Raw genomic sequence first — 54,957 nt, 5'->3', positions numbered from 1 at the left:
CTGCGCGGAAGTACGCAACGTCGTCGACCAGGATCAACCGGGTCTCGCGGCCCGCGCTGGCGGTGATCCAGGTCAGCGGCTCCGGGTCGTCGGCGCGTGGAAGATTCCGGCCAAGGCGTTCGAGCAGGGCGGCGAGTGCCTCGGCATCGGGACGATCGGCGCGCAGTTGCAGGCGTTGCACGGTGGCCGCCAGCCGCTCGGCGGTGATCGGCTTGAGCAGGTAATCGATCGCGCCACGCTCGAACGCGTCGACGGCGTACTGGTCGTAGGCGGTGACGAACACGATCTGCGTGCGCGGGCTGACCTGCGCGGCGGCGGCCGCGACGTCGAGTCCACTCAGGCCGGGCATGCGGATGTCGAGGAAGGCGACGTGCGGCTGGTGTTCGGCGATGGCTTCCAGCGCGCAGGCGCCGTCCTCGCAGGCGGCGATGACCTGCAGTTGCGGCCAGGCCTGGGCGAGCTGGTCGAGCAGCGCCTGGCGCAGCAGCGCTTCGTCCTCGGCGATGACGCAGGTGGGGATGGCATCAGACATGGCGGCTGTCCCTGGTGAACTCCGCCGGCACGGTGATCGTCGCGGCGACGCCGGCGGGGAAGTTGGCGACGACGGCCAGCGCGGCCCGACCGTCGTAGACCAGGCGCAGGCGCTCGCGCACGTTCTTCAGGCCGATGCCGGTGCCGCTGGTCTTTGCATTGGGGCCGGCGTTGAGACCCTCGCCATCATCGGCCACGGTCACCGCGACCACGTCATCGTTGCGGCGTGCGCGGATCCACACGGTGCCGCCGGCGGTGCGCGGCTCGAGGCCGTGCTTGATCGCGTTCTCGACCAGTGTCTGCAGCATCATCGGCGGCAGCGGCGTGGCGCGCAGGTTCTCCGGGATGTCGACCTGCACGGACAGGCGGTGGCCCATGCGGATCTTGAGGATTTCCAGGTAGGCCACGGCGCGTTCGAGTTCGGCGCCCAACGTCGACAGCTCATCCTCGGTGCGCGGCAGCGAATGGCGCAGGTACTGGATGAGATGGCCGAGCATTTCGTCGGCGCGCGGCGGGTCGCTGCGCGCCAGCAATTGCGCGCTGGCCAGGGTGTTGTAGAGGAAGTGCGGCTCCACCTGCGCATGCAGCAGGCTGAGCTTGGCGACGGTGAGCTCCTTCTCGGTCTCGGTCTGCGTCGCCGCGGCCTTCTCGGTGCGACGCAGCGCGGCGACACGGCGGCTGATGGCGCGGGTGATGGCTTCGGCATTCTCGAAATTGCTGCCGTCGTCGACCAGGAACCAGTCGCTCCATGCCGGGGTTTCCGGTTCGCAGATCAGGGTCACGCTGCCGCTGTCATGGCCGGGCACGACGGTCGCCAGCAACTGGTTGCGCGGCGTGCCGAACCACGACAAGGGGTTCCAGCGGCCCAGCGGACGCTCGCCGTGGTTGGCGGGGCGGCCGACCTTGGCGCGCACCTGCAGGCTGTCGCGCGCGCTCTCGACCTGCTCGATGCGCGGCAGTTCGCGGATGGCGGCGTCGAGCAGGTCGAAGGCCTCGCCGGCTTCCAGCGGGATTTCGATCTGCCGGCGCTGGCGGTTGGCGAGCGCGGCCTTGTCGAGGCGACCGGTGATCAGCTGCACGCGGCCCAGGTGCGACATTGCGCCGGCAACCACCAGGGCCATCGTGAGCATGCCCGCGATCGTGATCGGCCAGTCGAGCTGGCCGAGCAGCGGGATGTTGTTCCAGATCGCGGCGGCCAACAGGACCACCAGGAACCAGGCGATCGCGATGCGCAGCACGAAGAACAGGCTCTTGATCACGGATGGGCTCGATGCGGCTGGATTGGGGGCGAGCATATCGACCGCCAGCCCGGGAGTGGCGGGGTTTGCGACGCAAGCCGGAATGCGCCGACGAACCCGCATTGCGGCGGGGCGAAAATCGGGCGGGCGGCTGGATTGGTGACGCGAGTGGCAGAGGCCGGTAGATGCACGGCCCACCAGCTCCGGCGTGATCATGGGAATATTCACGCATTCTTCACGAGCCCCGTTCCCATGAAGGCATTCGCCGCCGTATTCGTCCTGCTGTGTCTTGCGCCCGCGTCCGTCTTCGCCCAGGCCGCGACCGGCGGTCGTTACTCCTTTTGCCAGGTCAACGACACGGGCAAGCGGGATATCTGGGTATCGCAGGTGTTCCCGACGCCGCCGGGAACGGACCTGATGGACACGGCGCTCGCCTCCGAATTCCATGCCTACGTGGGCACGCTCGGCGGTGCCGGAGACAAGACGTGCGTGACGGCGGTATCGCGCGCGGCCGCCGAGGAAACCCGGGCCAGAATTGCCGCCATCATGGGCAAGCGCAGCTTCGGCATCCATGTGTACGACTGGCATGACGTGAACTGGACGCCGAGCGCGGCCACCTACGCCAACACCACGCCGGCGCCGCTCACCGCGGCGGCGAAATTCGTCTATTGCCGTTCCGTCGACACCGACAAGCGGGTCCTGGTGACGTCCGGCATTTTCGTGCAGACCATGCCGCCGATGAACGACATGGCCTATTTCAAGGCATTGACCCGCTACGCCTCGGAATTCGGCGCCCGCGCCGCCGCCACCCACGGCGTCGACGCGCAGGACGCGCTGTGCATCCCCAGCGACACCCAGGCCGAGGCTGACAAGAGCCGCAATGACTTCAGGAAGTCATTTCCGTTCTCCGGCATCAAGAAGGTCGATCTGGACTTCACGCCGGGACCGGCGCCGGCAACCGATGCCGTCGCGCCAGCGATGGCAGCCGCGCCCACGGCCACGCAACCGCCCGCGGTGCGTTCATCGGGCACCGTGGACGATGTCGAGGAGGATTTCTGGCGCCGGATGTCCTCGAGCAAGGCTGCCGAGGATTTCGAGGATTACCTGGCCGCGTATCCGCAGGGAAGCCATGCACCGGTCGCGCGACTGGAGGCGAAGCGGCTGCGCCGCGCTGGCGGCGCGCCGGCAGTGACGGCGAAGACGAAGGCGAAGGCGAAGGCGGCGACAAAGACCGCCAGCGCCGTCGCGCGCGCCGCCAGCGTGCCCGCGGCGGATCCCGATCATCCGATCGACGAGGCCGTCGGCAGGCAGGTCGCAGGCGACGCGTTCTTCCAGCTGCCTGTGGGCACCGGCGAGGTCGCGCATCGCTCCGGCACCCGCATCGTCAACCAGACCGTGCCGGTGACGGCCGACGGCAGCGTGCAGCGGGTGGCGGGCAGCAACCAGTGCCGGCTCGACATCACGGTGCTGGCGGGCGAGGGTGGCCTGGTCAGGACCGTCGCGACCGGCCAGACCTGGGCCGGCATCATCCCGCTGAGCATGCGCTCGAAAACCAGCAGCCAGTACGCCGTCATCGACGGGGTCATCAAGGCGGTCGCCATCGACAAACTGGTCGGACAACCATTCCCGCTGGTCGCCGGCAACACCTTCGGCTGGAGCGTCACCTACGAAAACGTCGACAACACCACCGGCACCACGCGCTACGGCCAGGACTGGAGTTGCCGGGTCGGCGCCACCGCGCCGGCGAGTACGTCCATTCCCGGGATGCCCGGCGAGCAGACGGAGCTGCAATGCAACGTGCGTTTCGTCTCGCTGGCGCTCCCCCCGCAGGACCAGGTGATCGACTGGTACAGCGCGGCCGGATGCTTCATGCAGGATCCGACGCGCTGACGAGCGCCGGGTCGTCGGTCGCGTCCGTGGCGCGCGCCGGCAGTGCTTCCTTCGTTAGTGCCGGCGTCCGCAGCTTCCGAGGGAGTGGCGGACGTGGATCAGCGGATGACCGGCGTCAGCGGGCGATGTCGGGGTAGGCGCGCGGCAGGCCGTCGTTGGGGTGCATGTAGCGGTCGCGCAGTTCGGTCTGGCGCGAGCGCATCGGGATCGCGTTGCCGTCGAGCCAGACCTGGCGCGCGACGGTGCTGACTTCGAGCGGGTCGCCGCTCCACAGCACCAGGTCGGCGCGCTTGCCCGGCGCGATGCTGCCGACGTCCCCGGCGACGCCGAAGGTTTCGGCGGGCACGCGGGTCAGGCCGGCGAGGCCGTCTTCCCACGGCAGCCCGTTGGCGACGGCGTTGCCGGCGATCTGGCGGATCTTGCGCGCGTTGTGCGATGCGTCGCCGAACTGCGCGAACGCGACCGCGACGCCCGCGGCGTGCAGGCGCGCGGCGTTCTCCATCGTTGCGCCGATCTGGTCGAAATCCGCGGGCAGGTCGCTGAGCGGATCGACGAACACCGGCACGTGCGCCGCGGCAAGACCCGGCGCGACGCGCCACGCCTCGGCGCCACCGGCGATCGCGATGCGAACGTCGTGGCGTTTTGACCAGCGCAGCAATTGGCGGATGTCGGCGGCGCGATTGACGCCGACCACGACGCGACCGCCACCGCCGATGTATTTCGCCAGGGTGGCGCGGCCGGCGGGTGTCAGCAGTGCCATCGGCGAATTGGGCCCGATGCGGCCGTGGACTTCGTCGATCAGCTGGTCGAGCAGCATCCACTGCGCCGCGCGCGAATCGCCGGTGAGGCCGGCCGCACTGCTGCCGAGGTCGACGAACAACACGCGTGGACCGATCGGATCGGAGCTGCCATCCAGGCGCACGATGCCGCCCTGGCCGCCGATGATCGATCCGCCCTGCGTGCTGTCGGCGCCGAGCAGCGTCCAGCCGATGCCCTCGATGCGGGCCACCGGGATCAGCACCGAGTCGGGGTTGTAGGCGAGCGTCACGTCGAATTCCGGACGCACCGTCATGTGCTTGGCGCCGTCGCCGAGCGCCACCGATTCGTCGACCGTGCTCTTCTCGCCGGACACTTCCTCCAGTCCGATGTCGGTGATGCCGCCGAACAGCGTCGGGGTCAGCGGCGCACCATTGGCTTCGACCACCCGCGCGTCGCCGGCGGCAAGGCCGATGCCGACGGCGCTGATTCGGCCGTCGTGCACGCGCACGTCGGCATGCTGCAGGGTGCCGCGCGCCGTCGCGGTATGCACGGTCGCGTTGTGGATCAGCAGGTCCTGCGCCGACGCCGCGAACGCGCAGCAGGCGAGCAGGGCGGTGGCGAGCGAGGTCATCGCGAGGCGGTTCATTGCACGACCCCCGTCATCGCCGCGCCCTGGCCGAGCATGAAGTCCGATCGCGGCTGGCGCGCGGGATCGTTGCGGTCGTAGATGCGGGCGCCGTCGATGTAGACCTGCTCGGCGTGCGCGTAGACGCTGAACGGCGTGCCGTTCCAGACCACGACGTCGGCCATCTTGCCGGGCTCCAGCGTGCCGGTGCGGTCGAGGATGCCGAGCGCCTTGGCCGGGTTCTTGGTGATCCATTCGACCGCGTGTTCCGGCGCGATGGCGATGCCGGCCAGCTGCGCGTGCGCGATTACCTTGGCGGCTTCCTGGTTGAGGCGCTGGATGCCTTCCTCCGAATCCGAATGCACGATCGCGCAGCTGTTCGGCGCGCGATCGACCAGCGCGATGTTCTCCTGGATGCCGTCGAAGGCTTCCATCTTGAAGCCCCACCAGTCGGCCCACATCGCCGCGCACGTGCCTTCGGCGGCCAGCCGATCCGCGATCTTGTAGGCCTCCACGGCGTGGTGGAACGCGGCGACATGGAATCCGAATTCCTTGGCCAGGTCGAGCATCGTCGCCATCTCGTCGGCGCGATAGCAATGGATGTGCACGAGGATGTCGCCGTTGATGGCGCCGGCGAGCGTGTCCATTTTCAGGTCGCGCTTGCCGCCGGTGTCGGCGTCGCTGTCGGGCGCGGTGTCGGGATCCTGCCACCAGTGACGCTTCTTCGGCGCGGCTTTTGGCTTGGCGTTGTGCTTCTTGATGTAGTCCGCGGCGTCGATGAACGCGGCGCGGTAGCCGGCGACGTTGCCCATGCGCGTCGACGGTCCACCCTTCTGGCCATAGACGCGCTTGGGATTCTCGCCGCAGGCCATCTTCAGGCCCCACGGCGCGCCGGGGAATTTCATGCCCTGGTAGGTGGTCGACGGCACGTTCTTCAAGGTCACGCCGCGGCCACCGATCAGGTTGGCCGAACCGGGCAGGATCTGCAGCGAGGTGATGCCGCCGGCGAGCGCGGTGAGGAAGCCCGGATCCTGCGGCCAGATCGAATGTTCGGCCCAGACATTGGGCGTGGTCGGCGCGGTTGCCTCGTTGCCGTCGCTGGCGGCGGTGACGCCGGGACTGGAATACACGCCCAGGTGCGAATGCACGTCGATCAGGCCTGGCGTCACCCACTTGCCGGTGCCATCGACGCGGGTTGCATCGACCGGCGCATCCAGATGGCTGCCGATCGCGACGATCCTGCCGTCCTCCAGCAGGATGTCGGCGTCGTCCAGGCGCGTGCCGGTGCCGGTGAGCACCGTCGCATGCTGGATCAGAACCGGGCCGGACGCGACCGGATGATAGGTGCTCGGATAGGGGTCGTCGGCGGACCGCGTCTGCGTCGACGTGGCAGCCTGCGCATTGGCGATGAGCAGCGTCGCCGCGAGCGCGGCGATCAGTGGTCTGGACATGATTTCCCCGGCGGAACGACGAACCAACATCGCACCCTAGCGCCGCCGCCCCGCGCTGCCAATCCCACGTTGGTCATGCACCGGCGTGACAGGGTGCACGGAACAGCTGCCTGGTGCAGGGCGTCATCGACCCGTCGCGGGCGGACGTCATCGGCCGGGGTCATCGCGCCCACGGGAACCGGACGAGCCGGGAGCGGACCATTGCTGGCGCGGGACTCGGGGTCAGCTGTAGTCGATGAGCGTTCCGAGCCGGCGTTTCTGGCGGGCCCGCTCCAGCGCGGCATCGATGTCCACGTGCCGTGGGTTGGCGTCCCAGTGCTGCAGCTTGTAGATGTCGGCGCGCGGGTACTCGCTGATCACGCGGCCATCCTTGATCCACTTCCAGTCGCCCGGCGCGAGTTCCTGCGAGAGGGCGAAAATGCGTGCCGTTGCCTGGTTGGACGAGTAGATCAGGTTCACTGGATGTCTCGAGCGGTGGGCATGTGTTGCGCGGCCGGTTGGCGTCTGGCACCTGCAGAGCTTCAGTCGTGACGCGTCAAGACGGCGCCAACGCGCCAGGACGGGCGATCCGTCGCTCGACCGCCATCGGCTCCGGCCGCTACCACCTGGCCTTAACTTCCCGGGTGAAACGCTGCCTTGATGGCATGTCGGGACCTATCGAGCAGTGCGCCCAGGCACCGTCCACGCGTCCGGACGGGTTCGGCGCACCCGGCTCGTCGCTGCCTGCTCGCGATTGCGGTCGTTGCGATCGCCGGGTGCCAGGGCAAGGACGGCGGGAGCAGCAGCGCGATCGACGGATTCGGCGCCGCGCAGCAACCCGGCCAGGCCACGTCGACCAAGCCGCTGCGGATCGCCCTGGACGGTGCGCACACCGCTGACCGCATCAGCGTGTCCGGCTTCGACGCCAAGCAGCCTGCCACGGGTAACCGGTTCGTCGTTCTCGACGTGGACGTGCGCAACACGGATACGCAGCCGCGCGTGTTCTCCGAAGGAAAGCTGGTTGCCGTCGACGAGCAACGCGAGCGGACATTCGCCACTCCGGTCAACATCTTCGCCGATGGTTACCTGCAGCTGCAGGTGCTGCAGCCATCGGCGAGTGCGCGCGGGAAGATCGTGTACGAGGTGCCGGGCGACATGAAGGGCGTGCTGTACTGGGTTCCCGGCGAGGGTGGCGAGCGCATCCTGCTGCACCTGCAGCCCGAGTTGGCTTCCAAAGACCGCATCAACAGGGACCGCATCGACAACGGCAGCATCAACAACGGCAGCACGAAGCGCGCGGCGACGACGTCGAGTGTTGCCCAAGCTGCAGATCCCGAACCGGTCGCCGGCAACAACGCAATGCCCGCGGCGCCCGTCGGCGCCGAGCCCGGCGACGAGGCCAGCGTTGCGCCAGCGGCCACGCAGGCAGTCGCGACAGCCAGCCCCGGTGGCGGGCAGGCACGCGCCATGGCGTGCCAGGCACTGGTGTCGCGCAACGATCCGGCAGAGAAATCCCGCTATGTCGCCTTCTTCAAACGCCAGTGCGCGGGGTATGCATTTCCTCCCGCCTGGGCCGCGCCGGCGCAGGTCGCCACGGCAACACTCCCGCCGCCGATTCCGGATCCTGCGACGCGCTGGCCGCCCCGTGCCGGGCCGGCCTTCGATTGCGAGCAGGCTTTCACGCGTGCGGAGCACCTGATCTGCGAAGACTCGGTGTTGTCGCTGATGGACTGGGAACTCACGCGCACGTATGCCAGTGCCGCCCGCACGACCGACGACCAGGCTGCGTTGCAGCGCGAGCAGGACGACTGGCGCAGGCATGTGCGCGATGCCTGCACGACGGTGCGCTGCATCGAGGACGCCTATGCCGAACGGACCGCCGACCTCACGGCAATGACCCGGCCGCCTTGAGCGGCCCGCACGCGAGCTAGTTCGGATCCGGCGGGGGCATGTCGTCGCGGACGCGCATGAAACGCGCGAAGCGCGGCGTGCCTTTCGACGTCAGCCCGTTGTAGCGATAGGTGACGTTGCTGCCGATCGCGGGTGGATGCCTGCGTTGCGCATCACTGAAGCCGCTGCCGATGCGGAACTGCAGGCCATCGGGTCGACGCACGACCAGCGCGCCGAGTTGCCCGGCGTATTTGCCCCGGCCGGCGGTGTACGCCACCACCCGCGCCTCGGTGTCGTCGTAGGGTTTGTACTTGAGCAGGGTTGCACTGCGTCCGGGTACATACAGCGCATCGCGGTGCTGCAGCACCAGCCCCTCGCCACCGGCGGCGACAACCGCCTTGAGGCGCGCGTCGAGCTCGGCCCTGTCGTGCAGGCGGTACTGCGGGATGACCCGCAACGAGGCGCTGCCGACGCCCGCGACGAGCGCGCGCATGTGCAACACGCGTTGCTCGAAGCGGCCGGGGTCGCCGGGCAGGTCGAACACCATCAGGTGCACCTGCCGCCAGCCGTCGCCACCGATGCCAGGTGCGCGCACGAGCTTGCTGATCGCATCGAAGCGGCCGCGCCCGATCCACAACTCGCCGTCCATCGGCACCGAAGGCCAGCGCGCCGTGAACCACGCTGGCGGATCGATGCGGGCACCGCTGCGCGCCCACAGGTGATGGCCGTCCCAGCGCCCGCGAACGCCATCGAGCTTCTCGCTGATCCAGTAGTCGCCGACGTCGACGCCGCCCCTGTAGACCATCGGCAGCATGTTGCGTGGCGGCGCCGCGGCGGACGCCACGAACGGCGCAGCCAGGCAGATCGACAACAGCAGGGCAATCAGGTGTCGCATGGCTCGTCCTTGAGCGTCGCGGGCCTGCAGCGTGCCGTGATCCGCGGGCGGATTGCGTCAGGCAAACCGCAACGCGCGTGTCGGTGAATCGCGCGCCGCGTGTCAGCGCATCCGCCAGCCCTCGAACGCGGTGTAGAACGCGGTCGCGAGCAGGATCGCCCCCACCAGTTTCGCCAGCACCGCGCCGGTCGCCGGCCTTGTCGCCAGCGCGCCGCGCACGCGGTCGCCGGCCAGTGCCATGCCGCCGTAGACCACGGTCTGCGTGATCGCGATGATCAGCCACAACACCACCGCCTGCAGCCAGGGCAGGCCGTATTGCGGCTTCAGGAACTGCGGGAAGATCGCGAGCATGAACAGGTAGGCCTTCGGATTGAGCAGGCTCGTCAGCATGCCCTGGCGAAAGGTCGCTGCCTGCGTGCGCAGGCGCTGCGCCGGCAGCTCGCCGAACATGGCACGACTGCGCAGCAGCGAGATCCCGATCCACGCGATGTAGAACGCACCGGCGAGCAGCACCGCGTTGAACGCCGCCGGGAACAGCCGCAGCACCGCCATGATCCCGAGCGCACCCATGGTCACGTGCACCACGCCGCCGGCGACGATGCCCGCGGTGGCCGCGATGCCGGCGCGGCGACCGCCGACCAGCGCGCTCGCCATCACGTAGGCCATGTCCAGCCCCGGCAGCAGCACCACGCCGAACACCAGCACGAAGAACAGCCACAGGTGCGAGGTGTCGGTCATGTCATGCGTCCCGCGGATGCAGTCGTCGCGAACGCGCGGTCGGCGCCAGCCGCAGCGTTTCGCTGCGCATCGTCAATCGTTGCAGTTCGCTCGCTGCCGATCGCCACGCCGGGCTGCCCGCCAGCGCATCGCAGTGCTGGAGATAGGCCTGGATGGTGTCGAACGCCATGAACCATGCGAGCACGTGCTCGCCTTCACGCACCGGCAGGCGCGGGAAGTTGTTCGGCGCCGGTTCGCTCACCAGCGTTGCCAGGATCGTCGCGCCGGCGTCGACGAGCAGCGCGGTGATGGCGTCGTCGAGCAACGCGATCGCCGCGGCGTCGACCGGCGCCGCGAAATGGCAGAGCGTCGCGACCACCAGTTGCGTTGTCGATTGGCCGGATGCCGGACGCGCGCCAGGGCGAAAGCCCGAATCCGGATGCACCGGCCGCAGCAGCAGCACGTTGTCCGAATCCAGCATCGTCGCGTTGGCCGCATCACGATGGGCCTGCCAGGCCGGACCACCGTAGAAGGCCGACAGCGCCGCGGCGCGCGCCGGCATGTCGGTGAATCCACGCAGCCAGACGAAGCGGTCGGGTGCGTCGAGGTCGCGGAACTGGCCGAACAGCGTCATGCCGACGGCTTCCTGCGATTCGATGAATTCGCGTTCGAACAGCTCGATCAGCACATCCCGCTGGCCGGGACGCAGTGTGTACTGGCGCAGTTCCAGCACGCTGCAGGGGGAGGCTTGCGTGTCGGCGATGTCGGGCATGGCGCATCCAGGCGTTGGGGGCGACTGGGAGCCTACGATCCAACCAGGACGAATTCCGCCCTGATTGATCGTTAGACTCGCGACCATGCAACGTCCGGCCACCCGCGTGCTTGCCCTGCTCGAGCTGTTGCAGGCGCGCGGCGCCGTCACCGGCACCGAGCTGGCGCGCGAGCTGGGCGTGCACGGCCGCACCCTGCGACGCTACATCACGGTGCTGGAAGAACTCGGCATCCCGGTGACCAGCGAGCGCGGCCGCTTCGGCGGTTACCGGCTGGTGCCCGGATTCAAGCTGCCGCCGATGATGTTCGGCGATGACGAGGCGCTCGCCTTGTCGCTGGGCCTGCTCGCCGCGCGTGGCCTGGGCCTGGCGGATGCCGCGCCGGCGATCGCCAGTGCGCAGGCCAAGCTTGAGCGCGTGATGCCGGCGGCACTGCGCAGCCGCGTGCGCGCGGTCGACCAGACCATCGCGCTGGACCTGTCGCGCCACCCGCAGGCGGCCGGCGACAGCGGGGTGCTGCGCGTGCTCAGCGCCGCCGCGCAATCGCGCCAGCGCGTGCGCATGCACTACCGCAGCGCGCAGCGCGCCGACAGCGAGCGCGATTTCGATCCCTATGGCCTCGCCTGGCGCGGCGGTCGCTGGTACGCCGTCGGCCATTGCCACCTGCGCAATGGATTGCGCTCGTTCCGGCTCGATCGCATCGCAGCGGTCGCGCCGTTGCCGGCGAGCTTTGGCCGGCCGGACGACTTCGATGCGCTCGGCCATCTCGCGTTCTCGCTGGCGACGCTTCCGCGCGCGCATGCGATCGACGTGCTGCTGCACACCGACCTGGCGACCGCGCGGCGCGAGGTCTTCGATGCGATCGGACTGCTGCAGTCCGCCGATGGTGGCGTGCGGCTGCTGGCGCAGGCCGACGACCTGGACTGGTTCGCGCGGGAACTGGCGCGGCTGCCGTTCGCGTTCGAGGTGCGTGCGCCGGATGCATTGCGCGACGCCGTGCGCGTGCTGTGTGCCCGCTTGCAGCAGCAGGTCACCACGGCGGGCTAGGGCGGCAGCGGCATCCCGGCGAGGTCGTCCAGGATCGGACACTCGGGCCGCGCGTCGCCGTGGCAATGGCGGGCGAGCGACTGCAGCGTGCGCTGCATCGCCTGCATCTCGGTGATGCGCTCCTGCAGCTCGGCGGCGTGCGCCTCGGCCAGCGCCTTGACCTCGGCGCTGGAGCGCTGCCGGTCGTTCCACAATCCCAGCAGGACTTCGATCTGTTTCATCGGGAAGCCAAGCAGGCGCGCGCGCTTGATGAAGCGCAGCCGGTGCAGGTCGGCATCGGCATACAGGCGATAGCCGGCGAAGGTGCGCTGCGCCGTCGGAATGAGTCCGGCGGCTTCGTAGTGGCGGATCATCTTCGCGCTCACGCCGGTCGCGGCGGCGGCTTCGCCGATGTTGTGGAATCCCTGCTGGCGCGCTTCGGCGAGTTCGGGACGCAAGGCGGGCCTGGCCATCGGTGTGGATTCCATGGGGACGTCGGGTCCGTGCAGCGTGCACCTTCCCACCGGGTCAACGTCAACCCGCGCCCCTGTCCGGCCGCCCTGCCTCGACAGGGCCGGTTCGGCGGTGTTGACCTTGCCATCGGGGCAAGCTCCAGAGTCCGTGTCGCGGCAATCGGCCGCATCTCCGGAGCTCTCCCCATGTCGACCTCGACCCGCGCCGTTTCTTCCGCTGCCGCGCAGGCCGCCGCCTGCGGCTGTTGCAAGTGCAGCGAGTGCCGTTGCGTCGCCTGCAACTGCTGCAAGTGCGCCGCATGCCAGTGCGGCGACAAGCCGGCTGGCTGAAACCCTTGAAACCCGACGGCGGGACCGGCGCCCACCGGCCCCGCCGCCTGGCCACTCCCTGACGAGGAGGCGCCCAGCATCGCTGGCGACGATCGCAGGGATTGCGACCGGCAGGCGGGTCGCGACCGCAGCTCAGCGCTGCAACGCGTCCTGGATGTCTTCCAGCCCCTGTCCGCGCGTCTCGATGCCGCTGCGCCAGAGCATCACGCCGGAGATCGCCATCGGCACCGCGATCAGCACGGCCGACAGGGCGAAATTGCCGAAGAAGCCGAGCACGCCCAGGCCCGCGCCGAGGATGCCGCCGAATTTCGAACTGGCCGCGATCACGCCCGAGCCGGTGCCGCGCAGGTGCACGGGATAGATTTCCGCGGCGTAGGGAATCAGCATCGCGATCACGCCGCTGACGCTGACCAGCAAGGCCACCGTCGCCGCCATGGTCACGGCCTGCGAGTGCACGCCGCCGGATCCCATCGCGAAGAACGCCAGCAGCGCCAGCGTGGTCAGCCCGATGAAGAGCACCAGCGACTTGAAGCTCGACCAGCGGTGGTAGAGCCAGATCACCACGCCGATGCCGGGCAGCGCCAGCACGGCAGAGAGCGCGAGCAACCTGCTGACGCCGGCGGCTTCCACGCCCATCCCCGCGAGGTTCACCGGCAACCACAGCACGAAGCCGAAGTTGACCAGGCCCCACGCGATGCCGCACATCACCAGCCCCCAGGTGATGCGCGCATGGCGGCCGCGCAGCAGCTGGCGCATGCCGACGACGGGATGCCGCTCGTCGATCACCGGCGCGCCGGGATGTTGCGCGTCGTCGGTCTCGATCGCGTCCGATGCCGAGTCGCCGGCGAACTTGCGCAGCACCGCGCGCGCCTCGCGCTCGTATCCGGCGTTGGACAGGAAGCGCGGTGATTCGGGGATGTAGCGGTTGAGGAACAGGATGATCGCGCCCGTCGGCAGTCCCAGCAGCCACAACACGCGCCAGCTGAACATCGGCTCGAGCAGCGACGCGGAACCCGCGGCCAGCAGGTAGCCCGCGGAGGTACCGACGCCGCCGAGCGCCACCAGCAACCAGCCGCGATGCGCGGACGGAATGGTTTCGGCCATCAGCGTGAAGGTGATCGGCAGCAGCCCGCCAGCCGACGCACCCATCAGGAAGCACATCACCAGGTTCCAGCCGAACGCCGGCATCGCGCCGCAGATGGCGGTGCCCATGAACATCAGCGCCGACAGCAGGATCGCGGCGCGGCGACCGAACACGTCGGCCAGGCGCCCCCACACGACCGAGCCCACCGTGGTGCCGATCAGCGCGACCAGCGCGAGCAGGCTCGCGGTCGGCTTCGGGATGACGTATTCGGCGCTCATCCCCGGGACCACGAAGCCCAGCGTCGCCGGCTTCATCACATCGATCGCCAGCGCCACCACCAGCACCGCCACCAGCTTCCAGTGCTCGCGATTGAGCGGCACGCCGTCGGCGATGTGGAAGTGCAGGTGGCTGGAATCGTGCAGCGTGCGCCGCACCTGCTCCAGGCGCGGCATCAGCCCGAACGTCGACAGCAGCAATCCGGCGGGGATCAGCGCCATGCCGGCCAGCATCAGCGGCGTCATCGGCATGCCCACCAGCTGCCAGTGCATCGCACGGCCCATCAGGAACATCGGCATGTGCGCGAACACGCCGGCCACCACGGCAAGGCAGCCGACCCAGAAGGCGACCGGATGGTGGAACGACATCGTGTCGGGCTTCATGCGGCGGGCGGACGGCAGCGGGGAAGCGCGCAGGATACGCGGGCCACGACCATCCCAGCTGCGGGGACGCCGCAAATCCGCCGCGCCGGCCATTAAGCTGGAGGTTGGCGCGAACGGAACCCGGTCATGGCGACAACAGACCTGATGGCGTGGCTGAACCTGCTGGTTTCAGCACTGACCCTGATCGTGTTCGTGGTCAGCATCCGATTCCTCGGCCGCCAGATCACCGAGCAGCAACGGCAGATCGCGCAGCAACAACTGCAGATCGAGAAGGCCGACCAGCAGGTCAGCAAGGAGCACGACTGGAACCGGCGCAAGGCCGTGGTCGAGTTGTCGCTGGATTATTCGTCAATCGAGCGCATGGACGTCCGCCGGCGACTGGAGCGGTACGCCGACTGGTACGACCCGATGCAGGACTACGACACCCTCGCCGCCGGGCAGCAGCGCGAGATCGATGCCGACCTCAAGCAGGTGCTCAATTACCTCGAAGGCATCGCGGTGGCGATCAAGCACAATGTCTACGACCGGGACATCGCCTACGAATTCCTCGGCGCGCATGTGCCGGCCGTCTACCGCTGGAGCAAACCCTGGATCGACCGGATGCGCGCGCATGCCGGCGACGCGAGCATCCTCGAGGCGGTCGAGACCCTGTCGGCGCAATGGGAGCTGCGCAACCGCGACCTCGCCCAGGTGCTCGATACGCCGACCTGGCGCGAGGGCAAGGCGCCGACCTGAGGCTCAGCTCGCCTGCAGCAGCGTTGCCCCGCTGCCGGACTTGAGCTCGCGCATCATGCGTTCGACCACCAGCGGATCCAGTGGCTTGATCAGGTGCAGGTCAAAGCCCGCATCCTTTGAACGCCGCCGGTCCTCGTCCTGGCCCCAGCCGGTGACGGCCACCATGGTGACGGCCGTGGCCCAGGCCTGTTCGCGGATCTGCCGGCAGGCGTCGTAACCGTTGAGCCGCGGCATGCCGATGTCCAGCAGTACCAGGTCCGGCTGGAATTCACGGGCGACGCGCACTGCCTCCATGCCATCGTTGGCCGAGCGCGTCTGGTGGCCCATCATGTCGAGCATCATGGCCAGCGTCTGCGCCGAGTCGACGTTGTCGTCGGCCACGAGCACGCGAAACGCGCGCACCTCGCCGGCCGGTGCGGATGCTGCCGCCACGGCGGCCGCATGGCCGAGCGGCGGCGTCACCGCGGCCAGCCTGACTTCGACCTCGGTGCCTTGTCCGTCGGGGCCCGCACGCAGGTCGATGCGGCCGTTGTGCATTTCCACCAGGCGCTTGGCCAGGCTCAGTCCGATGCCGAGCCCGCCTTCGGAACGATCGAGCGTGCTGTCGACCTGGCCGAACATCTCCAGCACCGTCGACACCTGCTGCGCGGGCACGCCGACGCCGTTGTCGATCACCGACACGACGACCTCGTCGGCATCCGCGCGTGCGACCAGCTGCAGGATGCCGCCATCCTCGGTGTACTTGGCGGCATTGTTGAGCAGGTTGGAAAACACCTGCGCCGTGCGGGCCGGGTCGACGTTGAGCCAGACCGTCTGCGGCGGCAGCGTCACCGACAACTGGTGTCCGTGCCCGACGATGCTGGGATGCGCCGCCTCGATGGCGTTGTCCAGGACGCTTTGCAGGGTGACGATGGAGCGGCGCAGCTCGAGCTTGTCGCGGGTGATGCGGCTGACGTCGAGCAGGTCGTCGACCAGCCGCACCATCTGCACCAGTTGCCGCTCCATCGCCGCGCGTGCGATGTCGACCGTTGCGGCGTCGCGTGGCGAGCGCTTCATCAGTTCCAGCGAATTGCGGATCGGCGCCAGCGGATTGCGCAGCTCGTGCGACAGCGTCGCCAGGAAGCGGTCCTTGCGCCGGTCGGCCTCGGCCAGGTCGGCCGCGAGCCGACGCAGGTTTTCTTCCATGCGCTGCAACTCGGTGATGTCCGAGCGCATCGCCGATGCGCGGTCGCGCGCGTTGTGCAGCCATTGGCAGACCAGCGAGATCGCCAGGCCCATCACCAGGTACAGCAGCAACTGGATGGCATCGGCACGATCAACGATGGCGAGGCTGCCGACCGGCTCCAGCAGGAACCACACGCCGGCCACTGCACCCAGCCCGGTTGCGAGTACGCCAGGTTTCCAGCCGCCGATCCATGCCGAAATCAGGATGGCCATGAAGAACGGCATGAAGGATGCCGTCTCGAACAGCCACGCCGACTGCAACCGCACCAGCAACGCGATCAGCGTCGTTGCGATGGCGACGAAATACCTGAACCAGCGCGACTGGAAGTAAGCGCTCATGAACCCGATGCTAACGGCTTGACGCGCGCTTCACATTAACGAGTCGCTCAGGTTTGTGGACGTGCGTCCCGCTACGCCGGCCGCGTGGCTGATTGCACCCTCGCGGCACGACCAATGCCGCCAGGCGACTGGCGCATTTCACTCGATCCGTGCAGGACCGGGGTTCGGCAGGCCCGGTTGCCGGATCGTCACAGCATCCGCTTGAGTGTGTTGTCGTGGCGGAAGAAGTGGTGCCACAGCGCGCCGGCGATATGCAGCCCGATCACGTAATAGAAGATCGTGCCGATGTTCTCATGCAGGCCGCCCAGCTGTTCGTGCAGGGCGTGGTCTGGCGCCATCGGCGAGGGGATCTCCAGTGTAGTGAACGGCACCTTCAATGGCCCGCCGGACCACACGGTGAACAAGCCCAGCAGCGGCTGCACCAGCAGGAAGGCGTACAACGCGAAGTGCGTGACCCGCGACAGCAGCGATTCCCATGGTGCGATCGCGGGCGCCACCGGCGGCGGCGCATTGCGCAGCCGATGCAACAGGCGTGGCAACACGAGTGCCAGTACGACCAGCCCGAACAGGATGTGGCCCTGCATCGGCACCTTGGCCGCATCGCTGCCGCGTGGGAACACGCCGCGGAAATTGATGAACACGTACGCCAGCGCAACGGCTGCGAACGCCAGCCAATGGAACCAGCGCGCCTGGCGCGAATACCGCTCGGTCGGTGTCACGTCGGTCTGCATTGCGGGAAGATCCTGTCAGGTGAATGGGGGCAGCATACGGCGACTCAGCGTCGCCCGCGCCGGGTGATGGCGCGATGACCGCACCGCCGGCGGCCCGGCCGCGGCATCGCCTACACTCGCCCGACCACATCCGATTGGGGAATCGCATGAAGCGTCGCATGACCGTGTTGTCCGCTGGGCTGCTGTGTGCGGGCCTGCTGTCGGGGGTCGCCAGCCGGGCGCAGACACCGGCGCCGACCCGCCAGCCCGTGCCGCAGCCCGCCATCGTGCTCAGGGCGGCGCATCTGTTCGACGGCAGGACCGGTCGCCTGACCGAGCCGGGCGTCGTCGTGGTCCAGGGCCAGCGCATCACCGGCGTTGGCGCCAATGCCGCGATCCCGGCCAACGCGCGCGTCATCGACCTGGGTGACGCCACGCTGCTGCCCGGCTTCATCGACGCGCACGTGCACATCGCCGATGACCACGACGACGACTGGGCCGCCGGCATCTACAACACCATGCTGCGTTTCCCGGCCGAGCAGGCCTTCCACGCCGCGCACAACGCCAAGGTGACGCTGGAGGCCGGCTTCACCACCGCGCGTGTCGTCGGCGCCGCTGACTTCGTCGACGTGTCGCTGCGCAACGCGATCAACGACGGCCTGGCCGAGGGCCCGCGCCTGCTGGTCGCCGGTCACGCCATCGGTTCCACCGGCGGCCACTGCGACAGCTCGCCATATCCGCCCAACCGCGTCATGCCCTCCGGCCCGATGGAGGGCGTCTGCAACGGCGCGGAGGAATGCCGCCAGGCGACCCGCCTGCAGATGAAGTACGGCGCCGACGTCATCAAGATCTGCGCGTCGGGCGGCGTGCTGTCCGAATCCGATCCGGTCGACGTGCCGCAACTCACGCCCGACGAACTGCGCGCGATCATCGGCGAGGCGCACACCTGGGGCCGCAAGGTCGCCGCGCATGCGCACGGCGATCTCGCCGCGAAGCTCGCGGTCGAGGCCGGGGTCGACTCCATCGAGCACGGCAGTTTCGTCCAGCCCGCCACGTTGCAACTGATGAAGAGCAAGGGCGTGTACCTGGTGCCGACGCGCATGACCCAGCTGTGGGTGCTGCAGAAGGCCGATACCTATCCACCGAAGATCGCCGCCAAGGCCCGCGCCGCCGGCGCCGCGCACGAAGCGATGTTCCGCAACGCGCTCAGGATCGGCGTGCCGATCGCCTTCGGCACCGATGCCGCGGTCTTTCCGCACGGCCTCAACGCACAGGAATTCGGCGACTACGTCGACCTCGGGATGTCACCGGCCAATGCGCTGCTCACCAGCAGCCAGGGCGCCGCGAAGCTGCTCGGCGTCGATGGCGAGACCGGCACGCTGGAAGCCGGCAAGTTCGCCGACGTGGTCGCGGTGCCGGGCAACGTGCTGGAGAACATCCGCGCCACCGAAAAGCCGGTGCTGGTGATGAAACAGGGCGCGGTGGTGGTCGACAGCCTGTGATCCATCCCGTCCCCCGCAGGCGGGGGAAGGTGCCGAAGGCGGATGGTGGCGCTGCTGCCATCCCGCCCACCACGCAGGAGAAGCACGCATGACATCGCAACTCGTCTTCTCCCTGATCGCCGCTGCCATCGTGTGGGTGTTCGTGCACATCGGCATCGCCGGCACATCGTTGCGCGGGCCGATCGTGCGGATGCTGGGCGAACGCGGCTTTCGTGCCGTGTTCTCGCTGGTGTCCATCGTCACCATCGTCTGGCTCGCCAGTGCCTGGAGCGCGGCCGGTCCGATCCGCGTGCTGTGGCAGGCGCCCGGCTGGCTGGCGCTGCTGTGCATGGCGTTGATGCTGCCGGCGGTGCTGCTGCTGGTCGGCGCGCTGACCACGCCCAACCCGACCTCGGTCGCTGGCGCGCGCGCGCTGCAATCCGAAACGCCAGCGAAAGGCGTGCTGCGGGTGACGCGCTATCCGATGCTGTGGGCCTTCGCGCTATGGGCGGCGACGCACCTGATCGTCATCGGCACGCTCAGTGGCGTCATCTTCACCGGCGCCTTCCTGGTCACCGCGATCGCCGGCATGCCCAGCCTGGATGCCAAGTACGCCAGGCGCGCACCGCAGCAGTGGGCCGCATTCGCCGGCGTCACGTCGATCCTGCCGTTCGTTGCGATCGCGCAGCGCCGCAACCGGTTCGTGTTCGGCGAGATCGGGGCGTGGCGGATCGTGCTGGCGATCGTGCTGTGGATCGGGTTGGTTGCGATGCACCCGCCGGTGTTCGGGGTGAATCCCTGGCGGTATCCCGGCTAGAAGACAACGACGCAGAACAGGGGTCGGATTCCTTTCGCTTGAACGGATCGCGAGCCCGCAGGGCGGCCCTCCCGAGCCGCAGCGACGCAGGCCGCTGATCACCGCGACGAACGCGCGGTGGTCTATCCACCCAGTGCCGCGAGCTTCTCGCGGATATCCGCCATTTCGCTTTCCAGTGCGGCCACGCGTGCTTCCAGTGCTGACGGTTCGGGCTCGCTGCGCTGGCCCACGCGTTCGGAGATCGCCTCCACATCGACCGGGCCGCAAAGCAGGTGCGCGTAGCGGTCCTCGCGCTGGCCGGGGCCGCGCGGAATCCGCACGATCAGCGCCGGTTGGCGCTGGACCAGGCGTTCGAGGTGATGGCGCACGTCATCGGCATCATTGAATTTCGCCAGCCGCTCGCTGCGTGCGTACAACTCATGCACGGTCTGTGCGCCACGCAACAGCAGCAATCCAAGCAACGCGACCTGCGGCTGCGGCAGGCTGAAAAAGGCGCCGGTGCGATGTTCGTAGCGCTCGGCGCGCGAGGAGAACCCCTGCTTGGCCAGGCGCCTGGCTTCCAGCTGGCGCAGGGCGTGATGCACGTCGCCCGGGTCCAGGGCCATCACCGGCTCGCGCGCGGTCTTCTGGTTGGCGGCGACGTGCGCGGCATTGATCGTCAGCGGGTAAGCGTCGGGCGTGGTGGCTTCCTTCTCGATCAGGCAGCCGAGCACGCGCGCTTCGGCGGCACCGAGCACCGGCACTGCAGAGTCGTCTGTCATGGGGCGCTTCGTATTGCGGGGCCACCAGCATAGCTCCCGATGCCTGCCACGCACCCGGCGACTGCGCGCGATCATGCCGCTTGCACTCGCGCAAGGCTGGTTGAAACCCGCCCTGCGGCTTATCCGTCGTGGGCGTGGGGCGGTTCGCGACCGACCGCCGCTTCCGATCGCCGCGTGGTCGGAAGCGATGTTTTCATTCCGCGTGCGTCCACGCGACCGCGTTGCCGGCAACAGGGCTCACTGCGCCAGTTCCACCGCCAAGGCGCGCAGCAGCGCCCCGCCATCGCCGCGCCAGGCGCTGCCGTGCATGCAGGCCAGCGTGGTCGGGCGGGTGTTCGCCAGCTTCTCCAGCAGCGCGTCGGCGTATGTCGTGTGCGAGAAATAATCCATCGCGTGGCGGAAGGCTTCGCTCGGGCCGAGGATGTCGGATTCGGTCAGTGCGGTGCGGCCGTCACCGGGCTGGGTGAACAGGTCGCCGCACAGCAGCGTGCCGGTGTGCTGTTCCAGCATGAAGCCGCATTCCCAGGCATGCGGCAGGTGTGGCGCATCGAGCCACTGCAGGCGATGGCGCCCAAGCGCGACGACTTCGCCATCGGCCAATGCCCGTGGCGGGCGGTCGGCGAGGTCGCCGATCGACACCATGGCCGCAACCGTGCCGCACAGGGGCGTGGCCTGCGGCGCCGCGGCGAGCCAGTCGTTGAGCGCTCCGCATTCGTCCGCCTCCACATGCGAGAACGCGACATGCCGCAGCCGCTCGACCGGCATCACGTGCGACACGGCCTCGCGCACCAGCGGGAACAGCTGGCGCAGCCCTGCATGGAACAGCAGCGGCTCGTCGTCGACGATCAGGTACTGGTTGAAGGAGAAGCTGCCGGCGTCCCCCGGCAGCAGCGTCGGCGTGCTGATGCGGAAGATTCCCTCGGCGACCTCGTGGACGTTGGTGCCGGATTGCGTGTTGGTGACGGTCATGGGTATCCCTTCGCGCGCCGTGGCCTGTGTGCGTTGACATGTACGAGAATGGCGCGGGCGGTCGGACACGCCGCCGGGAAGACGCACGTCGCCCGGATGATCCCGGGCTGGCTATGGCTGCAGCGGGATCATCACTTCGTTGCGCCGGATGAACCACGGCGTCCACGGCGGGTTGTAACGCGCCAGCGTGGGCGGTCCGGCGGCATTCAAGCCGTGCGTCGCCATGTACTGGCGCAACAACGCGGTCCTGCGTTCGACGTCCGTTGCGCGTGCGCGACCGGAGAACCGCACGACGGCCATCCGCGTCGGCGGCAGCGCCTGCAGCCGCACGCGGGCATCGTCGGGTCGCGGCAGGGTCTGCAATGAATACCCGGCGGGCATCGTGAAGCGCACGGTCCACGCGCCAGCACCCTCGGCTTGTGTCACCGGTGCGGTCATCGCAATCCGTTCGCCCGGCGATGCCGGCGCCTGCGTCACCGGCGCGGTCATGGGGATGCGCTGCTTCGGCACGTTGCCGCCGAAGATGTAACCGGCCAGCAAGCGGAACCCGGCACGCACCGCCGCATCCTGGTCGCCGGGCACCGTCACTTCGGCAACGACCAGCGCGGGGTAGTCGCGCACCGAGAACGCGCCGTCCTGCGAAACGCGCCTGAATGCGGGCTCTTCGGCGGCCATCGTTGCACCTGCGATCAGGACGCTGGAAAGGAGCAGGCAGCCGCACAGTCGCCTGGTGCGTGTGTTCATCGGATGGTCTCGCGCGATTTCCGCTCTGGCATGGCCTAGCTACGCGAACGGCCGCGGCGATGGGCCAGCGGCGGTCGAGTGGCGCGCCTACGCGTGCCGTGGCGCAACCGCGTGCTGCAGGAAGAACCGCAGCATCTCCGACGACGCATCCGGTCCGGTCGGATCGGTGTAGGTCCCCTGCGGACTGCCGCCGCTCCAGGCGTGGCCCGCCCCGTGCAGGCGCCAATGCTCGGCGTGCGTTCGACCCGATGCGTCGGCGAAGCTGTCGTGGGTGAACGCGCGGCCACCCGGTATCGCATCGCGCCGTGACGTCGCATGCAGTGCCACCAGATCCGCCTGGGTGGCATCACGGACGATCGCTGCGCCGTTGCTCGCCGCGACGGTATGGTCGGCGTCGCCATGGAAGACGATCGTCGGCACCGCGGCGCCGGATCGCCCGTGCGTGTCGCGCGAGGCCGTCGGCACCGCTCCGCCCTTCATCGCGGTGAACGCGGACGCCACGTCATGCGCGGCGCCGAACGGCAGGCCGGAATGCGCGCCGACCGCCGCGAACACGTCCGGATAGCGTTCGCCCAGGATCACCGCCATGGCGGCGCCCGCCGACAAGCCGGCGACGAAGATGCGGCGCGGGTCGATGCGGTAGTCCGCAGTGACCTGGCGCGTGATGCCGGCGATGAGCGCGGGTTCGCCGCGACCATGCGCCTGGTCCTCGGCGCGGAACCAGTTCCAGCACTTCGAGCCATTGGCCCTGGCTGCCTGCGCCGGATACGCGACCAGGAATCCCTGGGTCTCGGCAACGCATTCATGCGCGTGCCGGCGGCGAAGTCGTCCGGCGATTGCGTGCAGCCGTGCAGCATCACGACCAGTGGCATCGGCGCGCCTGCCGCGTCGTAGCCGCCGGGCACATACAGTTTGTAGTCGCGGGTGCCAGCCTCGTTGCTGAAGGAGCGGCTGACGAACGTGCCTGCATCCGCCGGCACCGGTGCCGATTCCGATGCCGATGCCGATGCGCCAGCAGGGCGGCGATCCACCGCGGTCTCCGCCTGCGTGTTCGTCAAACCGGCCTGCGCGAAGGCGCGATCGATGGTCGCGCGCACCGCCGCCGCGGGTCCCGCCTGCGCATCCAGCCCCGCCGACGCGAGCGCGCGATCGATGGTGTCGGTGATCGACGCGGTGTCGCGCGCGCGCCGCGGCGGTTCATGGCCGGAACCGCGCCGGTTGGCGCGTGCAAGCAGTCTGTCCAGGAATTTCAACGGGATCGGATCCGGCAGCGGAGGATGCGTCGAGCCGCAACGCAGGACCCATGGTAGCGATCGTGCAACAACGACAGCTTCACGGTGGAAACAGCGCTGTCGTGGCGTCACACGCGGCAAATCCCATTCGCGATGACGTCAGGCCAGCGCGGCCAGCACCGCATCGGTGGTCACCACCGTCGCGAACTCCACGTGCAATGTCGCCAGGTGCGCGCGATGCAGCTCCGCTGCCCGGATCGATCGGCCTTCCGCATCGACCAGGTCGAAGCATGCGGTCGCATCGCCCACCACCACGGTGCGATAGCCGAGGTTGGCGGCCACGCGCGCGGTGGTCGACACGCACATGTCGGTCGTCAGTCCGAACAGCACCACCCGCTCGACGCCGAGCCGGCGCAGGCGCAGGTCCAGGTCGGTGCCGATGAAGGCGGCGTTGACCGACTTGGTCACCAGCGGTTCCCTGCGCACGGGTTCGAAGCCGGGACGCAGGGTGTTTCCAGGCTGTCCCGGCGTGAATGGCGAGCCGGGCTTCACCGAGTCGTGGCGCACGTGGATCAGCGGCAGGCCCGCTGCGCGCCACGCGGACAGCAGGCGCAGGCCGTTGGCTTCCATCGCGGGATTGCTGCTGGCTGGCAGGTCGAAGCCCTGCTGCACGTCGATCGGGATCAGGGCGGTGCGCGCGTCGAAGTCCAGGGTCATGGCTCGTGGTCCTGCTCATCAGGGGCCGCCACGATGCGCGCTCGCGTGCGCCGGTCTCAACCCGGCAGAATGACGGGCGCGCCGCCACTGTGCCGGAAGGAATGCCGCGACGATGAAGACCCTCGATGCCACCGACCGCACACTGATCGCATTACTGCAGGACAACGCGCGCCTGTCGACGGTCGCGCTGGCCAAGGCGGTGGGGCTGTCGCGCAGCACGGTGCAGGAACGCGTGCAGCGGCTGGAGGATTCCGGCGTGATCGCGCAATACACGGTGCGCCTGGGGCAGGGCGGCGATCCCCTGCAGGCGTGGTTGTTCCTGCGTTACGCCGACGGCTTCAGCTGCGACGACGTGATGCCGCTGCTCGCCGACCTGCCCGCCGTGCAGCTGTGCCACAGCGTCGCCGGCGAAACCGACCTGCTGGTGCTGGTGCGCGCCGACACGCCGACGGTGCTTGCCGACCTGCGCGAGCGCATCGCCGGATTCAAGGGCGTCGACGACGTCACCACGGTGCCGGTGTTGCGGGTGACGCTGGACCGGCGTTGAGCGGCAGCCAGCCGACCAGGCCGCCGGCGGGCGCAAACTATGGCACCCGCATCCAAGGAATTCCGCATGGGCCAGCACACGCATCGATACCACGCCGAGCTCGATTGGACCGGCAACCTGGGAGCGGGTACCTCCCGGTATGACGCCTACGCTCGCGACTATTCGGTGCGGATGCCGGGCAAGCCGGAGCTGCACGGTTCGGCGGATCCGCTGTTTCGCGGCGACCCGACCCGTCACAATCCGGAAGACCTGCTGCTGGCGTCCATCACCAGCTGCCACCTGTTGTCCTATCTGGCGCTGTGCGCACGCCATCGCATCAGCGTGCTGGCTTACAGCGACCGGGCCGAAGCCGTCATGCAGACCACGGCCGACGGCGGTGGCCGGTTCGTGTCGGCGACGCTGCATCCGCACGTCGTGGTCGAGGATGCCGCCCAGGTCGAGCGTGCGATGGCCTTGCACGAGAAGGCGCACGCACTGTGCTTCATCGCCAGTTCGTGCAATTTCCCGATCACGCACGAGGCAACGGTGGTGGCCGGCGACGTCCCGACGTCGAGCGCGGCATCAGGTGCGGAGATGGCGCGATGAAAGACCTTGCCATCCTGCTCGACGACCTGCCCGGAACCCTGGCTGCGATGGGCGACGCGCTGGGCCGCGCCGGCGTGAGTGTCGAGGGTGGGGGTGCCTGGGTCGTCGACGGCAAGGGCCGCGCGCATTTCCTGGTCGCGGACCACGACGAAGCGCCGGCGCGCCAGGCGCTCGCGGCTGCCGGCATCGCGCTGCTCGCATCGCGCGACGTGCTGGTCCAGCGACTGCGCCAGGACATGCCGGGGCAACTGGGCCTGCTATGCCGGCGGATGGCGGAGGCGGGAGTCAACATCGAAGTGCTGTACAGCGACCATGACAACCAGCTGGTCCTGGTCGTCGACGATGTCATCGCTGGCCGCGCCGTCTCCGAGGCGTGGTCGCAGGCATCCGCGTGACGCAGCCAGGATGAGCCAACTCCCGACACCCGGCGCAGCAGGGGCGCCATCGCCAGGCGGCGACCTCGCCTCGTCCAACTGGCGGCGCGCGCTTGGCTTGCTGCTGGTCTGCGCGCTGCTGGCGATGCTGCTGTCGGTGGACTGGCTGTACGCCGGATTGCAGCAGCTGTTGGCCGCGGCCAAGCCGGTGATCCAAGCGCATCCGCTGTGGGGCGGTGTGTTGTTCGTGGTGTTGTCGGCGTTGTCGGCGATGCTCGCGTTTTTCTCCAGCGCGCTGCTGATGCCGGTTGCGCTGGTCACCTGGGGTCCGGTGCTGACGATCCTGCTGCTGTGGCTCGGGTGGCTGCTCGGCGGCGCCAGTGCCTACGGCCTTGGCCGCTATGTCGGCCGGCCACTGATTCGCAGCGTCGCATCGGCGCGGGTCACCGACTACTACCTCCAGCGGCTGCCGTCGCAGGTGGACCTGCCGATCGCGCTGCTGATCCAGCTTGCGCTGCCGTCTGAAATCCCCGGCTACCTGTTCGGCACGCTGCGTGTCCGCTTTCGCACCTACGTGTTGGCTCTGGCACTGGTGGAGGCGCCGTACGCGGTCGGCACGGTGCTGCTCGGTGAGAACCTCATCGCCCGCCAGGCTGGCTGGCTCATCGCCATCGCGGCTGTCGGCATCGGCACCAGCCTGCTGGCGCTGGCCTTGCTGCATCGACGGCTTGGCACGCGCGATCCAGCTGCCGCCCGGCGCGGAAGCGGACGCGATGGAGGGGTCCTTTGACATCGCTTGATGCAGACGGAACGACTGCGCTGGCTTAACGCCAAGCACGGCATGCTCGCGTCTTTACGCAAGCGAGGACGCCATGGCCGCCATCCTGATGATCGTCACCAGCGCCGGCACGATGCCCAACGGTCATCCCACCGGCTTGTGGCTGGAAGAGTTCGCGGTGCCATACAACGCGCTGCGCGATGCGGGACATGCGATCACGGTGGCGAGCCCGAAAGGCGGCAGCACGCCGATCGATCCGCGCAGCGACGAGGCGGCCAGGCATCCGGAATGGAGCGAGGCCGCGCAGCGCCTGCAGCAGGTCCTGCCGCTGGATGGGCTGCGCGCGGCCGACTACGCGGCGGTGTTCATCCCCGGCGGCCACGGCACGATGTTCGACTTTCCCGACAACCCGCGGCTGGGCGCGTTGCTCGCCGACTTCCATGCGCAGGGCAAGCCGATCGCGTCGGTGTGCCACGGCCCCGCGGCGTTCGTCGGGGTGACCCGCGCGGATGGCAAGCCGCTGGTCGCGGGCTACACGCTGACGGCGTTTTCCGATACCGAGGAGAAACTCGTCGGACTGGATGACGTGGTGCCGTTCCTGCTGTCCAGGCGCCTGCGCGAGCTGGGCGGCAATGTCGAGAACAGCGTGCCGATGCTCAGCCACGTCAAGCAGGATCGGCAACTGATCACCGGCCAGAACCCCAAGTCCAGTGCCAAGGCCGCCGAGTTGCTGGTGAAGGCCTTGCGTGCGCAGGACGTCCGCGCGGCCTGAGCGGCGTCACGCGACGCCGGCGCGATGCGCCTGCGCCATCGCGGGATTCACGCGTGCAGCTGGTAGTGCCCGCGCCCGGCCGCCTTGGTCTGGTACAGCGCGGCATCGGCGCGGCGCAGGAGTTGTTCGCTGGAGGTTTCGCCGGCCTGGCGGACGGCGATGCCCATGCTGACGGTGACGACCTGTTGCCTGTCCATCACGGCAAACGGCGCACGCATGGCCTCGATGATCTTGTCGGCGACGGCGTAGACGTCCTCGGCGTGTTCGAGTGCCTCGACCAGGATCACGAACTCATCGCCCGACATCCGGGCGACGGTGTCGGTGGTGCGTACCGATTCGCTCAGGCGCCGCGCGAACTCGCGCAGCACCGAATCACCGGCCTGGTGCCCCAGCGTGTCGTTGATGGTCTTGAAGTAATCCAGGTCCAGGTACACCAGCGCCAGCACCGCGCCGCTGCGTTCGCTGCGCTCGATCGCCTCGTGCAGCCGTTCCTCGAAGCGTCGGCGGTTCGCCAGGCCGGTGAGGCTGTCCGACTGCGCCATCAGCAGCAGTTTTTCTTCCGCGACCCGTTGCAGCGTGATGTCGTAGCCGACGCCGAGGTAGCCGGTGACGTTGCCGCGGTGGTCCCGCATCGCGGTGACCGACAGGCGGACCGGGAAGCGGCTGCCGTCCTTGCGGACATAGGTCCAGTCGTTCTCGTCACACGCACCGCGGCGGACCTTGACGACGAAGGCCTCGAAGTCCGCCGTGACCGGACGGCCCAGTTCGCGCGAGAGGACTTCGGCGCGCGCCGCCACCTCCTCCGGATCGTGGAAGCGCACCGGCGTGGCCTTGCCGACCAGCTCCTCCGGCGCATACCCGAGCATGTCGACGACGCCGGCGTTGATGGTGCGGATGACGCCGTCGGGATCGGTCGCGACCACGGTGAGGTTGGCGCTGTCGAGGATGGCTTCCTGCCAGGCATTGGCTTCGGCCAGGACGCGCGTGCGCACACCCATGCGTCGCACGCCCATGGTGCTCCACCACACCAGCAGCGAAAACACGACGACGTCCGTCGTTGCGACCAGCGCCAGCGCGAACACACCGTCGTACAGCCCGAGGCGCTCGCCTTGCAGGTAGACCCAGGCGATGGCGGCCGGCACCAGCAGCGCCGCCGGCAGCAGGCGACGGTTGATCACGCCGGCGGCATCGCTGCCGAGGACCTGGCGCACGAACCGCGAGCCCGGGCGTGCGATCGCCACCGCGACGCCCGCCAGCAGCGACAACAGGGCGGTCGGCAAGGCCACCGCGGCCAGCGCGGCGAAGCGGTACAGCGCCTCCACGCCGTACACGTAGCCCAGGATCGTGAGGAAGGCATTGACGGCGACGAGCAGTGCCAGCCAGTTGGCAGGGCGCCATCCGTTCCGCGTCTCGACGTCGAGCAGGCAGACCGCGGCCGCCAGCAGCACGAAGTTGACAGCCGTGATCGGCGCCATCAGCCCCGCCACCGGCGACGCCGGCAGGAACGTCGGATCGACGAACAACAGTTGGTCGATGCCCGCATCCCACCCCAACAGGGCTTCCAGCAGCGACAGCAGACCGATCGCACCGGCGATGATCGCCAGCAGCAGTGCAAGGCCGCTGGCGTGTTTCTGCGGACGCGCGGACAAGAACAGGCTGGTCCCCAGCAGGACGAAACACACCGCCGTGTTGGCCTTGGTCGGCACCAGGCCCGGAAACAGGGTCGTCAGGCGCGGCAGGTCGAATGCCCAGCCGGCGAAGATCAGCAGGCCCCCGGTCGCGACCGCCAACCCGAGCCACCCGGCGGCACGCGCCGCGCGCGCCTGGCGGTCGGCGGTGAGGGGCGGTGCCACGGGGAAGTTGGGAAGCATTGGCCGGGTCGTCCCAAGCGCGACGCTGGCGGCTGTGCCAGCGAATGAGTCCGGGCGCGCGGTCGGGGCATCGGGCTCCTAACGTGGTTGTACCGCAATGGAACCACGCGTGCGAGCGGACTGCGCCACCCGCAGTCGCGGGAGCGTCAGCACATCGGCGCGACTGAATGCGGCAAACCGGCGCAGGTGGCGAGCGGTAGACTGCCAGCGTCCCGTCCGGAACCGCATCCATGCCCGTACCCACAAGCAGGCCGTTGCTGGCCATCGCGCTCGCCCTGTCGTTCGCATCGCCGGCCTTCGCCACGGTGTCCACTACCGCCGCGCCAGTTGCCGGACCGGTCAAGCCCGCTGCGCTGGGCGGCATGGGCTGGCGCCTGATCGGACCGCATCGCGCGGGTTGGGGCACGGCGGTCACGGGTGTGCCCGCGCAGCCCGACACGTTCTACTTCGGCGCGGCTGGCGGCGGCGTCTGGAAGACGCTGGACGCAGGCCGCACGTGGATGCCGATCTTCGACCAGGGGCCGGCGTCGGTCGGCGCAATCGCCGTGGCGCCATCGGATCCGCGCGTCATCTACGTCGGCACCGGACAGATCACCACGCGCTATGACGTCGCCGCCGGCGAAGGCGTCTTCAAGTCGACCGATGCAGGCAGGACGTGGACATCGATCGGGCTGAAGGACACGCGCCACATCGGTTCGATCTGGGTCGATCCGGCCAATCCGGACCATGTCCTGGTGGGGGCGCTCGGACATGTGTTCGGGCCCAACGACGAGCGCGGCGTGTTTCGTTCCGACGACGGCGGCAGGACCTGGAGCCGGACGCTGTTCGTGAGCGCGGATACCGGCGCGGTCGATGTCGTCGCCGATCCGGCGGATTCCAGCGTCGTGTTCGCATCGGTGTGGCAGGTGCGCTTCCGGCCATGGATGAGCTACTTCACGCCCGATTACGGCCAGGAAAGCGGCATCTTCAAATCCATTGATGGCGGGCGGCACTGGACGCGCCTGTCCGGCGGCGGCTGGCCAGGCGGCAAGCTCGGACGCATCGGCCTGGCGGCAACGCATACCGCGACAGGCACGCGCGTCTACGCCGTGGTCGACGCGGAAAAAACCGGTGGCCTGTATCGCTCCGACGACGCGGGCGGGCATTGGCAACGCGTCAACGACGACGGCGAACTGGTCAACGCCTACTTCTCGCGACTGGCCGTCGCACCGAATGATCCCGACACCGTGTTCGCGATGGGGCGCTCGATCCGTCGTTGCAGCAACGGCGGCAGCCGCTGCGACATCATCAAGGGCTCGCCAGGCGGCGACGATTACCACGACATCTGGATCAACCCGACCAATCCGCAGCGGATGATCACCGGCTCCGACCAGGGCACGGTCGTCACCGTCGATGGCGGCGCCACCTGGAGCAGCTGGTACAACCAGCCAACCGGCCAGCTCTATCACCTGGCGACGGACAACCGGTTCCCGTACTGGATCTATGCCGGGCAGCAGGACAACGGCACCGTCGCCATCGCCAGCCGCACCGACTACGGCGCGATCACCTCGCGCGACTGGCATCCGGTCGGCGCGGACGAGCGTGATTACGACATCCCCGATCCGCGCAATCCGGACATCGTCTACGGCTCCGGCCTCGGCGGCCGACTGTCGCGCTGGGATGCGCGCAACGGCGAAGTGCAGAACATCTCGCCGTGGCCGGTGTCGACCTATGGCGCGCGGCCGATCGCCGCGAAATACCGCTACACCTGGATCACCCCGATCGCGGTTTCCGGCGTGGCGCCGTATCCGCTGTACCAGGGCGCGCAGGTGTTGTTCCGTTCGCTCGACCAGGGCGCGACGTGGACGGTCGTCAGCCCGGACGTCGCTCCGCGCGATCCCGCGCGCGGCGATTGCGACAAGGACCAGCCGCCGGAAGGCGCGCGCGCCTGCGGCTACGGCGTGATCTTCAGCATCGGCCTGTCGCCGCGCGACAACGACCGGATCTGGCTCGGCACCGACGACGGCCGCGTCAAGATGACGCGCGACGGCGGCGCGCAATGGCAGGACGTGACGCCGGCCGGTGTTCCCACGTGGTCGAAGATCAGCACGGTGGACGTGTCGGCGCTGGATCCCGCCACCGCCTACATCGCCGTGGACAACCACCGCGCCGACGATTTCCGGCCGATGGCCTGGCGCACGCACGACGACGGCAGGACGTGGGCGCCGATCGGTGCCGGCTTGCCCGATGGCCACTTCGTCGGCGTGGTGCGCGCCGACACGAAGCAGCGCGGCCTGTTGTACGCGGGGACCGATCGCGGGGTCTGGGTGTCGTTCGATGATGGCGACCACTGGCAGTCGCTGCAACGCAACCTGCCCAGCAGCATCGTCACCGACCTGCTGGTGCACGGCGACGACCTGGTCGTGGCCACGCAGGGACGTTCGATCTGGCTGATGGATTCACTGGCGCCGCTGCGCCAACTCGACGGCGCGGTCGTGCGCGAGCCCGTGCACCTGTTCCGCCCCGACGCCGCCGTGCGCCTGCGCGGCAACCAGAACCGCGACACGCCGCTGCCGCGCGAGGAGCCGGCCGGCCGCAATCCACCCGATGGCGCGGCGATCGACTACTGGCTCGCCAGCGATGCGAAGGGTCCGGTGACGCTGCGCATCCTCGATGCCGCCGGCAACCAGGTGCAGCAGTTCTCGAGCGACGATGCAACGCCGGCGTTGCCGGCCGAACGCTACTTCGAGGAGCGTTGGCTGGGCACGCCGCAGCGGCTTGCCGGCAGTGCCGGTGCGCACCGGTTCTTCTGGAACCTGCGGATGCCGCGCCCACGCGCCGATGCCTACGGCTACAGCATCGCCGCGATCGACGGCGACGAGGCGACGCTGTTGCCCGAGGGCATGCTGGTGGCGCCCGGACGCTACACACTGGTGCTCAAGGCGAACGGGCATGAGCAGCGCACGTCGCTGGATGTCGTCGCCGATCCGCGTGTCCCGGTGGATCCGGCGGCGGTGACCCAGGCCTTGGCGCTGTCGGCCGACATCGCCGCGGCCATGGCGCGCGAAGCCGCTGCCAACGCGGAAATCCAGGCCGCCAGCAAGCAAGTGCAGGCACTGGGCGCGAAGACGCCGCTGGCCCCGGCATTGGCGGGCGCCGTGCAGGCGTTCACCACGACGCTGTCGCCACTGGTGGACGGCGAAGGCGAACAGGCGCCGCTGAACATGTCGGCGATCGGCGGAGAGTTGACCGCGTTGGAAGTCGACCTGGAAAATTCGGATCGTGCACCGACGGCGCCGCAGCGCGCCGTCCATGCCGAGTACGCCGCGCGACTGGAACGCGCCCTGCAGCAATGGACGCGGATCAAGGCAGAGGCCTTGCCAGCACTGGATGCCGCATTGCAGGCGGCGGGACAGCCGGCCATCAAGCTCGCCGCGCGCGGCGGCATTCCCGCCGACATTGGCGTCTCAAGGGACATCCCCTGACCCTGGGCAACGTCAACGTCCGGTGACATGGGCGCAGCGGCCGATGGTCTACCATCGGCCCATGGAAGCGTCCATCGAACAGCGGCGGCACCCGCGCTTGAATGTCATGGACGCCGTTGTCGTCACGCCCAACGGGCACGGCCACGACACCCATGTCCTCGATATATCCCCCGGCGGCGTCCGCGTCGCCGCCTTCCCCGGCTGGTCGCCGGTTCACGGCGCGGACCTGAAGATCCTGTTCCTGCCGTCGAGCGACATGCCGATCGTGATGCAGGCGCGCGTCGCGCGCGTGGCCACCGATCACTTCGGGTTGGAGTTCGGCGAGCAGCAGGACGACGACGTGCGCCAGGTCCTCGAGGCACTCGGCAAGGCCGGGTAGCCGCAGCCAGGCGCGCGCAACGCCCGCCCCGGCACCTGCATCGTGCAACCCGCCGCCCATTAACGAACCACTCACCCTTCGCGGCGCAGGCTGCGCCGACACTTTCGAGGAGCTCTCCATGAACCGCAACCTTCGCCATACGATGTTGTTTTCCCTGATGGGCACCCTCGCGCTGTGCGGCGCCGCATGGGGCCAGGGCGATGGCATGTTCCAGCGCATGGACGGCAACAACGACGGCCGCATTTCCGCGCAGGAGCATGCCGCTGGCGTGCAGGCGATGTTCGTGCGCATGGACGCCAACAAGGATGGCGCGATCACCGCCGACGAGATGACCTCCGGGCACGGCTGGCGGCATGGCGGCGATGATGCCGACGACCATGGCATGCACGACATGATGTCGCGCATGGACGCCAACCATGATGGCGAGATCACCGCAGCCGAACACGCCGCCGCCGCGAGCGCGATGTTCGCCCGCATGGACGCCAACCATGACGGCAGGATCAACGCGGCCGAAATGCAGGCCGGCCACGGCCAGGCGATGGGCGGCCACGACATGGCGGGGATGAAGATGGGTGCCGGCGACAAGGGCGGCATGGCGGGGATGAAGATGGGTGCCGGCGACAAGGGCGGCATGGCGGGCATGAAGATGGGTGCCGACGACAAGGGCGACATGCCGATGCGCGCCCGCATGCACGCGCACATGCAGGCGATGGACGCCAACCACGACGGCAGGATCACCTCCGCCGAACTCGCTGCCGGTGCGCAGGCGATGTTCACGCGCATGGACGCCAACCACGACGGCTACCTGACGAAGGCGGAAATGCAGGCCGGCCACGCCATGGACAAGCCACGGTAACGAGCCCGTCTCGATTGCCGATCGATGCGGCGACCTTGGCGGTCGTCGCATCGACGCAGCGCGGTCGCGTAGGCTGCGTCGATAGCCGCGACCGGGGTTCTCCGCGATGCGCCTGATCATTGCCTGCTGCTTGTCTGTGCTGCTCCTGGCGGGTTGTGCGGGCGTGCAGGCGCCGGATGCGGCCACGACCTTCACCGTCGTGCGCCACGCGGAGAAAGCCGACGATGGCAGCCGCGATCCACCCCTGAGCGCGGCTGGCCGGGCGCGTGCGCAGGCATTGGCGCTGCGCCTGTCCACGAGCCCACTGACGGCGGCGTATGCAACGCCATTCCGGCGCACGCAACAGACCGCGCAGGCGGTGGCGGCGACACACGGCATCTCGGTGAGCACCTACGATCCGGCCATCGCACCGTCGGATTTCGCGGCGACGCTGCGTGCGCGCCATCATCGGGGGACAGTCCTGGTCGTCGGTCACAGCAACACCGTTCCCGCGCTGGTCGCCGCCCTGTGCAGCTGCCGCGTCGCGGCGCTGGGCGAGGACGATTACGACGCGCTCTACACGATCCGCGTGGACGCCGGCGGACACGCGACGCTGGACGTGGGACGGCAGTAGCCCGGTATCAGCGCTGGCGCAGGGCCTGGTAGGCAGCGAGCGCCATCTCCCGGCTCGCGGCCAGGTCCACCACCGGCTCGCGCGGATAGCGCGGTGCATGCTGTCGCAACAACGCGGGCTGCTTCCATGGTGCATGCAGCACCGCATCCGGCAGCCCGGCCAGTTCAGGCAGCCAGCGGCGCACGTAGGCGCCATCGGCGTCGAAGCGTTGCGCCTGCAGCACCGGATTGAAGATGCGGAAGTACGGCGCCGCGTCGGCGCCGGTGCCCGCCACCCATTGCCAGCCCAGCGTGTTGCTGGCCAGGTCGGCATCCACGAGCGTGTCCCAGAACCAGCGCGCACCCAGGCTCCAGTGCATGCGCAGGTTCTTGGTCAGCAGGCTGGCGACCAGCATGCGCACGCGGTTGTGCATCCAGCCGGCGTGCCAGAGCTGGCGCATGCCGGCATCGATGATCGGGATGCCGGTGCGACCCTGTTGCCAGGCCGTGAGCAGGCCCGGGTCGGGTTTGGCCCACTGCAGGTCGTCGAAGCGCGGATTGAGGTTGCGCTCCACCGTGTGCGGAAAGTGGTGCATGAGGTGGTAGGCGAACTCGCGCCAGCCCAGTTCGCGGACGAAGGCGGCAATGGCCGCTGGCGGCGCAGTGCTTGCCTCCACCTCCGCGACCACCCGCTGCACCGAGATTTCGCCGAAATGCAGGTGTGGCGACAGCCGCGAGGTGCCGTCGCGGCCGGGGACGTCGCGCGCCTGGGCATAGTCGGCCAGCCCGGTGTCGATGAATCGGCGCAGCGCATGCATCGCGCCGGCCTCGCCGGGTGTCGCATCGTCGTGGAATCCCGCGTCCCAGCGGGAGGCGGGAAGCAACGGCAGCGACTGCGGCCCCGCCGTGTGCGGCAGCGGCGCGTCCGGCGCCGGCAGCACCCGCGGCGCCGTGCTGGTCCGCAAGGCACCGCGCGTCGACGATGCGGTCTTCCAGTACGCGGTGAACACGCGGTAGGGATCGCCCTGTTGCGTCTGCACGTCCCAGGGCTCGCGCAGCAGGCTGCCGTTGAAGCTTTCCGCATGCAGCCCATCGCCGCGCAGCGCGCGCTTGATCGCGGCATCGCGCGCTTCGATGGCCGGCTCGTAGCGACGGTTCCAGAACACCGCTTCGGCGCCGCTGGCCTTCGCAATCCCGCGCAGCGCCTCCAGGCTGTCGCCGCGTGCGCAATGCAGGCGGTTGCCGCGCGCCCGCAGCGCGGCATCCAGCGCGACCAGCGACCGTGCGCGCCACGCATTGGAAGCCGCGCCCGGCGCCCAGTCGCCTTCCTCCCGCGGCGCGTGCACGTAGACCGGCAGCAAGCGGAATCCGCGTGCCAGCGCCGCCTGCAGCGCCGGGTTGTCGTCCAGGCGCAGGTCGTTGCGAAACCAGAGCAAGGCAGTGGGCATGGCTGGCATGTGAGGGATCGGGTCGGGGCAGAGTGCCATGCTGTCGCATGCGGGTGCGTCTGCGCACGTCCCTGCTACCTTTTCCCTTCAGCGCGGAGTGGCGGCATGACCAGCCCTGATATCGAATTCGATCCGGACGACAATTTCGCCAACGGCTTTTTCGCCAGCGGCATGGAAGAGCCGGACGACGATGCCACGGTCGAGGCGCTGGTGTGGCAGCTGCTGCTGCTGATCAATCCTGCCGACGAGGACGCCGCGCTCCAGCAGTTCACCGCATGGCAGGAGGCATCCGCCGAAGATGAAGGCGCCGAACCGCTCGACCTGCTCAAGGACATCATCGACTGGAAGGCGGGATTCCATGTCGCCGACGACGATGTCGCCACCTTCATCGATGCCATCGCCGAGCTCACCGCACGCTGGAACCTGCGGGTGGACTGGGGGGTGGAAGATCCCACCGACGACGACTTCCTCGCGCGCACCGACGTGGGCGCGCTGGTCGCGGTCGCCTTCGACCGACTGCGCGAACACGGCTACACGTTGTGGACGTGGGACACCGGTACCGATGCCACCGCCGGCTGGATCACCCTGGCCCGCGATGACGAGGGAATGCGGGTGGTCGCCGCTGCGCTGGCGATCGAGGTGCGCACCGGCGCTGGCTGACGCCAGCCCGATTCGCTAGCGACTGGCGACGGACGGGTCGTCTGCAACGCGCCGCGAACGCGTTCGCAGCCACAGCAGCTGCACCATCAACAGCAGCACGATGGCCAGCGCCACCCATGCGGCAACGCTGGCGCCCGGCAGCTGCCATTGCGACTGCTTCACGTACACGGCGACCAGCGCCCACGCGGCGGCCGCGACGAACACGACGTTGCCGCGCATCCGGGCGTTGAGCACCAGCAGCAGGGCGGCCGCGAGCGCGAACAGTGCCAGGCTCCAGCCGAGCATCTGCTGCGTGGGCAACAACTGGTAGGCGACGATGACCTGCGCCAGGTTGAGGAATGCAGCCAGCGCGAGCCAGCCCGCGTGCAGCGACAGGGGGACGTTTGCCCACGCCGGCGACGGCTGCGCGCGCGCGAGCACCAGCGTGCAGTGCAGCAGGCACGCCAGCGCGGCGGCGATCACCAGCAGGCACAACCAGAACAGGCCCATCGAGAACAGTGGCATCCATGCAGCCGTCAGGGCGAAACCGGCGGCCGCGAATGGCGCGATCCGCGCCAGGGTCGCATCGGCGCGGCGCGACGCTGACGATTGCCGGATGCCATAGGCGATATCGAGCAGGAAGATCAGGCCCCAGATGGCGAACGCGTATCCGGCGGCGACGACCAGCGTCGGGTAGCGATCGGACACGGCCCCGTTGGTCGGGCCAAAGGCCCCCCGCTGCGAGAACCAGGCAACCAGCGGCATGAGCAGCGAGCAGATCAGCACGAGCAGGCGCATGCAGGCACTCCGGGGTGGCGCTCCACGCTAGCAGGTGCCGGTGATGCGGGGCGTCCAGGTGAACTGCAGGCGCCGCACCGGATGAACCGATCCCCCCGGCCCGACGCTGGCGTTAATGCGCCGGTCACGCGGCCGCATTAATCTGGGCGGATCGATCCACCATCGGAGTTGCCACGCAATGCATGCCCCCCGTCGCACCATGATGTTCCTGGTTCTGGCCGGCCTGGCAGCTTCCGCAAGCGCCTGGGGACAGGCCAACCCGATGTTCCAGCACATGGACAGCAACCACGACGGCCGCATCTCCCTGCAGGAGCATGCGGCGGCCGAGCAGGCCACCTTCAATCGGATGGATGTCAACCACGACGGCAAGCTGACAGCCGACGAAATGCGCACAGCACGCCTGGCCTTGGGTGTGGCCGAGACCTCCGGCGATGAGCGCGCCGCGACCGCCGCGGAGAATGCCGCCGTAGCGCAGGCGCTGTTCGAGCGCCTGGACACCGACCATGACGGCCGCGTGTCCTCGGCCGAGATGCAGGCCGCGCACAGCAGGCCGGCTGATGCAGGCAATGGCGATGCGCATCCCGTCCTGGGCGCAGGCGCCGCGCTGGACGCCAATCACGACGGTGTCGTCAACGCAGCCGAGCATGCCCACATCGCGCGCGCACGTTTCGCCAAGATGGACATCAACCAGGACGGCTTCGTCTCCGCGCAGGAATGGGATTCAGCACACGCAGCGAAGAAGCCAGCGTCACCATAGGCCTGCCCGGCTCGCAGCGAATGCCGCAGGGCGGATGACTGCGCTGCAGGGGGGATTTTCCGGACGCATGTCGCTCCGGTGGGAGCGTCGCCAGAGGATCACCATGCACAGGGATCGCGAATTCGCCAAGTGGTATCGCAAGGATGGCGGCGACTGCCAGCCGCTGCAGGCGCAGTTGATCTGGAATGCCGCCTGGGAAGCCGCGATCGGTTCGATGCAGGAGGTGGCCGTCGAGCGCCTGATGGCGGGACAGCAATCACGGGAAGTCACCGCGGCCGAGGTGCGGTCGGCGATCCGCTGACGATCGTGGCAACCGTGCATGGCGCACAGCCATGACGCACGCAGCACCAGTCGCGATGACCCGGCCGGCAATGCAGGCCCGGCGATCTGCCGCCGGGATATTCAACCGCCGATCTTGAACGGTTCGCTGGGTCGGCCGCTTTCGGCGTAGGTGCTGTCGCTCACCCGTTGCTGGTGCCGAGCGAGTGCCAGCGCCGCGAGGCGATCCTGGATCCAGGCGGCGCGTTGCTCAGTGCCGGTTCCCCCGGGATGCTCGGCATCGCGATAGCGACAGAAGTCCTCGTACTCGTCCGTTTCCGCCGACAACGCGGGCCACGTCAGTTCCAGCAGGATCACGTCGTCGAGCTTGCCGAGCAGGGGGATGCGGTCCGGGATCAGGTTCTCGGTCTGGTCCAGGTAAGCCAGCATCTTGTCGACGTTGACGCGATCCCGCCCGGCGCAATCCCAGTCGGGATCGGCAACCATGCGCCGCAGTTCCTCGATCCGGGACAGGCGTTCGTCAAGCACCTTGCGCGCATCCGCCTCCGGCAGGGAGAGCAGCCATCGCGAGAGCTGGGCCACGCGATCCGCGTCGACGCGCGGGGCGGCAGGATGCACGTCGTGGACCAGCGCATCGAACAGCGCGATCTCTTCATCGCGCAATGTCCAGTCGCCGGCGCGATGGCGCCGCCCGGCACCTTGGGTGGTTGGCCACGGCATGGCGTTCGGGGGTGGGGTGTTCTGCTGCTTTTCCATGGGGGACTCCATCGGAGCGGCTGGAAAAACGTGTCATGGCCGCTGCATGCCGCAGTCATGTCCTGACCCCGATTATCGCGCTTCCCGCCGCATGGAGAATGTGCAGAAAGGGGCTTGAACTTCGTGCCTTTCTGGAACCTCTGTCGAGTTGCGGCGCAGGCGGAATTTCCCCGCTGGATGCCGCTGCCGGAGACGGCGTCCGGGGACCCCGCCCCGTCATGCGGACCGGCTGCACCGGATCGCAGCGATCGCGGTGACGTTGATCACGATGGCGAAGGTGCCGTCCTCCTCGCGCGCAGGAATCGGCATTGCACTGTCCTTGTGGTCGTTGGCGCGGTAGCCAATACTTCCGGTCCAGGAAGCGCCCGACGACAAAGGATCCCCGCGATGCTCCGGAGCCAGATTGGAAAGCACCTGCATGTGTCGTTGCTGGCGATGATGTGTTGCGGCATGGCGGCCTGCGCGACGACCGGCAAGTACAAGGATTCGCTTGATGCATGGAAGGGGCGTTCGGATGTCGACCTGATCAAATCCTGGGGCACGCCAGCAGAAGTCTTCGACTCGAACGGCCACAGGTTTCTCGTTTACACGTCCTCGCGGGTCGAGCAGTTCGCACCCTTGCCGAACAAGACCGGCAGCCACGCGGACTACTCGAAGGCATGGTTCTGCACGACTGTTTTCGATACTTCCGGAGCCCATGTCGTGTCCTGGGCCATCAAGGGAAATGATTGCACCAGCGCGTCGCGCACTGCTGGAGCGAGCGGGACGCTTTGATGCGTAACGGCGCGGCGCTGGCTGTTGGCATTCGTTCCAGCTGGCCAGTCGATCGGCCTGCCAACGTGCGTATGTAACCTTCGAGCGCATGCGCGCGGTTGCGTCGCCGTGGGAACAAAAACCCACGTCCAGCGGGTTTCACCGCAACGTCGGGCCGTGGCGAAAAGGGCCTGAAGCGACCTCATGGTGCCGGCACCCGGATTCGAACTGGGGACCTACCGCTTACAAGGCGGTTGCTCTACCAACTGAGCTATGCCGGCACGACCGCGCGACGCGGGTGCGCATTCTAGCGCGGGGAATTGCCGGGTGCGCCGGCGGCGAGCTTCGCGCAATCCAGCGCACGCGCCTGTGCCGCGCCAGTCGTGCTGCGCAGGGACGCGGCATCCAGGCCCGCGTTGCCCATCACGTCGATCCACTGCGTCACCGTCCCCAGCGGCCCGGCTTGTGCCGGAAAACCGGCTGCCGCGAGCGCGGCTTGCTGGCGTGTGGCCGATTCCTCGTTGCCGAATCGTCCCAGCGCGATGCTGTTGGCCTCCGACCCTGTCGGCACGATGTAGTAATCCTTGAACCCGGCTGCATCGATCCGTGCCGCCATCGCGACGGCCGCGTCGTGGTCGGCCAGCGACGGCAGCCACACGCGCCAGCCACGGCCTGCGGTTGGCGCCTGGCGCACCTGCAGTCGGGTGACGCGTGGCTGCAGGCGTCCGCGCGCGGCTGACACCGCGGCGTCGTCGACGAATGGGCCCAGCGTGAAGCATTGGCTGGCCGCCGCAGCGGAGACAGGCGTCGATGGCAATGTCGCTGTCGCCGCGGTGGCCAGCTGGACGAGGGCCGCGGTGCCAGCCGGAGCGGGCGTGGTGGCGGCGCGCTCGCTGGCGAGCTGCAGGCGCGGCGGCCGTGGCGAGGTCGAGGTGGCGGCCGGAACCGTCGGCTCCGGTCGGAAGATCCACCAGGCGGCGACGCCAAGGTTGAGCATCACCAGCAGGACGATCGATGCGCGAATGAGCATGGTCGGCATTCTAGCCATGCGTGCGATGACCATCGGCGGGATCCAGGGCCCGTGCCCACAACGCAAGACCTTCGAGCACGAGTGCGGGCGCGATTATTGCGTCGCCCGATGCGGGCAGCAGCGCCGGCGCGCCGCCACCGTGCAACAGGACCCGCGGAGTGGTGCCCAGCATTGCGGTTGCCGCCTGCATGCTCTGCGCGATCAATGCCAGCGCCGCGCCCTCGCAACCCGACGCGAGTGCCGATGCGGTCTCGTCGGCGAATGCTGCGTAGCTGCCGCCGCGCGCGGGCAGTTGTGGCGCGCGCGCATGCAGGCTGTCGCGCATCAGCGTGGGCGAGGGCGCGATGCGGCCGCCGCGATGCACGCCATCGGCATCGAGCAGGTCGATGGTGAGCGCGGTGCCGACGCCAACCACCAGCGATGGGCCGCTAGCGCGCGCGTGCGCGGCCAGCAACGCGAGAAAGCGGTCGACGCCCAGTCGCGCCGGGTCGGCGTAGGCAATGCGGACGCCGCCAAAGCTGCGCTGCGTGCGCACGAACGAGACACGCCGGCAGCGCGAGCACAACCCGTCGACCAATGCAGTGGTCAAACCCGGCGCGCCGACGCTCGCGATCCACGCGGTGTCGAAGCGGGGCGGCAGCTGCTGCTCCCAGCCGTCGGCGAATCGGCTGCCGTCATGGTCGACATGGTGGATCCCGCCGACCGAGCCATCGCCCGGTGCGGCGAATTTCAAGCGGCTGTTGCCCAGGTCGAACAGCCAGGTACTCATCCGGTACGCACGCTGACGTCGCCCGAGTACACCCGTTGTTCGCGGCCATCGATGCGAAGGCGCAATGCGCCGTCCTCCGCGATGCCGATCGCGTGGGCGCGTTGCACGCCATCGGCGCCGTGCACCGAGACATCCTGTCCGGCCAGCGCGTCGAACCGGGCATAGCGGTCGAGGAAGGGCCGCAGCCCTTGCTCATTGAACTGCGCAAGCGTTGGCAGCCAGTGCGCCAGCACGCTGGCGACCAGCGTGTTGCGCGACGGCGCGGTGCCGCCCATCGACGCGAGGTCCGTCCAGGCTTGCGAAATGTCCGCGGCGAAGGCCGGCGGCATGCGGACGTTGAGTCCCAGGCCGATCACCGCCCGCGCCGGGCCCGCGTGTTCCCCGCCGCCTTCCACCAGCAGTCCACCGAGTTTGCGCAAACCGGCCGGTTCCGTGACGACCAGGTCGTTCGGCCACTTCAGTCGGACGTTGGTGAATCCGGACGCGTGCAGGGCTTCGGCGGTGGCGATGCCGGCCACCAGGCTCAGGCCGGGCAGGCGGGCCAGGCCGCCGGAGAACAGGCGCGCCAGCGACAGATAGACGTTGGCCGCCAGCGGCGAGGCCCAGTTGCGCCCGCGCCGGCCGCGACCGCCGGTCTGGCGCTCGGCCAGCAGCACGGCGGAACCCTGGGGCGGCGTTGATCGGCGCAGCAGTTCGGAATTGGTCGAATCCAGCGACCAGGCCACGTCCAGCGCCGCCAGCTGCGGCCGCAGGTGGGGCGGCAATCGTTCACGGATGGCGTCGGCGGACAGCAGCTCCAGCGGTTGCGCCAGGGCATAGCCCTGGCCAGGTTGGGCGGTGATGGCCACGCCGGCCGCACGCAGCGCGGCAATCCGCTTCCAGACGGCAGCCCGGGTCAGGCCGCCATCACCGGCCAATACGGCCCCGCCGGCAGGTCCGCGCAGCAGCCGCAGCAGCAGGTCGCGGTCATGCATCGGCGCAAGGCTGCTGGAATGCGTGGCAGGCGGTCGGACGGGCATCGCCGGGAGTCTGCCGGATCATCCGGCCGCTGTCTGCTGCGTCGCAGCATGCAACCCGCCGAGCTCTTCGTGCATCCACGCTATATAGTGCGCTGTCGCCTCGCGTCCCATGGGTGGCCCTGGAGTGTCGTCATGAACCGAACCGTCGTTTGCCTGCTGTTGCTTGGCCTGAGCTCCATGGCCAACGCACGCGACGTGCGCATGCATGGCCCCAACGGCGATGGCGGCGCGCTCGCCGACAGCCCGGCCATCGCCACGCCAGCCCCGACGCCGGCGAAGCACGACTCGACCACGGCACACGCGAAGGTCAAGACACCGCCACTGTTCCGCTCCGGCGACGACGATGGCGGCTCGCGTACTCCGCGCTGGCACAGCTTCCTCCCGGGCATGTTCCGCTGAGCTGGTCGTCGAGCCGGACACCACGTCCGCAATGCGGGCGTTGCCGGCTCACAGGCCCGGCGGCAGCGTGACCTCGAATCGCGCACCGCCCAGTTCCTTCGATGCGCCCACGGTGAGTTCGCCGCGATAACTGCGCACCATGTCCTGCACGATCGCCAGGCCAATACCATGGCCCTGCACGCGTTCGTCGCCGCGCACGCCACGCTGCAGGACGTGCGCGATCTGGTCGGGCGCGNNACACGCCTGGCCGACGCCCGGGTGCCGTCGCGCCGGGCTGGATGGTGAGCAGCACGCGTGAGCGCGCCCACTTGAAGGCGTTCTCGAGCAGGTTGCCGAGCAACTCCTGCAGGTCGCCGGGCTCGCCGTGAAACAGGGTGTCGGGGTCGATCTCGAACTCGCAGACGACGCCCTTGGCGGCATAGATCTTTTCCAGCCCGCGCACGATCTGCTCGGCATGCGGCTCGATGGCGATCGGCGCGGCGAACAGCTTGTGGCCACCGGATGCCGCCCGCGCGAGCTGGTAGCCGACGAGGTCGTTCATGCGACGCAACTGCGTCTCGACTTCCTCGCGCAGTTCCGGCTCGCTGGTGCCGCTATCCAGTCGCGTGCGCAACACCGCCAGCGGCGTCTTCAGGCTGTGCGCCAGGTCGGCGAGGGTGTTGCGCTGGCGATCGAGGTTCTCGCGCTCGCTTTCCACGAACGCATTGATGCTTTCGGTCAGCGGTTCGAGTTCGCGCGGGTGGCGCTCGCTCATGCGTGCGATCTGGCCGCGCTGCACCCGCTTGAGTTCGGCGATCACGCGTCGCAACGGACGCAGGCTCCAGCGCAGGATCACCGCCTGCAACAGCAGCAGGACGGCGCCGGCGATGCCCAGGTAACCCCACAACGCCTGGCGGAAGATGCGCACCTGCCGCGGCAGCGTGCCGGCGTCTTCCATGATGTAGATCGTGTACGGGAATTCCGGGCTGTCGCTGCGCGTCGCGTCGACCAGGCCGATGCCATAGCGGTAGACCTCGCCGGGCGCGCCATTGCTCCTGGTCATGTGCAGCGGCCCGTCGAAGACTTCCTCGCGACCGGCGAGCACCTCGCCACGCGGCAGTTGTGGGCCGCGCGCCGAGCCGGAGATCCAATGGCCATTCGGCAATTCGACGTCGGCGTAGAGGCCGCTTCCGGGACGGTCGAAGCGCCCGTCGGGCGGGACTTCGGGCGGAATCAGCGAGCCGTCGCGTGCAAACTCGATGCCGCCGGCATAGGTGAAGGCATAGGCCTTGAGACGATCGCGCAGGCCTTGCCCGGCGACGTCGACGAAGGCGCGATCCAACGCGAAGCCGGCCAGCGCGAGGAAGGCGACCAGGCCGATGCTGGCCGCGAGCAGTTGCCGCGACTGCAGCGAGCGTGGCTGCCATCGCAGCAGCGGCTGACGTTCAACCATCGATCCGGCGCCTTGTGCGCAGCGCTGCACATCGCGTCACGTGCGCGGCGCCCCGTATCCCCATGGCGAGCGGCGCGGCATCCGCCGTGCCCGCCCGCTGGACCTCACTCCTCGGTCCGCGGGATCGCGAAGCGGTAGCCGCGGCCACGGACGGTTTCGATCGGCTTGAGGCTGCCGTCCGGATCGAGCTTCTTGCGCAGACGGCCGATGAAGACTTCCAGCACATTCGAATCCCGGTCGAAGTCCTGCTGGTAGATATGCTCGGTCAGGTCGGCCTTCGACACCAGCTCGCCGGCGTGCATCATCAGGTACTCGAGCACCTTGTATTCGTAGCTGGTGAGGTCGACGTTGCTGCCGTTGACGCTCACCGTCTGCGCGGCGAGGTCCAGCACCACCGGTCCGCATTCCAGCGTCGGCTTGCTCCAGCCGGCGGCACGCCGGACCAGCGCATTGATGCGGGCCAGCAGCTCCTCCACATGGAATGGCTTGACCAGGTAGTCGTCGGCGCCCTGCTTGAGCCCCTCGACCTTGTCCTGCCAGCTCGAGCGGGCGGTGAGGATCAGCACGGGGAACTGCTTGCCCTCGTCGCGCAGCGCCTTCACCAGCTCCATGCCCGACATCTTGGGCAGGCCGAGATCGATGATGCCGACATCGAAGGGCACCTCGCGGCCCATGTACAGGCCCTCTTCGCCATCCTGGGCGGCATCCACCGCAAAGCCTTCGCGCTTGAGTCGCGCGGCCAGGGTCTCGCGCAGTGGGGCTTCGTCTTCGACGAGCAAGATACGCATGGGTCACTCCAGAAGGCCAGGCCGCGGGGCGGCCACACTGCAATAGGGTGCCCTATTCAGTCGTCGTTGCCGCGTGTAGGCCCGTTTTGGCCGCGCGGCGGGGCGGCATCGGATGGATCGACCATGAAGACGCGCACCCGTCCATGTTCGTCGACCGTCTTGATCCGGTTGACGTCACGGCCGTCGAAAGGGACCCGCTCGGCACTGAGAACCTGCCCGCGCGTACTCCGCTCGACGCGGCGCACGCTGTCCGACAACGCATCGTCGCTGTGCATGGGGACGTCGCGCTGGTGTGGGGCGCGCTGGGGTGGGGAAGGCGGCGGCCCGACGGGAGGCGCGGCCAGGGCAGTCGCGCTCATGGCCGCCAGCAAGGCAGCGATGAGGCGAGGCGGCAGTGAGCGGCGCAGTGGCATGGACGGTTCCAGGTGGGCCCAGCGAAGAGCAATGGGTCGGGGCGTGGCGGTGATTGTTGGGATGCAGCGGTGAATCCGTCCTTAACTTTTCCGGTTGATGCAGGGGCTGGGTTCAGATGCCGGGTGGAATTCGGTCAGAACAGCTCGCCCACGCAGCAGCGCAGTGAGCCGCCGCCGGCCTCGATCGCATCCAGTTCGACGCTACGTACGACGAAGCCGGCAGCGGCCAGTGCGGCGCGAGTGTCGCCGCCAAGGGCGCGATCGGCGGTCGCGCTCATCCAGGCGCTGCCACCGGACAGGGCAATGGCATTGCCGGCGAAGGCGGCTTGTTCCGCCGGCGACAGCACGATCGCATGCGGCCCGTAGATCGCGGCCAGGGTCGCGACGACGGCAGGGTTGGCAAAGCCATCCGCGCAGACCAGCGCGGCGCGCCCCGCCAGTACGGCCAGCACCACGTTGGTGTGGTATTCGCCCGGCGCCAGGTCGAACAGCAAGGTCGCGCGCAAGCCGAAGGCCGCGTGCATGAGGCCTGCGCCGGCTTCGTCGCAGCGCTCGGACAACCCGCACCAGCCGATGCCGCGGGCGCGATCGATGACCATCGCACCGGTGAGTTCGCAGGGATGCGGCTGCGTCGACAGGTCGACCTGCGCGTAGCCGAGGACGTCGCGAAAGAAACCACGGATGTCGCTGCGTCCGGCTTCCCGCTGCCGCACCGGATGCCGCATGCGGCCGATGACGAGGCGTCCCGGCGCCGTCGCGAACACATTGTTCGGGAACAGCGCATCGGGCGTGGCCTCGTCCCCGGCGAAGCACACGGTTGGCAATTCGGTCGACAGTGCGCGCTGCAACGTGCGGTGCTGCTGCGAGGCCCGTACCGGGTCGAATGCAGCCGCGGCCGCCATGTAACGGTTGTCGCTGGCCGATTGTTCCGCCATCCGGAACCCGTCGGGAGCCACGAGGAATGCCGCGCGCGCGACAGCCGGTCCGAAGTCCGGCGCGAGCGTTCGCGCGACGGCGAGGAACGCCGACGGATCGCGCGTGATCACGCCGCCAGGCTCGGCTGCGATTGCGTCGGCGCCAGGGCGGCCTCGAGCAGGCTCCAGTCGGCGCCCGGCTTGTGCGCGCCTTCGCTCAGTACCTGGCGGAACGCGCGCCCGCCACGTTCGCCATGGAACAGGCCGAGCAGATGTCGGGTGACGTGCTTGAGCGCGATGCCCTGCGCCAGCCAGGCGTCGATGTGCGGACGCATGGACCGCAACAGTTCCTCGCGACTGCGCAACTGGCCACCGAACCAGGCCACGTCGATGCGATGCAGCAGGTAGGGGTCGTGGTAGGCGGCGCGGCCGAGCATCGCGCCGTCGGTGTGCGCGCGGTGCGCGGTGGCATCCTCGAGTGTGGCGATGCCGCCATTGACGATCACCGACAACCCAGGCCGCTCGCGCTTGAGTTGGTAGGCCCAGTCGTAACGCAGCGGCGGGACCTCGCGGTTTTCCTTCGGCGACAGGCCCTTCAGCCAGGCATTGCGCGCATGCACGACGAACAGGCCGCAGCCGGCGTCGGCGACACGATCGACGAACGCGCTGAAGACCTCGTAGTGCTCGTCGTCGTCGATGCCGAGCCGGCACTTCACCGTCACCGGCACCGGACATGCCGCGATCATCGCCGCGACGCTGTCGGCAACCAGGCCTGGCTCGCGCATCAGGCAGGCGCCGAAGCGCCCCGCCTGCACGCGATCGGACGGGCATCCGACGTTGAGGTTGATCTCGTCGAAGCCGGTATCGGCGCCGATGCGCGCCGCCTGCGCCAGCAAGGCGGGATCACTGCCGCCCAGCTGCAATGCGACCGGATGCTCGACCGGATCCAGCGCCAGCAGCTTGGAGCGGTCGCCGTGGATCACCGCATTGGCGTGGACCATTTCGGTGTACAGGCGCGCATGCGGCGCCAGGATGCGATGGAAGACGCGGCAATGCGTATCCGTCCAGTCCATCATCGGGGCGACGGAGAGGCGGATGGCGTCAGCGGGAATCGCGGCGATACCGGGCATGGTGGCCATTGTAAGCAACGGGGACGGCCGACCCGGGCGGTGAGGCTATTCCTGCCCGATGTCCTCGCTCCAGATGGCGGGATTGCGGCTGATGTAGTCCCGCATCATCTCCACGCATTCCGGTGACGCGAGGTCCAGCACGACCACGCCATTCTCCCGCAGCCACGCGATGCCGCCCGGGAAGTTCACGGATTCGCCGATGACGACGGTGCCGATGCCGAACTGACGCACGAGCCCGCTGCAATACCAGCAAGGCGCCAGCGTCGTCACCATCACCGTGTCGCGGTAACCGCGTTGCCGTCCTGCCTTGCGGAAGGCGTCAGTCTCCGCATGGATGGAGGGGTCGTTCTCCTGGATCCTGCGATTGTGGCCGGAGCCGAGCAGCACGCCTTGCGCGGTGAACAGCGCTGCGCCGATCGGGATTCCACCCTCGGCCAAGCCTCGGCGCGCTTCGTCGATGGCCACGCGCAACATCGCGTTGTAGTCGTGTGCGTCCGGCATGGCGCTGCCCTTCGTGCCTTGATCGACTGGACTATGCGCCGGTGCGTGCCGCGCCCGCGTCACGAACCGACTGCTCGGTCAATCCACCACCGCCCGGTGGCTTACGAGGTCGACGACTTGATGGCGTCGGCCTGACCCGGCTGGCCCGATGGGCGGTAAGAAGCGGCCTGGTGCGCATAGGCCGTCGCCGGAGATCGGCCTGCTCCTGGTTCCACCGCTGGCTGCAATGCGCTTGGGGTCCGCTGATACGCGCCGGGCGGCTGGCCTTGCGGTCCCGGATGGAACGCGCGGCCGGTCGCGCCACCGCCGAATTGCGAATACGGGACGAAGCTGCCCATGGTGCCCTGGAAGAACATCGCCGCCATCGGCGGCGCGGTGAGGATCAGCATCGTCAGCACCACTCCCAACCCACCCTGCTGCAGGGCCATGCTGTTGACACCGTCGGGGCCCGCACCCAGCAGCGAACTGGTCCAGAAGGCGGCGGCCACGGCGATGACCATGTCCGTCGCCAGCGTCACCATGACGCTCAGCACGGCGAGCGAAAACATCGTTCCCAGCCCGTAGTAGAGCCAGCGACCGAACAACCCCCTGGTCTGGTCGAACAGCAGGCACAGGATGAACAGAGGGCCGAGCCCGACGAACAGCGCCATCGCGATCTTGTTGAGCAGCAACATCGTGCCTGCCATCAACGCGGGGCCGCCCGTGCCGATGCCGGCAAACCACATGTCGCGGTCCTTCTTCTCGTTGAGGATCGGGTCATCGGCGACATCCAGTGCATCGATGCTCGCCAGCGCCACCTGCATGTAGGCCAGGCACTTGTCGACGCGATCGTAGACGTCCTCGTTGGTGCCGGTGACCATGCGGCTGACGTCGCTGCTCAACCCATCGGTCAGCGTGCGGTACATCGAGCCACCGCCTGCCGCCGCGGCGGTCGCAAGGCCGACGACCAGGGTCACCCGCATCGAGCGCACCACCAGCTCCATCATCGAATCGCGCGATTGACCGACCGCGATCCGGTAGCCCTGGACCATGATCCACAGCGTGACCAGCGCCATCACCGCTCCACCGATGAGGCTGACGGTCCGGCCCAGCAGGTTGTCCCGGAAGACGTTGATCTCTCCCGTCAGGAAACTGTTGATCTCACGGAAGAACTGCAGGTCGGCGAGCTGGTTCGCGGCCTGGATGTGGAGGTGGAGTACGCCCGGATCCGCCGTGCGGAGCACGTCGAAGACCAGCTGCCACAGCGCTGCGAGCATGTGCATGGTGAGGCTCCCGGGACGCGCCGCGCACGTCCTTGCAGGCCAGATGGCCGGTCCGGCGACCGTTCCGCCATTGCTGGCGGAACGTCACGACCGGGGTTCGCGTCTAGCGATCCGATCGCTTGGCGGCGTCGAGCGCCGTGTGCAGCGCGGCACCTCGCACCACGCCGCCGAGCAGGCCGCCGCCATCAAGGGTGCCGTTGGCGATCATGCGCTGGTCGTCCTTGAGCAGTTCGAGGAAGCGGTCGTAACCGTCGGTCTGGTTGCGCGCCTGCTGGATGTCCATCTGCATGCGGCTTTGCATCGACAGCAGCCGATTGTTGTTGGCCTGCAGCGCGCCGGCATCCTGCTGCGAGATGTCGGCCCGCTCGGCGTAGATCTTCTGCAGCTCGCGGTCGCGATCCTTCGACAGGTTGAGCACGCCGACAATGGCGTTGTAGCGGGCGTTCTCGGTCTGGACGATCATCGCGCAGTTCTCCGCACTTGCCGATGAGGCCAGCATCGAGCGCATCCCGGACGGACAGCGTTGCGCCAGGCCGGCATCCAGCGCGCGGGGCGCGAACTGCGGTGTCGCCATCGCCCCGGGCCTGGTGACGCCGCCCTTGACGTACTGCTGCTCGTACTGCCGGACCTGTGTTTCGTATTGCTGCACCTGGGTCTGGTACTGCGCGATCTGCTTGGCGTACTGCTCGCCCTGGGAGATCAGGTTCTCGATCCAGCCAGCGTAGGTGAGCGCCGTGTGTCCCGGGTCGGTGACCACCCATTGCGCGCCTGCGGGGTTACTCAGCGCGCAGCAGAAGGCAATGGCGGTCGCCGCGAACCAGGGTGCGGATCTGCGTGTCGGGCGGGTATTCGATGTGCGTGCTTGCATTGGTCACCTCCATGTGGCCGGTTGGAAATCGTGGGTTCCCGCTATGCGGCAGTGGTGCGTGTCATCGCGTGGGCAGGACTGACGGGATCCGATGTCGCTGCGCTCACCGCCCGGGTTCCCTTGCGGGCCGCGTGGAACTGCGCCAGCCACTGCTCTGGCCGCAGGTTGTCGATGGCCACGCCCGCGCTGGCGGCTTGCCGCTCCATCACCGCGCGCAACACCGCGACGTTGTCGGTCGAGGCGGAGATCACTGCCAACGCATCGTCCATGCCGGCCAGGTTCAACTGGCAGACGCTGGATCCGTGGCCCTGCTTGACCAGGAAGCAGCGCGAGCGCTCGTCGAGCTTCACCACCACCTGGTACTCGGCCTCGGTCAGCTTGAGGCCGTCGATGTAGTCGCCGCGACTGGCGGTGGGGTTGGGCAGCAGCACGAGGGTTGCCGTCTGTTCGACCAGCGCCGCGGCGATATCGCTCGCCAGCGCGTCCTCGGGCGACTGGGTGGCGAAGATGCCCAGGCCGTTCTGCTTGCGGATGGTCTTCTGCTTGTTGCGCGCGAATTCCTTCAGGCCGCCGCCGCCGTCGAGGATCTTCCAGAACTCGTCCATCACGTAGATCAGCGGCCGCCCGTCGATCAGCGCCTCCAGCCGGTGCAGCAGGTAATTGACGACTGGTACGCGAACCTCGGCATTGTCGATGATGTCGGTGTAGTCGAAGCCGATGATCGCGGCCTTGCCCAGGTCGATGGTGTCGGCGGGATTGTCGAACACCCAGCCCAGCCCATTGCCGGCCGTCCATTTGCGCAGGCGCGCGAACAGGCCGTCGTCACCCATGTTCGGCAGGCTCTTCTGCAGGTTGGTGACGTTGCGCAGCGGCATCGGCGTGTCGAGCAGGTTGCCCACGGCGCGGAAGATGTCGTCCTCCTCGCGCGGCGTGTAGGCGGGCTTTCCCGCCATGACCTTCACCAGTTCGACCAGGAACTGCAGGTTGGCCTTGGTGTTCTCGCACTGGAATGGGTTGAACCCGGTCGGCTTGCCGCTCTCCAGCGCCAGGTAGTTGCCGCCACACGCGCGCACGAAGATCTCCGCGCCGCGGTCCTTGTCGAAGAAGAAGATGGTCGGGCAGGGGTCGAGCTTCTGCACCTGGCTGAGCAGGAAATTGATCAGCGCCGTCTTGCCGGTGCCGGACTTGCCGATGACCATCGTGTTGCCGATCGCCTTCTCGCCCAGCGATCGCTCGGCTGGATGGGTGGCGTGGAAATTGAAGTGGTATGGCTGCCCGTTGGTCGTCTGCAGCGTGGTCACGCAGGGACCCCAGGGATTGTTGTCCTTCTTGCCCGACGCGAAGTTGTGCAGCGGCGACAGGCCCAGGAAGTTGAGCGAACTGACGTTCGCCAGCCGGGTGCGGTGCTTCCAGTTGCCCGGAAGTTGCGCGTAGAACGACGAGGCGATGGCCAGGTCTTCCTTGGTCGAGACGAATCCGGCGTTGGACAGTTCCGCGCGGGCGACGGCGATGTTGCGCGACAGCTGCTCCTGCCCGCCGGCGTACAGTGCCATGGTGAAGTGGTACTCGCCGAGGACGAAATTGCCCGACGCGAGCTGGTCCATGGCCTGGTCCATTTCGACGATCTGGCTGACGGCCTTGTCGCCCGACGAGATCATCATGCCCTTGGTCCGGTCCAGCACCTTGAGCGCGTCCTGGCGTCCCATCGGGCTGAAGGAGTGGGTGATCACGTATTCGAAATCCAGGTATTTCAGCCCGTTGAGGATCCCGGGATAGGTTCCGTCGGTGTATTCGCGGATGTTCAGCATGGCTCCGAAATGGTTGTCCCCATGCGGCGTGTTGACCACGAAGTCGCCGGTCCTTGCGGAAAACATGTGGCGACTGACCGGCAGGTACGCCGTCACCGGCGCGTTGAGCACTGGAACGCGCTCGTCGAGCCGGTTGATCAGGTAGCCGAAGAATTCCAGCGTCTCGGAAAAGACGACGCCGTTGGCGGCCTCGTACATGCCCAGTCGACAGGGGGCGTAGTCGTTGAGCGCCGCCTCCAGGTTGCGCGCCAACTCCAGCAGCTTGTCGATGGCCTGCTCCTGCTCGGACTGCAGGCGGACGATGCTCGATGAACGCTCCACCATGCGCCGGCCCGAGACGACGGGTCGGTAGATCATCGTGATGTACAGCTCGTTCTGCATGATCTTCTGGCTGGAGAGTCCGTCGAAATAGGCGTCGGACAGCTCCTGGTTGAAGCGCTGCCGGAAGACGCTGGTGTCTTCGATGCGACGCTTGCGGCGGACGTCGTGCACCCAGAACGCGAGATTGCAGAAGTCGGGCGCACGCAATGTCTGCAGCAGGCGGTTGAAAGTGCCGTGGCGATGATCGATGTCCCACTCGTCGCGACCGACGAAGGGCAGGCCCTCCAGTCGCCACGTGAGCAGGTAGTCACCGCCAGTCGTCTTGACGACAGAAGGCGACACATGGGTGGAAAATGGAATGAAGTCCGCGATTGCGGCGTCTGGAGCCAACATGGTGTGTGCCTGGTTCGGTTGGATGGCCGCTTCGACGACGGCCCTGCGGCCGGCGTCTGCGGCGTTACCTTGGTCGACGCACGCCGCGGTCGTTGGGCGAGTACACCCACATGCCGCGGTGATGGCGCAGGTTCCTGATGCGCAGCCTGCTCGTCCAGCGCAGCGCGAGGAGTCGGAAGATCATCTCGTCACGACGCGCCATCTGGCGCATGGCCGCGATGACCAGCGGCGCCAGCAGCAGGAAGAACATGTTGAGATACAGCGCAAGCAGCAGGCACGTGCCCGCTCCCATGAAGAACGGGAGGTAGGGCACGCCCATCATCATTGCCGGTCGCGTGCAGCCGCGGAACAGCGCGTCCTTACGCATACAGCGCTGGCAGCACGTGCATCACCATGGCGACCGCGCCGCCGGTGTCCCCCACCAGCATCTTGGCGATCTGCGCCGCGGCCCCGATCAGGAATCCGCCGATGAGGATCGGCGCCACGTCGGAGATGCGCTTGTGGGCGAACGCGATCTGGTAGCCGGCGAAGATCACCGCGATGGTCACCACCGCAATCGACGCCAGGTTGAGCAGGCCGTTGATGTTCTGCAGGAAGCCGGTGACCTTGCTGTCGGTGCCGCCGAAATCCGGGGCCGCCTGGGCCATGACCAGGCCCGGCATGGCCAGCAGCAGCCATGTCCATCTGCGGACGAAGCCCCGGCGCAGGGCTGGGTTGCGGTTCGGTGCGCGATTGATTCCATTCATTGCCGATCTCCTGGTTGACTGCGGGTGAATCCCTGCCCGTGGCGTCGATGCCACGAGGCCTTTTGCTAGAACACGAACGCCTCATCCACGTGCGGGGACGGCGTCGCCACCGGAGCGCCGGAGGACTCCGGCTCCGGCACGCTGCCGCCGTCGGCCAGTCCAGCGTCGGGATCGAGGTGAGTGTGCGTCGGCACCGGCACGGTGGTCTGTCCGCTCGCCGTGGGTGCCGCGACGATGGCGATTGCGCGTGATGGCGTCGCGGGCGCCTGTGCATCGGCTCGTTTCCAGAGCGACATCACCTTGCGCACGTAACCGCTGCGGAATCCGGTGGTGAAATCGCCCGAGTAGTAACAACTGAAGGCGCGACCCCAGTCGTTACCGGCACGCGCGAGGCAGCCGGCGAGGATGCGTGCGCCGGCCTGCAGGTTGGCGCAGGCGCCGAAGGCCTGCGCATACGAGTGCAGGCCGTATTTGTCGAGGTTGTAGCGGTTGACCTGGGCCAGGCCGAGGGAAAAGTTGTAGCCGCGGGTTTCGAGCATCCTTGCCGTGGCGATCGCCTCGGGGAGGTTGCGCGGCTGGCGCACGAGCTTCGCCCCGACAACGCCGATGGCGAACGGATTGAACGACGACTCGACGTTGACGACGTGCTGCATCACGGCGTTCGGAACCGCCAGCGCCTGGCAGTTCATGACTTCCATGTCGGGTAACACGCGCACCTCCCTGTGCAACGATCGCCTTGGCGGCGATGGCTTACCGCAATCCTTGCGGTAGATCCCCGGCGCCGTTCCATCCCCTGGCGTCGTGGCGGGCATTGAACCTGCCGCCCGGAAAAAAAGCAAATGCCGCACTGCCAGCCAAGCGTCGTCGGCTCGTGCGAGCGCACCGTGGTCGTCGCGCCGTCCGCAGGCGGAGTTGCGGCTGGACGGGAGGGGCTGCCCAGAGCCCAGCCGGAGCGATGGTTCGCGGTGTTATTTGCGCCGAATGCCCCACGTTATAATCGGCATTCGCCCGATTGCCTTCAGCGAGGCCCCCATGCACGCACAGACCAGCGCCACCACGCCCAACCTCGGGATGCAGGTGACGACCTTCGAGAATCCGATGGGCATCGACGGCTTCGAATTCGTCGAGTTCGCGGCGCCGCAGGGGCAGGGCGACCTGCTGCGCGACTACTTCACGCGCATGGGTTTCACTGCCGTGCTGCAGCACAGGACGCGTCCGATCACGGTGTACCGCCAGGGCGGCGTCAACTTCCTCGTCAACGAGGATCCCGACTCCTTCGCGGCGGACTTCGCCAGGGCGCATGGGCCGAGCGCCTGTGGTTTCGCGATCCGTTTCCGCAAGCCGGCCGACGAGGTCTGCCGGACGGTGATCGGCAATGGCGGTGAAGCCATCGACCACAAGCCCGAAACCAAGGCGGTCGATGCGCCGGTGGTCAAGGGCATCGGCGATTGCATGCTGTACCTGGTCGACC

Annotated in this window: 55 protein-coding genes, 1 tRNA gene and 3 pseudogenes (2 of these 59 only partly in view); 21 read left to right on the top strand and 38 right to left on the bottom strand. The window is 68.4% G+C overall.

The window, feature by feature from the left end; translation table 11 throughout:
• Both GST15_RS11745 and GST15_RS11740 read right to left on the bottom strand, forming a co-directional pair.
• On the bottom strand, nt 1–532 hold the 5' portion of the coding sequence (locus GST15_RS11745; RefSeq protein WP_159017461.1) for a LytR/AlgR family response regulator transcription factor. 245 nt of this gene lie to the left of the window's left edge; only the first 532 of its 777 coding nucleotides appear in the window; the start codon lies at nt 530–532; its stop codon lies off the left edge, out of view.
• Nucleotides 525–1,790, bottom strand: coding sequence for a sensor histidine kinase (locus tag GST15_RS11740; RefSeq protein ID WP_199268769.1), 1,266 nt, complete (start codon nt 1,788–1,790; stop codon nt 525–527). Before GST15_RS11740 ends, GST15_RS11745 begins: the two co-directional genes overlap by 8 nt.
• A gap of 231 nt (nt 1,791–2,021) precedes the next feature.
• On the opposite strand from GST15_RS11740, the gene GST15_RS11735 reads away from it, so the two are divergent.
• The gene (locus GST15_RS11735) at nt 2,022–3,659 is read left to right on the top strand and encodes a hypothetical protein (protein ID WP_159017459.1); all 1,638 of its coding nucleotides are present in this window, start codon (nt 2,022–2,024) and stop codon (nt 3,657–3,659) included.
• A gap of 115 nt (nt 3,660–3,774) precedes the next feature.
• Here GST15_RS11735 and GST15_RS11730 read toward each other — a convergent pair whose 3' ends face one another.
• The 3 genes from GST15_RS11730 to GST15_RS11720 all read right to left on the bottom strand — a co-directional run bounded on the left by GST15_RS11730 (nt 3,775) and on the right by GST15_RS11720 (nt 6,953).
• Entirely contained in the window at nt 3,775–5,064 is a 1,290-nt protein-coding gene (locus tag GST15_RS11730; RefSeq protein WP_159017458.1) for an amidohydrolase family protein, read from the bottom strand.
• Nucleotides 5,061–6,494: an amidohydrolase gene (locus GST15_RS11725; RefSeq protein ID WP_159017457.1), complete on the bottom strand. Its 1,434-nt coding sequence runs from the start codon at nt 6,492–6,494 to the stop codon at nt 5,061–5,063. Before GST15_RS11725 ends, GST15_RS11730 begins: the two co-directional genes overlap by 4 nt.
• 222 nt (nt 6,495–6,716) lie before the next feature.
• On the bottom strand, nt 6,717–6,953 hold the full coding sequence (locus tag GST15_RS11720; protein WP_159017456.1) for a hypothetical protein: 237 nt from the start codon (nt 6,951–6,953) through the stop codon (nt 6,717–6,719).
• 180 nt (nt 6,954–7,133) lie between these two features.
• On the opposite strand from GST15_RS11720, the gene GST15_RS11715 reads away from it, so the two are divergent.
• A complete protein-coding gene (locus tag GST15_RS11715) occupies nt 7,134–8,384 on the top strand; it encodes a DUF4352 domain-containing protein (protein ID WP_159017455.1) in 1,251 nt (416 codons plus the stop codon).
• Between the two features lie 16 nt (nt 8,385–8,400).
• Here GST15_RS11715 and GST15_RS11710 read toward each other — a convergent pair whose 3' ends face one another.
• The 3 genes from GST15_RS11710 to GST15_RS11700 form a co-directional block, all read right to left on the bottom strand.
• Nucleotides 8,401–9,258: a DNA ligase gene (locus GST15_RS11710; protein WP_159017454.1), complete on the bottom strand. Its 858-nt coding sequence runs from the start codon at nt 9,256–9,258 to the stop codon at nt 8,401–8,403.
• A gap of 102 nt (nt 9,259–9,360) precedes the next feature.
• A complete protein-coding gene (locus tag GST15_RS11705) occupies nt 9,361–9,996 on the bottom strand; it encodes a LysE family translocator (RefSeq protein ID WP_159017453.1) in 636 nt (211 codons plus the stop codon).
• A 1-nt stretch (nt 9,997) separates the two neighbouring features.
• On the bottom strand, nt 9,998–10,747 hold the full coding sequence (locus tag GST15_RS11700) for an NIPSNAP family protein (protein WP_159017452.1): 750 nt from the start codon (nt 10,745–10,747) through the stop codon (nt 9,998–10,000).
• Nucleotides 10,748–10,832: 85 nt separating this feature from the next.
• On the opposite strand from GST15_RS11700, the gene GST15_RS11695 reads away from it, so the two are divergent.
• Nucleotides 10,833–11,792 carry a helix-turn-helix transcriptional regulator gene (locus tag GST15_RS11695; RefSeq protein WP_159017451.1) on the top strand — a complete coding sequence of 320 codons (960 nt, stop codon included), beginning with the start codon at nt 10,833–10,835 and terminating at the stop codon, nt 11,790–11,792.
• On the opposite strand, the gene cueR is transcribed toward GST15_RS11695, so the two are convergent.
• A complete protein-coding gene (gene cueR, locus GST15_RS11690; protein WP_159017546.1) occupies nt 11,789–12,244 on the bottom strand; it encodes a Cu(I)-responsive transcriptional regulator in 456 nt (151 codons plus the stop codon). The two genes, GST15_RS11695 and cueR, sit on opposite strands and share 4 nt — an antisense overlap.
• Before the next feature lie 462 nt (nt 12,245–12,706).
• The gene (locus GST15_RS11685; RefSeq protein ID WP_159017450.1) at nt 12,707–14,317 is read right to left on the bottom strand and encodes an MFS transporter; all 1,611 of its coding nucleotides are present in this window, start codon (nt 14,315–14,317) and stop codon (nt 12,707–12,709) included.
• A 126-nt stretch (nt 14,318–14,443) separates the two neighbouring features.
• On the opposite strand from GST15_RS11685, the gene GST15_RS11680 reads away from it, so the two are divergent.
• Nucleotides 14,444–15,052 (top strand): DUF4760 domain-containing protein, encoded by a 609-nt coding sequence (locus GST15_RS11680; protein ID WP_159017449.1) that lies wholly within the window; start codon nt 14,444–14,446, stop codon nt 15,050–15,052.
• Nucleotides 15,053–15,055: 3 nt separating this feature from the next.
• Here GST15_RS11680 and GST15_RS11675 read toward each other — a convergent pair whose 3' ends face one another.
• Both GST15_RS11675 and GST15_RS11670 read right to left on the bottom strand, forming a co-directional pair.
• Entirely contained in the window at nt 15,056–16,615 is a 1,560-nt protein-coding gene (locus GST15_RS11675; RefSeq protein WP_159017448.1) for an ATP-binding response regulator, read from the bottom strand.
• A 188-nt stretch (nt 16,616–16,803) separates the two neighbouring features.
• The gene (locus GST15_RS11670) at nt 16,804–17,346 is read right to left on the bottom strand and encodes a cytochrome b (protein ID WP_159017447.1); all 543 of its coding nucleotides are present in this window, start codon (nt 17,344–17,346) and stop codon (nt 16,804–16,806) included.
• A 158-nt stretch (nt 17,347–17,504) separates the two neighbouring features.
• On the opposite strand from GST15_RS11670, the gene GST15_RS11665 reads away from it, so the two are divergent.
• Together GST15_RS11665 and GST15_RS11660 are read left to right on the top strand one after the other, a co-directional pair.
• Nucleotides 17,505–18,827 (top strand): metal-dependent hydrolase family protein, encoded by a 1,323-nt coding sequence (locus GST15_RS11665; RefSeq protein ID WP_159017446.1) that lies wholly within the window; start codon nt 17,505–17,507, stop codon nt 18,825–18,827.
• 88 nt (nt 18,828–18,915) lie between these two features.
• Nucleotides 18,916–19,623 carry an NnrU family protein gene (locus GST15_RS11660; RefSeq protein WP_159017445.1) on the top strand — a complete coding sequence of 236 codons (708 nt, stop codon included), beginning with the start codon at nt 18,916–18,918 and terminating at the stop codon, nt 19,621–19,623.
• Nucleotides 19,624–19,745: 122 nt separating this feature from the next.
• On the opposite strand, the gene GST15_RS11655 is transcribed toward GST15_RS11660, so the two are convergent.
• From GST15_RS11655 to GST15_RS11635, 5 genes and pseudogenes are all read right to left on the bottom strand, one after another.
• Nucleotides 19,746–20,384, bottom strand: coding sequence for a YceH family protein (locus tag GST15_RS11655; RefSeq protein ID WP_159017444.1), 639 nt, complete (start codon nt 20,382–20,384; stop codon nt 19,746–19,748).
• Nucleotides 20,385–20,621: 237 nt separating this feature from the next.
• Nucleotides 20,622–21,353 (bottom strand): oxygen-binding di-iron domain-containing protein, encoded by a 732-nt coding sequence (locus GST15_RS11650; protein WP_159017443.1) that lies wholly within the window; start codon nt 21,351–21,353, stop codon nt 20,622–20,624.
• Between the two features lie 111 nt (nt 21,354–21,464).
• Nucleotides 21,465–22,097 carry an SOUL family heme-binding protein gene (locus tag GST15_RS11645; RefSeq protein WP_159017442.1) on the bottom strand — a complete coding sequence of 211 codons (633 nt, stop codon included), beginning with the start codon at nt 22,095–22,097 and terminating at the stop codon, nt 21,465–21,467.
• Between the two features lie 87 nt (nt 22,098–22,184).
• Nucleotides 22,185–22,954: pseudogene (locus GST15_RS11640) on the bottom strand (extracellular catalytic domain type 1 short-chain-length polyhydroxyalkanoate depolymerase).
• A gap of 534 nt (nt 22,955–23,488) precedes the next feature.
• The gene (locus tag GST15_RS11635) at nt 23,489–24,046 is read right to left on the bottom strand and encodes a cysteine hydrolase family protein (RefSeq protein WP_159017441.1); all 558 of its coding nucleotides are present in this window, start codon (nt 24,044–24,046) and stop codon (nt 23,489–23,491) included.
• A 112-nt stretch (nt 24,047–24,158) separates the two neighbouring features.
• Between GST15_RS11635 and GST15_RS11630 the strand changes: the two genes are divergently transcribed.
• The 5 genes from GST15_RS11630 to GST15_RS11610 all read left to right on the top strand — a co-directional run bounded on the left by GST15_RS11630 (nt 24,159) and on the right by GST15_RS11610 (nt 27,102).
• Entirely contained in the window at nt 24,159–24,593 is a 435-nt protein-coding gene (locus GST15_RS11630; RefSeq protein ID WP_159017440.1) for an Lrp/AsnC family transcriptional regulator, read from the top strand.
• A gap of 66 nt (nt 24,594–24,659) precedes the next feature.
• Nucleotides 24,660–25,178 carry an OsmC family protein gene (locus tag GST15_RS11625; protein WP_159017439.1) on the top strand — a complete coding sequence of 173 codons (519 nt, stop codon included), beginning with the start codon at nt 24,660–24,662 and terminating at the stop codon, nt 25,176–25,178.
• Nucleotides 25,175–25,573: an amino acid-binding ACT domain-containing protein gene (locus GST15_RS11620; protein WP_159017438.1), complete on the top strand. Its 399-nt coding sequence runs from the start codon at nt 25,175–25,177 to the stop codon at nt 25,571–25,573. The genes GST15_RS11625 and GST15_RS11620 overlap by 4 nt, the downstream gene beginning before the upstream one ends.
• Before the next feature lie 10 nt (nt 25,574–25,583).
• Nucleotides 25,584–26,342, top strand: a complete 759-nt coding sequence (locus tag GST15_RS11615; RefSeq protein ID WP_159017437.1) for a VTT domain-containing protein — start codon at nt 25,584–25,586, stop codon at nt 26,340–26,342.
• 82 nt (nt 26,343–26,424) lie between these two features.
• Nucleotides 26,425–27,102, top strand: coding sequence for a type 1 glutamine amidotransferase domain-containing protein (locus tag GST15_RS11610; protein ID WP_159017436.1), 678 nt, complete (start codon nt 26,425–26,427; stop codon nt 27,100–27,102).
• A 47-nt stretch (nt 27,103–27,149) separates the two neighbouring features.
• On the opposite strand, the gene GST15_RS11605 is transcribed toward GST15_RS11610, so the two are convergent.
• Entirely contained in the window at nt 27,150–28,973 is a 1,824-nt protein-coding gene (locus GST15_RS11605; RefSeq protein ID WP_159017435.1) for a sensor domain-containing diguanylate cyclase, read from the bottom strand.
• Nucleotides 28,974–29,203: 230 nt separating this feature from the next.
• Between GST15_RS11605 and GST15_RS11600 the strand changes: the two genes are divergently transcribed.
• From GST15_RS11600 to GST15_RS11585, 4 genes are all read left to right on the top strand, one after another.
• Nucleotides 29,204–32,437 carry a WD40/YVTN/BNR-like repeat-containing protein gene (locus GST15_RS11600; RefSeq protein WP_159017434.1) on the top strand — a complete coding sequence of 1,078 codons (3,234 nt, stop codon included), beginning with the start codon at nt 29,204–29,206 and terminating at the stop codon, nt 32,435–32,437.
• A 61-nt stretch (nt 32,438–32,498) separates the two neighbouring features.
• Nucleotides 32,499–32,816, top strand: a complete 318-nt coding sequence (locus GST15_RS11595) for a PilZ domain-containing protein (protein WP_159017433.1) — start codon at nt 32,499–32,501, stop codon at nt 32,814–32,816.
• A gap of 118 nt (nt 32,817–32,934) precedes the next feature.
• Nucleotides 32,935–33,672: an EF-hand domain-containing protein gene (locus GST15_RS11590; protein ID WP_159017432.1), complete on the top strand. Its 738-nt coding sequence runs from the start codon at nt 32,935–32,937 to the stop codon at nt 33,670–33,672.
• 136 nt (nt 33,673–33,808) lie between these two features.
• Nucleotides 33,809–34,285, top strand: a complete 477-nt coding sequence (locus GST15_RS11585) for a phosphoglycerate mutase family protein (protein ID WP_233263180.1) — start codon at nt 33,809–33,811, stop codon at nt 34,283–34,285.
• A 7-nt stretch (nt 34,286–34,292) separates the two neighbouring features.
• Here the strand turns inward: GST15_RS11585 and GST15_RS11580 are convergent, their stop codons facing one another.
• A complete protein-coding gene (locus GST15_RS11580; protein ID WP_159017430.1) occupies nt 34,293–35,711 on the bottom strand; it encodes a cryptochrome/photolyase family protein in 1,419 nt (472 codons plus the stop codon).
• Between the two features lie 105 nt (nt 35,712–35,816).
• On the opposite strand from GST15_RS11580, the gene GST15_RS11575 reads away from it, so the two are divergent.
• Nucleotides 35,817–36,371, top strand: coding sequence for a DUF6630 family protein (locus GST15_RS11575; protein WP_425482240.1), 555 nt, complete (start codon nt 35,817–35,819; stop codon nt 36,369–36,371).
• Between the two features lie 15 nt (nt 36,372–36,386).
• Here the strand turns inward: GST15_RS11575 and GST15_RS11570 are convergent, their stop codons facing one another.
• Entirely contained in the window at nt 36,387–37,148 is a 762-nt protein-coding gene (locus tag GST15_RS11570) for a hypothetical protein (protein ID WP_159017429.1), read from the bottom strand.
• Between the two features lie 199 nt (nt 37,149–37,347).
• On the opposite strand from GST15_RS11570, the gene GST15_RS12815 reads away from it, so the two are divergent.
• Both GST15_RS12815 and GST15_RS11555 read left to right on the top strand, forming a co-directional pair.
• A complete protein-coding gene (locus GST15_RS12815) occupies nt 37,348–37,905 on the top strand; it encodes an EF-hand domain-containing protein (protein WP_199268768.1) in 558 nt (185 codons plus the stop codon).
• Nucleotides 37,906–38,008: 103 nt separating this feature from the next.
• Complete coding sequence (locus GST15_RS11555; protein ID WP_159017428.1) at nt 38,009–38,206, top strand: hypothetical protein; 198 nt, start codon at nt 38,009–38,011, stop codon at nt 38,204–38,206.
• Nucleotides 38,207–38,307: 101 nt separating this feature from the next.
• Here GST15_RS11555 and GST15_RS11550 read toward each other — a convergent pair whose 3' ends face one another.
• Complete coding sequence (locus tag GST15_RS11550; RefSeq protein ID WP_159017427.1) at nt 38,308–38,940, bottom strand: YkvA family protein; 633 nt, start codon at nt 38,938–38,940, stop codon at nt 38,308–38,310.
• A 216-nt stretch (nt 38,941–39,156) separates the two neighbouring features.
• Nucleotides 39,157–39,360, bottom strand: a complete 204-nt coding sequence (locus GST15_RS11545; protein ID WP_159017426.1) for a hypothetical protein — start codon at nt 39,358–39,360, stop codon at nt 39,157–39,159.
• Between GST15_RS11545 and GST15_RS11540 the strand changes: the two genes are divergently transcribed.
• A complete protein-coding gene (locus tag GST15_RS11540) occupies nt 39,361–39,714 on the top strand; it encodes a hypothetical protein (protein WP_159017425.1) in 354 nt (117 codons plus the stop codon).
• A gap of 184 nt (nt 39,715–39,898) precedes the next feature.
• On the opposite strand, the gene GST15_RS11535 is transcribed toward GST15_RS11540, so the two are convergent.
• From GST15_RS11535 to birA, 4 genes are all read right to left on the bottom strand, one after another.
• Nucleotides 39,899–39,974, bottom strand: a tRNA-Thr gene (locus tag GST15_RS11535).
• A gap of 26 nt (nt 39,975–40,000) precedes the next feature.
• Nucleotides 40,001–40,723: an SPOR domain-containing protein gene (locus tag GST15_RS11530; protein WP_159017424.1), complete on the bottom strand. Its 723-nt coding sequence runs from the start codon at nt 40,721–40,723 to the stop codon at nt 40,001–40,003.
• A gap of 10 nt (nt 40,724–40,733) precedes the next feature.
• Nucleotides 40,734–41,492: a type III pantothenate kinase gene (locus GST15_RS11525; RefSeq protein ID WP_159017423.1), complete on the bottom strand. Its 759-nt coding sequence runs from the start codon at nt 41,490–41,492 to the stop codon at nt 40,734–40,736.
• Nucleotides 41,489–42,466 carry a bifunctional biotin--[acetyl-CoA-carboxylase] ligase/biotin operon repressor BirA gene (gene birA, locus GST15_RS11520; RefSeq protein ID WP_159017422.1) on the bottom strand — a complete coding sequence of 326 codons (978 nt, stop codon included), beginning with the start codon at nt 42,464–42,466 and terminating at the stop codon, nt 41,489–41,491. Before birA ends, GST15_RS11525 begins: the two co-directional genes overlap by 4 nt.
• Before the next feature lie 177 nt (nt 42,467–42,643).
• Here birA and GST15_RS11515 point away from each other — a divergent pair, with 177 nt between their 5' ends.
• The gene (locus GST15_RS11515; protein ID WP_159017421.1) at nt 42,644–42,910 is read left to right on the top strand and encodes a hypothetical protein; all 267 of its coding nucleotides are present in this window, start codon (nt 42,644–42,646) and stop codon (nt 42,908–42,910) included.
• 48 nt (nt 42,911–42,958) lie between these two features.
• On the opposite strand, the pseudogene GST15_RS11510 reads toward GST15_RS11515, so the two are convergent.
• From GST15_RS11510 to GST15_RS11455, 12 genes and pseudogenes are all read right to left on the bottom strand, one after another.
• Nucleotides 42,959–44,342, bottom strand: a pseudogene (locus GST15_RS11510) (ATP-binding protein).
• A gap of 104 nt (nt 44,343–44,446) precedes the next feature.
• Nucleotides 44,447–45,130 (bottom strand): response regulator transcription factor, encoded by a 684-nt coding sequence (locus GST15_RS11505; protein WP_159017420.1) that lies wholly within the window; start codon nt 45,128–45,130, stop codon nt 44,447–44,449.
• 56 nt (nt 45,131–45,186) lie between these two features.
• Nucleotides 45,187–45,543, bottom strand: a complete 357-nt coding sequence (locus GST15_RS12895) for a hypothetical protein (RefSeq protein WP_233263168.1) — start codon at nt 45,541–45,543, stop codon at nt 45,187–45,189.
• A 134-nt stretch (nt 45,544–45,677) separates the two neighbouring features.
• Nucleotides 45,678–46,589 carry an arginine deiminase-related protein gene (locus tag GST15_RS11495; protein WP_159017419.1) on the bottom strand — a complete coding sequence of 304 codons (912 nt, stop codon included), beginning with the start codon at nt 46,587–46,589 and terminating at the stop codon, nt 45,678–45,680.
• Nucleotides 46,586–47,587 (bottom strand): tRNA dihydrouridine(20/20a) synthase DusA, encoded by a 1,002-nt coding sequence (gene dusA / locus GST15_RS11490; RefSeq protein WP_159017418.1) that lies wholly within the window; start codon nt 47,585–47,587, stop codon nt 46,586–46,588. Before dusA ends, GST15_RS11495 begins: the two co-directional genes overlap by 4 nt.
• Nucleotides 47,588–47,632: 45 nt before the next feature.
• Nucleotides 47,633–48,088 carry a nucleoside deaminase gene (locus tag GST15_RS11485; protein ID WP_159017417.1) on the bottom strand — a complete coding sequence of 152 codons (456 nt, stop codon included), beginning with the start codon at nt 48,086–48,088 and terminating at the stop codon, nt 47,633–47,635.
• Between the two features lie 101 nt (nt 48,089–48,189).
• Complete coding sequence (locus tag GST15_RS11480) at nt 48,190–49,350, bottom strand: TrbL/VirB6 family protein (RefSeq protein ID WP_159017416.1); 1,161 nt, start codon at nt 49,348–49,350, stop codon at nt 48,190–48,192.
• Nucleotides 49,351–49,453: 103 nt separating this feature from the next.
• Complete coding sequence (locus tag GST15_RS11475; protein WP_159017415.1) at nt 49,454–50,218, bottom strand: hypothetical protein; 765 nt, start codon at nt 50,216–50,218, stop codon at nt 49,454–49,456.
• A 41-nt stretch (nt 50,219–50,259) separates the two neighbouring features.
• Complete coding sequence (locus GST15_RS11470; protein ID WP_159017414.1) at nt 50,260–52,740, bottom strand: VirB4 family type IV secretion/conjugal transfer ATPase; 2,481 nt, start codon at nt 52,738–52,740, stop codon at nt 50,260–50,262.
• Nucleotides 52,741–52,804: 64 nt separating this feature from the next.
• A complete protein-coding gene (locus GST15_RS11465) occupies nt 52,805–53,107 on the bottom strand; it encodes a VirB3 family type IV secretion system protein (RefSeq protein ID WP_159017413.1) in 303 nt (100 codons plus the stop codon).
• The gene (locus GST15_RS11460) at nt 53,100–53,486 is read right to left on the bottom strand and encodes a TrbC/VirB2 family protein (protein WP_159017412.1); all 387 of its coding nucleotides are present in this window, start codon (nt 53,484–53,486) and stop codon (nt 53,100–53,102) included. The genes GST15_RS11465 and GST15_RS11460 overlap by 8 nt, the downstream gene beginning before the upstream one ends.
• Nucleotides 53,487–53,784: 298 nt before the next feature.
• Nucleotides 53,785–54,184 (bottom strand): annotated as a pseudogene (locus GST15_RS11455) (lytic transglycosylase domain-containing protein); the annotation flags it as partial.
• 373 nt (nt 54,185–54,557) lie between these two features.
• Between GST15_RS11455 and hppD the strand changes: the two are divergent.
• Nucleotides 54,558–54,957 carry the start of a 4-hydroxyphenylpyruvate dioxygenase gene (gene hppD / locus GST15_RS11450; RefSeq protein WP_159017542.1) on the top strand. 668 nt of this gene lie beyond the right edge of the window, so the window shows 400 of its 1,068 coding nt (coding positions 1–400); the start codon lies at nt 54,558–54,560; its stop codon lies beyond the right edge, outside the window.

This window comes from Cognatiluteimonas profundi, from assembly GCF_009792795.1.
Lineage (GTDB): Bacteria > Pseudomonadota > Gammaproteobacteria > Xanthomonadales > Xanthomonadaceae > Cognatiluteimonas > Cognatiluteimonas profundi.
This window is presented reverse-complemented; position numbering and strand designations above follow the sequence as displayed.

Bases quoted from the DNA above. Each gene is read 5' to 3' on its own strand.
- GST15_RS11735 (WP_159017459.1), top strand. From the start codon at position 2,022: ATGAAGGCATTCGCCGCCGTATTCGTCCTGCTGTGTCTTGCGCCCGCG.
- GST15_RS11730 (WP_159017458.1), bottom strand. From the start codon at position 5,064: ATGAACCGCCTCGCGATGACCTCGCTCGCCACCGCCCTGCTCGCCTGC.
- GST15_RS11725 (WP_159017457.1), bottom strand. From the start codon at position 6,494: ATGTCCAGACCACTGATCGCCGCGCTCGCGGCGACGCTGCTCATCGCC.
- GST15_RS11715 (WP_159017455.1), top strand. From the start codon at position 7,134: ATGGCATGTCGGGACCTATCGAGCAGTGCGCCCAGGCACCGTCCACGC.
- GST15_RS11710 (WP_159017454.1), bottom strand. From the start codon at position 9,258: ATGCGACACCTGATTGCCCTGCTGTTGTCGATCTGCCTGGCTGCGCCG.
- GST15_RS11705 (WP_159017453.1), bottom strand. From the start codon at position 9,996: ATGACCGACACCTCGCACCTGTGGCTGTTCTTCGTGCTGGTGTTCGGC.
- GST15_RS11700 (WP_159017452.1), bottom strand. From the start codon at position 10,747: ATGCCCGACATCGCCGACACGCAAGCCTCCCCCTGCAGCGTGCTGGAA.
- GST15_RS11695 (WP_159017451.1), top strand. From the start codon at position 10,833: ATGCAACGTCCGGCCACCCGCGTGCTTGCCCTGCTCGAGCTGTTGCAG.
- cueR (WP_159017546.1), bottom strand. From the start codon at position 12,244: ATGGCCAGGCCCGCCTTGCGTCCCGAACTCGCCGAAGCGCGCCAGCAG.
- GST15_RS11685 (WP_159017450.1), bottom strand. From the start codon at position 14,317: ATGAAGCCCGACACGATGTCGTTCCACCATCCGGTCGCCTTCTGGGTC.
- GST15_RS11680 (WP_159017449.1), top strand. From the start codon at position 14,444: ATGGCGACAACAGACCTGATGGCGTGGCTGAACCTGCTGGTTTCAGCA.
- GST15_RS11675 (WP_159017448.1), bottom strand. From the start codon at position 16,615: ATGAGCGCTTACTTCCAGTCGCGCTGGTTCAGGTATTTCGTCGCCATC.
- GST15_RS11670 (WP_159017447.1), bottom strand. From the start codon at position 17,346: ATGCAGACCGACGTGACACCGACCGAGCGGTATTCGCGCCAGGCGCGC.
- GST15_RS11665 (WP_159017446.1), top strand. From the start codon at position 17,505: ATGACCGTGTTGTCCGCTGGGCTGCTGTGTGCGGGCCTGCTGTCGGGG.
- GST15_RS11660 (WP_159017445.1), top strand. From the start codon at position 18,916: ATGACATCGCAACTCGTCTTCTCCCTGATCGCCGCTGCCATCGTGTGG.
- GST15_RS11655 (WP_159017444.1), bottom strand. From the start codon at position 20,384: ATGACAGACGACTCTGCAGTGCCGGTGCTCGGTGCCGCCGAAGCGCGC.
- GST15_RS11650 (WP_159017443.1), bottom strand. From the start codon at position 21,353: ATGACCGTCACCAACACGCAATCCGGCACCAACGTCCACGAGGTCGCC.
- GST15_RS11645 (WP_159017442.1), bottom strand. From the start codon at position 22,097: ATGAACACACGCACCAGGCGACTGTGCGGCTGCCTGCTCCTTTCCAGC.
- GST15_RS11635 (WP_159017441.1), bottom strand. From the start codon at position 24,046: ATGACCCTGGACTTCGACGCGCGCACCGCCCTGATCCCGATCGACGTG.
- GST15_RS11630 (WP_159017440.1), top strand. From the start codon at position 24,159: ATGAAGACCCTCGATGCCACCGACCGCACACTGATCGCATTACTGCAG.
- GST15_RS11625 (WP_159017439.1), top strand. From the start codon at position 24,660: ATGGGCCAGCACACGCATCGATACCACGCCGAGCTCGATTGGACCGGC.
- GST15_RS11620 (WP_159017438.1), top strand. From the start codon at position 25,175: ATGAAAGACCTTGCCATCCTGCTCGACGACCTGCCCGGAACCCTGGCT.
- GST15_RS11615 (WP_159017437.1), top strand. From the start codon at position 25,584: ATGAGCCAACTCCCGACACCCGGCGCAGCAGGGGCGCCATCGCCAGGC.
- GST15_RS11610 (WP_159017436.1), top strand. From the start codon at position 26,425: ATGGCCGCCATCCTGATGATCGTCACCAGCGCCGGCACGATGCCCAAC.
- GST15_RS11605 (WP_159017435.1), bottom strand. From the start codon at position 28,973: ATGCTTCCCAACTTCCCCGTGGCACCGCCCCTCACCGCCGACCGCCAG.
- GST15_RS11600 (WP_159017434.1), top strand. From the start codon at position 29,204: ATGCCCGTACCCACAAGCAGGCCGTTGCTGGCCATCGCGCTCGCCCTG.
- GST15_RS11595 (WP_159017433.1), top strand. From the start codon at position 32,499: ATGGAAGCGTCCATCGAACAGCGGCGGCACCCGCGCTTGAATGTCATG.
- GST15_RS11590 (WP_159017432.1), top strand. From the start codon at position 32,935: ATGAACCGCAACCTTCGCCATACGATGTTGTTTTCCCTGATGGGCACC.
- GST15_RS11580 (WP_159017430.1), bottom strand. From the start codon at position 35,711: ATGCCCACTGCCTTGCTCTGGTTTCGCAACGACCTGCGCCTGGACGAC.
- GST15_RS11575 (WP_425482240.1), top strand. From the start codon at position 35,817: ATGACCAGCCCTGATATCGAATTCGATCCGGACGACAATTTCGCCAAC.
- GST15_RS11570 (WP_159017429.1), bottom strand. From the start codon at position 37,148: ATGCGCCTGCTCGTGCTGATCTGCTCGCTGCTCATGCCGCTGGTTGCC.
- GST15_RS12815 (WP_199268768.1), top strand. From the start codon at position 37,348: ATGATGTTCCTGGTTCTGGCCGGCCTGGCAGCTTCCGCAAGCGCCTGG.
- GST15_RS11555 (WP_159017428.1), top strand. From the start codon at position 38,009: ATGCACAGGGATCGCGAATTCGCCAAGTGGTATCGCAAGGATGGCGGC.
- GST15_RS11550 (WP_159017427.1), bottom strand. From the start codon at position 38,940: ATGGAAAAGCAGCAGAACACCCCACCCCCGAACGCCATGCCGTGGCCA.
- GST15_RS11545 (WP_159017426.1), bottom strand. From the start codon at position 39,360: ATGCAGGTGCTTTCCAATCTGGCTCCGGAGCATCGCGGGGATCCTTTG.
- GST15_RS11530 (WP_159017424.1), bottom strand. From the start codon at position 40,723: ATGCTCATTCGCGCATCGATCGTCCTGCTGGTGATGCTCAACCTTGGC.
- GST15_RS11525 (WP_159017423.1), bottom strand. From the start codon at position 41,492: ATGAGTACCTGGCTGTTCGACCTGGGCAACAGCCGCTTGAAATTCGCC.
- birA (WP_159017422.1), bottom strand. From the start codon at position 42,466: ATGCATGACCGCGACCTGCTGCTGCGGCTGCTGCGCGGACCTGCCGGC.
- GST15_RS11515 (WP_159017421.1), top strand. From the start codon at position 42,644: ATGAACCGAACCGTCGTTTGCCTGCTGTTGCTTGGCCTGAGCTCCATG.
- GST15_RS11505 (WP_159017420.1), bottom strand. From the start codon at position 45,130: ATGCGTATCTTGCTCGTCGAAGACGAAGCCCCACTGCGCGAGACCCTG.
- GST15_RS12895 (WP_233263168.1), bottom strand. From the start codon at position 45,543: ATGCCACTGCGCCGCTCACTGCCGCCTCGCCTCATCGCTGCCTTGCTG.
- dusA (WP_159017418.1), bottom strand. From the start codon at position 47,587: ATGCCCGGTATCGCCGCGATTCCCGCTGACGCCATCCGCCTCTCCGTC.
- GST15_RS11485 (WP_159017417.1), bottom strand. From the start codon at position 48,088: ATGCCGGACGCACACGACTACAACGCGATGTTGCGCGTGGCCATCGAC.
- GST15_RS11480 (WP_159017416.1), bottom strand. From the start codon at position 49,350: ATGCACATGCTCGCAGCGCTGTGGCAGCTGGTCTTCGACGTGCTCCGC.
- GST15_RS11475 (WP_159017415.1), bottom strand. From the start codon at position 50,218: ATGCAAGCACGCACATCGAATACCCGCCCGACACGCAGATCCGCACCC.
- GST15_RS11470 (WP_159017414.1), bottom strand. From the start codon at position 52,740: ATGTTGGCTCCAGACGCCGCAATCGCGGACTTCATTCCATTTTCCACC.
- GST15_RS11465 (WP_159017413.1), bottom strand. From the start codon at position 53,107: ATGCGTAAGGACGCGCTGTTCCGCGGCTGCACGCGACCGGCAATGATG.
- GST15_RS11460 (WP_159017412.1), bottom strand. From the start codon at position 53,486: ATGAATGGAATCAATCGCGCACCGAACCGCAACCCAGCCCTGCGCCGG.